General features: G+C 63.7%; 55 protein-coding genes, 1 tRNA gene and 1 other RNA gene (2 of these 57 cut by a window edge). 36 read left to right on the forward strand and 21 right to left on the reverse strand.

All coding sequences use genetic code 11. From position 1 onward, the window contains the following. The 10 genes from nikC to ffs form a co-directional block, all read right to left on the reverse strand. On the reverse strand, positions 1–798 hold the 5' portion of the coding sequence (gene nikC, locus NP503_RS26020) for a nickel transporter permease (protein ID WP_127267904.1). Its footprint begins 123 nt before the window's first position; only the first 798 of its 921 coding nucleotides appear in the window; it begins with the start codon at positions 796–798; its stop codon lies off the left edge, out of view. After that, positions 795–1,862, reverse strand: coding sequence for an ABC transporter permease (locus NP503_RS26025; RefSeq protein WP_127267905.1), 1,068 nt, complete (start codon positions 1,860–1,862; stop codon positions 795–797). Before NP503_RS26025 ends, nikC begins: the two co-directional genes overlap by 4 nt. A gap of 18 nt (positions 1,863–1,880) precedes the next feature. Further along, entirely contained in the window at positions 1,881–3,524 is a 1,644-nt protein-coding gene (locus NP503_RS26030) for an ABC transporter substrate-binding protein (RefSeq protein WP_127267906.1), read from the reverse strand. A gap of 262 nt (positions 3,525–3,786) precedes the next feature. Then, positions 3,787–5,064: a lytic murein transglycosylase gene (locus tag NP503_RS26035; RefSeq protein WP_127301543.1), complete on the reverse strand. Its 1,278-nt coding sequence runs from the start codon at positions 5,062–5,064 to the stop codon at positions 3,787–3,789. 194 nt (positions 5,065–5,258) lie between these two features. Further along, positions 5,259–5,864: a recombination mediator RecR gene (recR, locus tag NP503_RS26040; RefSeq protein ID WP_027039603.1), complete on the reverse strand. Its 606-nt coding sequence runs from the start codon at positions 5,862–5,864 to the stop codon at positions 5,259–5,261. A gap of 227 nt (positions 5,865–6,091) precedes the next feature. Beyond that, positions 6,092–7,024 (reverse strand): cell wall hydrolase, encoded by a 933-nt coding sequence (locus NP503_RS26045; RefSeq protein ID WP_127272515.1) that lies wholly within the window; start codon positions 7,022–7,024, stop codon positions 6,092–6,094. A gap of 135 nt (positions 7,025–7,159) precedes the next feature. Further along, positions 7,160–7,567 (reverse strand): hypothetical protein, encoded by a 408-nt coding sequence (locus NP503_RS26050; protein WP_127272517.1) that lies wholly within the window; start codon positions 7,565–7,567, stop codon positions 7,160–7,162. 27 nt (positions 7,568–7,594) lie between these two features. Further along, positions 7,595–7,918, reverse strand: coding sequence for a YbaB/EbfC family nucleoid-associated protein (locus NP503_RS26055; RefSeq protein ID WP_013527931.1), 324 nt, complete (start codon positions 7,916–7,918; stop codon positions 7,595–7,597). Positions 7,919–7,948: 30 nt separating this feature from the next. Beyond that, positions 7,949–9,760, reverse strand: a complete 1,812-nt coding sequence (locus NP503_RS26060; RefSeq protein ID WP_127272516.1) for a DNA polymerase III subunit gamma/tau — start codon at positions 9,758–9,760, stop codon at positions 7,949–7,951. A 105-nt stretch (positions 9,761–9,865) separates the two neighbouring features. Next, positions 9,866–9,962, reverse strand: an RNA gene (ffs, locus tag NP503_RS26065) — signal recognition particle sRNA small type. A gap of 169 nt (positions 9,963–10,131) precedes the next feature. Between ffs and NP503_RS26070 the strand changes: the two genes are divergently transcribed. From NP503_RS26070 to NP503_RS26080, 3 genes are read left to right on the forward strand one after another with little or no spacing between them, the layout of a single operon-like run. Next, positions 10,132–10,551, forward strand: coding sequence for an HIT domain-containing protein (locus NP503_RS26070; protein ID WP_127256953.1), 420 nt, complete (start codon positions 10,132–10,134; stop codon positions 10,549–10,551). A 41-nt stretch (positions 10,552–10,592) separates the two neighbouring features. Then, positions 10,593–11,537 carry an NAD(+) diphosphatase gene (gene nudC, locus NP503_RS26075; RefSeq protein WP_127268464.1) on the forward strand — a complete coding sequence of 315 codons (945 nt, stop codon included), beginning with the start codon at positions 10,593–10,595 and terminating at the stop codon, positions 11,535–11,537. A gap of 37 nt (positions 11,538–11,574) precedes the next feature. Then, on the forward strand, positions 11,575–11,880 hold the full coding sequence (locus tag NP503_RS26080; RefSeq protein WP_127268465.1) for a Dabb family protein: 306 nt from the start codon (positions 11,575–11,577) through the stop codon (positions 11,878–11,880). 56 nt (positions 11,881–11,936) lie between these two features. Here NP503_RS26080 and NP503_RS26085 read toward each other — a convergent pair whose 3' ends face one another. Further along, positions 11,937–12,800 carry a prephenate dehydratase gene (locus NP503_RS26085; protein ID WP_127268466.1) on the reverse strand — a complete coding sequence of 288 codons (864 nt, stop codon included), beginning with the start codon at positions 12,798–12,800 and terminating at the stop codon, positions 11,937–11,939. 9 nt (positions 12,801–12,809) lie between these two features. Further along, positions 12,810–13,538: a 3-deoxy-manno-octulosonate cytidylyltransferase gene (locus tag NP503_RS26090; RefSeq protein WP_127268467.1), complete on the reverse strand. Its 729-nt coding sequence runs from the start codon at positions 13,536–13,538 to the stop codon at positions 12,810–12,812. A 193-nt stretch (positions 13,539–13,731) separates the two neighbouring features. Here NP503_RS26090 and NP503_RS26095 point away from each other — a divergent pair, with 193 nt between their 5' ends. The 7 genes from NP503_RS26095 to NP503_RS26125 all read left to right on the forward strand — a co-directional run bounded on the left by NP503_RS26095 (position 13,732) and on the right by NP503_RS26125 (position 23,173). After that, positions 13,732–14,400, forward strand: coding sequence for a cytochrome c family protein (locus NP503_RS26095; protein WP_127268468.1), 669 nt, complete (start codon positions 13,732–13,734; stop codon positions 14,398–14,400). Positions 14,401–14,555: 155 nt separating this feature from the next. Then, positions 14,556–16,433 (forward strand): extracellular solute-binding protein, encoded by a 1,878-nt coding sequence (locus tag NP503_RS26100; RefSeq protein WP_127271570.1) that lies wholly within the window; start codon positions 14,556–14,558, stop codon positions 16,431–16,433. After that, positions 16,433–18,301, forward strand: coding sequence for an extracellular solute-binding protein (locus tag NP503_RS26105; protein WP_127269783.1), 1,869 nt, complete (start codon positions 16,433–16,435; stop codon positions 18,299–18,301). Before NP503_RS26100 ends, NP503_RS26105 begins: the two co-directional genes overlap by 1 nt. Positions 18,302–18,331: 30 nt before the next feature. After that, complete coding sequence (locus tag NP503_RS26110; protein ID WP_127269782.1) at positions 18,332–19,429, forward strand: microcin C ABC transporter permease YejB; 1,098 nt, start codon at positions 18,332–18,334, stop codon at positions 19,427–19,429. Further along, entirely contained in the window at positions 19,429–20,574 is a 1,146-nt protein-coding gene (locus NP503_RS26115) for an ABC transporter permease (protein ID WP_127271572.1), read from the forward strand. The genes NP503_RS26110 and NP503_RS26115 overlap by 1 nt, the downstream gene beginning before the upstream one ends. After that, on the forward strand, positions 20,571–22,202 hold the full coding sequence (locus NP503_RS26120) for an ABC transporter ATP-binding protein (RefSeq protein WP_127271574.1): 1,632 nt from the start codon (positions 20,571–20,573) through the stop codon (positions 22,200–22,202). Before NP503_RS26115 ends, NP503_RS26120 begins: the two co-directional genes overlap by 4 nt. A gap of 29 nt (positions 22,203–22,231) precedes the next feature. Beyond that, positions 22,232–23,173, forward strand: a complete 942-nt coding sequence (locus tag NP503_RS26125; RefSeq protein WP_127271229.1) for a glyoxylate/hydroxypyruvate reductase A — start codon at positions 22,232–22,234, stop codon at positions 23,171–23,173. On the opposite strand, the gene NP503_RS26130 is transcribed toward NP503_RS26125, so the two are convergent. Both NP503_RS26130 and NP503_RS26135 read right to left on the reverse strand, forming a co-directional pair. Further along, the gene (locus NP503_RS26130; RefSeq protein WP_127271228.1) at positions 23,170–23,532 is read right to left on the reverse strand and encodes a hypothetical protein; all 363 of its coding nucleotides are present in this window, start codon (positions 23,530–23,532) and stop codon (positions 23,170–23,172) included. The two genes, NP503_RS26125 and NP503_RS26130, sit on opposite strands and share 4 nt — an antisense overlap. Before the next feature lie 269 nt (positions 23,533–23,801). After that, positions 23,802–24,731: a class I SAM-dependent methyltransferase gene (locus NP503_RS26135; protein WP_127271576.1), complete on the reverse strand. Its 930-nt coding sequence runs from the start codon at positions 24,729–24,731 to the stop codon at positions 23,802–23,804. Between the two features lie 107 nt (positions 24,732–24,838). Here NP503_RS26135 and NP503_RS26140 point away from each other — a divergent pair, with 107 nt between their 5' ends. After that, a complete protein-coding gene (locus NP503_RS26140) occupies positions 24,839–25,849 on the forward strand; it encodes a ligase-associated DNA damage response exonuclease (protein ID WP_127270756.1) in 1,011 nt (336 codons plus the stop codon). A gap of 4 nt (positions 25,850–25,853) precedes the next feature. Continuing rightward, entirely contained in the window at positions 25,854–27,455 is a 1,602-nt protein-coding gene (locus NP503_RS26145) for a cisplatin damage response ATP-dependent DNA ligase (RefSeq protein ID WP_127271579.1), read from the forward strand. 14 nt (positions 27,456–27,469) lie between these two features. On the opposite strand, the gene NP503_RS26150 is transcribed toward NP503_RS26145, so the two are convergent. Then, complete coding sequence (locus NP503_RS26150; RefSeq protein ID WP_164748764.1) at positions 27,470–28,609, reverse strand: hypothetical protein; 1,140 nt, start codon at positions 28,607–28,609, stop codon at positions 27,470–27,472. Between the two features lie 331 nt (positions 28,610–28,940). Between NP503_RS26150 and NP503_RS26155 the strand changes: the two genes are divergently transcribed. From NP503_RS26155 to NP503_RS26185, 7 genes are all read left to right on the forward strand, one after another. Next, a tRNA-Thr gene (locus NP503_RS26155) sits at positions 28,941–29,016 on the forward strand. Positions 29,017–29,151: 135 nt separating this feature from the next. Continuing rightward, positions 29,152–29,340 (forward strand): YodC family protein, encoded by a 189-nt coding sequence (locus tag NP503_RS26160; RefSeq protein WP_023811455.1) that lies wholly within the window; start codon positions 29,152–29,154, stop codon positions 29,338–29,340. 163 nt (positions 29,341–29,503) lie between these two features. After that, on the forward strand, positions 29,504–29,935 hold the full coding sequence (locus tag NP503_RS26165; protein WP_127269066.1) for an EF-hand domain-containing protein: 432 nt from the start codon (positions 29,504–29,506) through the stop codon (positions 29,933–29,935). 71 nt (positions 29,936–30,006) lie between these two features. Further along, on the forward strand, positions 30,007–30,549 hold the full coding sequence (locus tag NP503_RS26170; RefSeq protein WP_127269065.1) for an RNA polymerase sigma factor: 543 nt from the start codon (positions 30,007–30,009) through the stop codon (positions 30,547–30,549). A gap of 86 nt (positions 30,550–30,635) precedes the next feature. Then, entirely contained in the window at positions 30,636–31,088 is a 453-nt protein-coding gene (locus NP503_RS26175; RefSeq protein WP_127269064.1) for a hypothetical protein, read from the forward strand. Beyond that, the gene (locus NP503_RS26180; protein ID WP_127269063.1) at positions 31,085–31,540 is read left to right on the forward strand and encodes a periplasmic heavy metal sensor; all 456 of its coding nucleotides are present in this window, start codon (positions 31,085–31,087) and stop codon (positions 31,538–31,540) included. Before NP503_RS26175 ends, NP503_RS26180 begins: the two co-directional genes overlap by 4 nt. 112 nt (positions 31,541–31,652) lie before the next feature. Further along, a complete protein-coding gene (locus NP503_RS26185; RefSeq protein WP_127269062.1) occupies positions 31,653–31,940 on the forward strand; it encodes a GCG_CRPN prefix-to-repeats domain-containing protein in 288 nt (95 codons plus the stop codon). Between the two features lie 120 nt (positions 31,941–32,060). On the opposite strand, the gene NP503_RS26190 is transcribed toward NP503_RS26185, so the two are convergent. The 5 genes from NP503_RS26190 to NP503_RS26210 form a co-directional block, all read right to left on the reverse strand. Beyond that, positions 32,061–33,641, reverse strand: a complete 1,581-nt coding sequence (locus tag NP503_RS26190) for an indolepyruvate oxidoreductase subunit beta family protein (protein WP_127269061.1) — start codon at positions 33,639–33,641, stop codon at positions 32,061–32,063. Then, on the reverse strand, positions 33,634–35,787 hold the full coding sequence (locus NP503_RS26195; protein WP_127271584.1) for an indolepyruvate ferredoxin oxidoreductase subunit alpha: 2,154 nt from the start codon (positions 35,785–35,787) through the stop codon (positions 33,634–33,636). The genes NP503_RS26190 and NP503_RS26195 overlap by 8 nt, the downstream gene beginning before the upstream one ends. A 101-nt stretch (positions 35,788–35,888) precedes the next feature. Beyond that, positions 35,889–36,371, reverse strand: coding sequence for a MarR family winged helix-turn-helix transcriptional regulator (locus NP503_RS26200; protein ID WP_127270494.1), 483 nt, complete (start codon positions 36,369–36,371; stop codon positions 35,889–35,891). Next, complete coding sequence (locus NP503_RS26205; protein ID WP_127271586.1) at positions 36,371–37,942, reverse strand: NAD(P)/FAD-dependent oxidoreductase; 1,572 nt, start codon at positions 37,940–37,942, stop codon at positions 36,371–36,373. The genes NP503_RS26200 and NP503_RS26205 overlap by 1 nt, the downstream gene beginning before the upstream one ends. Positions 37,943–37,957: 15 nt before the next feature. Next, positions 37,958–38,749 (reverse strand): cyclase family protein, encoded by a 792-nt coding sequence (locus tag NP503_RS26210; RefSeq protein ID WP_127271588.1) that lies wholly within the window; start codon positions 38,747–38,749, stop codon positions 37,958–37,960. 119 nt (positions 38,750–38,868) lie between these two features. On the opposite strand from NP503_RS26210, the gene NP503_RS26215 reads away from it, so the two are divergent. The 13 genes from NP503_RS26215 to NP503_RS26275 all read left to right on the forward strand — a co-directional run bounded on the left by NP503_RS26215 (position 38,869) and on the right by NP503_RS26275 (position 52,907). Continuing rightward, complete coding sequence (locus NP503_RS26215) at positions 38,869–40,443, forward strand: NAD(P)/FAD-dependent oxidoreductase (protein WP_127271274.1); 1,575 nt, start codon at positions 38,869–38,871, stop codon at positions 40,441–40,443. A 110-nt stretch (positions 40,444–40,553) separates the two neighbouring features. Next, a complete protein-coding gene (locus tag NP503_RS26220; RefSeq protein WP_127272536.1) occupies positions 40,554–42,083 on the forward strand; it encodes an ABC transporter substrate-binding protein in 1,530 nt (509 codons plus the stop codon). Positions 42,084–42,172: 89 nt separating this feature from the next. Next, positions 42,173–43,180: an ABC transporter permease gene (locus tag NP503_RS26225; protein ID WP_127269246.1), complete on the forward strand. Its 1,008-nt coding sequence runs from the start codon at positions 42,173–42,175 to the stop codon at positions 43,178–43,180. Next, complete coding sequence (locus NP503_RS26230; protein ID WP_127269247.1) at positions 43,173–44,021, forward strand: ABC transporter permease; 849 nt, start codon at positions 43,173–43,175, stop codon at positions 44,019–44,021. The genes NP503_RS26225 and NP503_RS26230 overlap by 8 nt, the downstream gene beginning before the upstream one ends. Next, positions 44,018–44,896: an ABC transporter ATP-binding protein gene (locus tag NP503_RS26235; RefSeq protein WP_127269248.1), complete on the forward strand. Its 879-nt coding sequence runs from the start codon at positions 44,018–44,020 to the stop codon at positions 44,894–44,896. The genes NP503_RS26230 and NP503_RS26235 overlap by 4 nt, the downstream gene beginning before the upstream one ends. Then, a complete protein-coding gene (locus NP503_RS26240; RefSeq protein ID WP_127272535.1) occupies positions 44,889–45,725 on the forward strand; it encodes an ATP-binding cassette domain-containing protein in 837 nt (278 codons plus the stop codon). Before NP503_RS26235 ends, NP503_RS26240 begins: the two co-directional genes overlap by 8 nt. 77 nt (positions 45,726–45,802) lie before the next feature. Beyond that, positions 45,803–46,402: a VOC family protein gene (locus NP503_RS26245; protein ID WP_127272534.1), complete on the forward strand. Its 600-nt coding sequence runs from the start codon at positions 45,803–45,805 to the stop codon at positions 46,400–46,402. Positions 46,403–46,543: 141 nt separating this feature from the next. After that, on the forward strand, positions 46,544–48,838 hold the full coding sequence (locus NP503_RS26250; RefSeq protein ID WP_127271042.1) for a bifunctional salicylyl-CoA 5-hydroxylase/oxidoreductase: 2,295 nt from the start codon (positions 46,544–46,546) through the stop codon (positions 48,836–48,838). A gap of 199 nt (positions 48,839–49,037) precedes the next feature. Continuing rightward, entirely contained in the window at positions 49,038–49,796 is a 759-nt protein-coding gene (locus tag NP503_RS26255) for an SDR family NAD(P)-dependent oxidoreductase (RefSeq protein WP_127271383.1), read from the forward strand. Beyond that, on the forward strand, positions 49,790–50,260 hold the full coding sequence (locus NP503_RS26260) for a MarR family winged helix-turn-helix transcriptional regulator (protein ID WP_127271381.1): 471 nt from the start codon (positions 49,790–49,792) through the stop codon (positions 50,258–50,260). Before NP503_RS26255 ends, NP503_RS26260 begins: the two co-directional genes overlap by 7 nt. After that, complete coding sequence (locus NP503_RS26265; protein ID WP_127268310.1) at positions 50,257–51,069, forward strand: enoyl-CoA hydratase family protein; 813 nt, start codon at positions 50,257–50,259, stop codon at positions 51,067–51,069. The genes NP503_RS26260 and NP503_RS26265 overlap by 4 nt, the downstream gene beginning before the upstream one ends. A gap of 229 nt (positions 51,070–51,298) precedes the next feature. Beyond that, positions 51,299–52,447, forward strand: a complete 1,149-nt coding sequence (locus tag NP503_RS26270) for an acyl-CoA dehydrogenase family protein (RefSeq protein ID WP_127268315.1) — start codon at positions 51,299–51,301, stop codon at positions 52,445–52,447. A 64-nt stretch (positions 52,448–52,511) separates the two neighbouring features. Next, entirely contained in the window at positions 52,512–52,907 is a 396-nt protein-coding gene (locus NP503_RS26275) for a RidA family protein (RefSeq protein ID WP_127268311.1), read from the forward strand. Positions 52,908–53,095: 188 nt separating this feature from the next. Here the strand turns inward: NP503_RS26275 and NP503_RS26280 are convergent, their stop codons facing one another. Then, complete coding sequence (locus NP503_RS26280; RefSeq protein WP_127268312.1) at positions 53,096–54,187, reverse strand: LLM class flavin-dependent oxidoreductase; 1,092 nt, start codon at positions 54,185–54,187, stop codon at positions 53,096–53,098. A gap of 308 nt (positions 54,188–54,495) precedes the next feature. On the opposite strand from NP503_RS26280, the gene NP503_RS26285 reads away from it, so the two are divergent. The 4 genes from NP503_RS26285 to NP503_RS26300 form a co-directional block, all read left to right on the forward strand. Beyond that, positions 54,496–54,624 (forward strand): hypothetical protein, encoded by a 129-nt coding sequence (locus tag NP503_RS26285; RefSeq protein WP_256755016.1) that lies wholly within the window; start codon positions 54,496–54,498, stop codon positions 54,622–54,624. Positions 54,625–54,695: 71 nt separating this feature from the next. Continuing rightward, positions 54,696–55,493, forward strand: a complete 798-nt coding sequence (locus NP503_RS26290) for an ABC transporter substrate-binding protein (RefSeq protein WP_127268313.1) — start codon at positions 54,696–54,698, stop codon at positions 55,491–55,493. A 154-nt stretch (positions 55,494–55,647) separates the two neighbouring features. Beyond that, complete coding sequence (locus tag NP503_RS26295; RefSeq protein WP_013527987.1) at positions 55,648–56,322, forward strand: amino acid ABC transporter permease; 675 nt, start codon at positions 55,648–55,650, stop codon at positions 56,320–56,322. 50 nt (positions 56,323–56,372) lie between these two features. Further along, a protein-coding gene (locus tag NP503_RS26300; RefSeq protein ID WP_127268314.1) for a cysteine desulfurase-like protein crosses the window boundary here: on the forward strand, positions 56,373–56,465 show its start. The gene runs 1,182 nt beyond the window's last position; only the first 93 of its 1,275 coding nucleotides appear in the window; the start codon lies at positions 56,373–56,375; its stop codon lies beyond the right edge, outside the window.

The raw sequence follows: 56,465 nt of genomic DNA on the forward strand, positions 1-56,465 counted from the left end.
GAAGCGGCGACCGGACGCGATCATCGTGCCCCATTCGGGCAGCGGCGGCTGCGCGCCGAGGCCGAGGAAACCGAGCCCGGCGGCGGTCAGGATGATGCCGGCCATGTCGAGCGTCACCCTGACGATCAGGGACGAAATGCAAAGCGGCATGATATGGCGCAGCACGATGCGGAAGGGCGAGGCGCCCATCAGCTGCACCGCCTTGATGTAATCGGAATTGCGCACCGTCAGCGTCTCGGCGCGCGCGATACGGGCGTAGGGCGGCCATGAGGTGATGGCGATGGCCAGCACCGCATTCTCAATGCCGGGGCCCAGTGCTGCGACAAAGGCCAGCGCCAGGATCAGCTTGGGAAAGGCGAGGAAGATGTCGGTGATGCGCATCAGGATGGCATCGGTCCAGCCGCCGGCATAGCCGGCCACCGTGCCGACCAAGAGGCCGATCGGTGCCGCGATGATGGCCACCAGGATGACCACATAGAGCGTCCAGCGCGAGCCGTAGAGGATGCGCGACAGGATATCGCGGCCGAGATCGTCGGTGCCGAACCAATGCTCGGCGCTCGGCGCCAGCAGGCGCGCGTTCTTCAGGTCGCCGAACGTCGGAGAATAGGGCGCCAGCACGCCGGCAAGGGCGGCGACGGCCAGCAAGGCAATGATGATGAGCAGGCCGAGAAAGGCCAGCCGGTTGGCGGAAAAGCGCCGCCACGCCACATAGGCGCGGCCGAGCCTTGCCTGCATGCGCGAGGCCGGCCGCTCGCTGAGCAGCCAGTCGCGACGACTCTGGATGGTGTCGGCGCTCATTGAACCTTCGTCCTCGGATCGAGCACCCGATACAGCAGGTCGGAGAGCAGATTGATGGCGATGAACACCGAGCCAATGACGATGGTGCCGCCGAGCACCGCATTCATGTCGGCGTTCTGCAGCGAATTGGTGATGTAAAGGCCGATGCCCGGCCACGAGAACACGGTTTCGGTGAGCACCGAGCCTTCGAGCAGCCCGGCATAGGAGAGCGCGATCACCGTCACCATCGGCACCGCCGCATTGCGCAGCGCGTGGCCCCAGATGATGCGGGTTTCCGACAGGCCCTTGGCGCGCGCCGCGACGATGTATTCCTGGGACAGTTCGTTGAGCATGAACGAGCGCGTCATGCGGCTGATATAGGCGAGCGAGAAGTAGCCGAGCAGCGATGCCGGCAGGATGATGTGGCGGAAGGCGTCGTAAAACACGTCCCACTGCCCCTGCATCGCGGAGTCGAGGAGATAGAAGCCGGTGATCGGCGTAAAAGTGTACTCGTAGACGACGTCGAGCCGCGCCGGGAAGGCAACCCATTGCAGCTTGGCATAGAACAGCACCAGCGCCAGCAGGCCGAGCCAGAAGATCGGCACGGAATAGCCGATCAGGCCGATGATGCGCACGATCTGGTCGATGAGACTGCCGCGCTTGACCGCCGCCAGCACGCCGAGCGGCACGCCGAACAGCGCCCCGATCAGCGTTCCCAGCGTCGCCAGTTCGGTGGTGGCCGGCAGCGCCCGGCGAATGTCGGTCATGACCGGATTGGTGGTCAGCACGGAGACGCCGAAATTACCGTTCAGGGCATTTTTCACATAGATGTAGAACTGCTCGATCAACGGCAGATCGAGGCCCATCTCGCGGCGCGTGCGCTCGACGACATTGGCCGGCGCCCGGTCGCCGAGCACCGCCAGCACCGGGTCGATCGGAATGACGCGGCCGATGAAGAAGGTGACCGCGAGCAGACCAAGATAGGTCGTGATCGCAATGACCAGGAAACGGCCAAAGGATGATGCAATAGCGACAGCGCGGGCGCTGCCGCGCCCCGCCGCCATTTCTTTTTCAACCGCGCTCATGCGGCGTGTCCGCGAGCATTATTCCTTGGACACCGGTCCGACGAAATTGCTGTCGAAGCTCGGGCCGAGCGCAAAGCCCTTGAGGTTCTTGCGCAGGCCGGCCACTTCCAGCTGCTGGTGGATGACGACGAAGGGGCTGGTGTCCAGGATCTTCTTCTGCAGATCCTTGTACATGTCAGCGCGTTTACCGGCGTCCTTCTCGAGCAGTGCTGCTTCCGTCTCCTTGGTCAGGTCCGGAATGTCCCAGGCGTTGCGCCAGGCCAGCGTCTTGGACTTGCCCGCATCCGAATTGTCCGGGTTCGAGGCAAAGGTCTGGGCGTTGGAATTCGGGTCGAAATAATCCTGGCCCCACTGGCCGATATAGATGTCGTGGTTGCGGGCGCGATATTTGGTCAGCGTCTGCTTGCCGTCGCCCGGGATGATCTCGAGCTTGATGCCGGCCTGGCCAAGCGTCTGCTGGATCGATTCCGCCATGCCGGTCGTCGGCTGGCCGGTGCGTACGTCCATGGTTACGCTGAAGCCGTCGGGCAGGCCGGCCTTGGCCAGCAATTCCTTGGCCTTGGCGACATCGAGCTTGAACGGATTCTCATCCAATTCGCCGAGCACACCCTTGGGCAGGAAGGTCTGGTGGATTTCGCCTATGCCCTTGAGGATGGTGGAACTCAAGGCATCATAGTCGACCAGATATTTGAAGGCCTGGCGGACCTCCGGCTTGGCAAGGTTCGGGTTCTTCTGGTTGAGGCTGATGTAGTAGACGGTGCCCTTCGGCGCGCTGGTGGTCGTGAGATCGGCGTTCTTGGCGATGGCGTCGAGATCGTTCGGCTCGAGATTGCGGGCAACGTCGATGTCGCCGGCTTCGAGCGCCAGGCGCTGGCCCGAGCTTTCCTTCATGTTGCGATAGATGACGCGGGCAAGCTTGGCCTTTTCGCCATGGTAATTGTCGTTGCGCTCGAGAACGACTGCCTCATTGGCGCGCCATTCGCGCAGCTTGAAGACGCCGGAGCCGGCATAGCCGGTCTTCAGCCAGGCATTGCCGAAATCATTGTCCCATTTGTAGTCGGCGCTCGGCGTGACCGCCGCGACATGTTCCTTGACCAGCTTGGCGTCGACCACCGAAGCGACCGTTGCCGACAGGCAGTTCAGGACGAAGCTCGGGGCATAAGCCTTGTCGACGGTGAACTGGAAAGTGGTCTCGTCGACCGCCTTGGCCTTCTCGGCGACGTTGTCGCCGCTGATGCCGAATTGGCCGATGATGAAGGCCGGGCTCTTGTCGAGCTTGACGGCGCGTTCGAACGACCAGGCGACGTCGGCCGCGGTGATCGGATTGCCGGAGGCGAATTTGAGGCCGGGCTTGAGCTTGAAGGTGTAGGTCAGCCCATCGTCGGAGACGGTCCAGCTTTCGGCGAGGTCGCCCTTGACCTTGGAGGTGTCGCTGAGGTCGAGACGGACCAGCAGATCATAGGTATTGCCGGTGACCTCGGCGGTCGACAACTCGAACGCCTCGCCCGGATCCATGGAGATGATGTCGTCGATCGCGAAACCTTCGACCAGCGTGTCGGCGGGCGTGACCGCACCGGCGGGCGCGCCGGCCAGAAGCAGTGCGGACATGGCTGCACCCGCAAGCAGGAAGCGAGAGCGTAGAGCAAACTTTTCCATCATCATCGTGATTGTTCCCTGTTTTGTTGTTTGTTGACCTGAGTTCCCGGCTCAGGGTTGTGGAATTTTTTTCGGGCCTGGAGAGGGGCCCACGGATCTCCTACCGTTGCGGTTTTTGTCCAGTTGGTCAACACCATATCCGGCAGCCTGGTGGCGGGCAACGAGCATTTGTGCGACGGCTCAATGGGCCAGAAAGGCCGGCGGGATGCCGACGCACAAGCCAGCCAATAGAGGCTGCCGATCGGGGAAAATCTGGCGAATGTCGCGGCTACTTCAGCGCCGCGACCAGGTCGGCGTCAGGGAAGCAGGTGGCGGCGCGGCCGTTCTTGGCTTGCCACGTGCCGATCGAACGGCGGGTCTTGAAGCCGGGCAGGCCATCGGCGCTGCCGACATCATAGCCCTTGGCTTCCAGCGACCGCTGCAGGGCCGCGATGTCCGAACGGTGGAGCCCGCCAACCGCGCCCCAGCTGCCGGCAAAATTCGCGTCGCCATGGGCGATGCGATCGGCGCCGTGGCCGATGAACAGCGCGTAGAGGTCGCTGGTGTTGTATTGCTTCAGCACGTAGAAATTGGGCGTGGCGACAAAGGCCGGGCCGCTGCGCCCTGCCGGCATCAACAGGAAGCCTTCGGCCTTCAGCTCACTTGCTGGAAACGGTTTGCCGCCGACGCGCTTGATGCCCATATCAGCCCATTGCGAGATTTTCTTGCCCTGGTCCGGGCCTTCCAGCGAACAGGAAACGCTTTCCGGCACCGTCACCTCGAAACCCCAGCCGCGGCCCTTTACCCAACCGTAATGGACGAGATAATTGGCGATCGAGGCCAGCACGTCCGGCGTCGAGTTCCAGATGTCGGCGCGGCCGTCGCCGTCGAAATCGACGGCATGTTTCAGGAACGAGGTCGGCATGAATTGCGGCTGGCCGAGCGCTCCGGCCCACGACGATTTCATCGCGCCGACCGGAGCAAGACCGCGCTCGACGATCTCGAGTGCAGCAAGCAACTCGGTGCGGAAGAAGTCCTTCCTGGTCGACATGAACGCTTTGGTGCCCAGCACTTCGAAGGCGTCGTAAGGCACCTTCGCCGCGCCGAATCCGGTCTCGCGGCCCCAGATCGCCAGCAGCACTTCGCCCGGCACACCATAGCGCTTTTCGATTGATGCAAGTGTCCTGGCATTGGTGGCTTCGCGCGCCCGCCCGCCCGCCGTCACCGCACGAACCGTTTTCTCGGCGAAATAGGCGCCGGGCGAACCGAATTCGGCCTGGTGCTGTTTCCGCGGCGTGGTCGCCTTCTCGCCCGGCTTGACCAGGTCGGGCAGTTTCAGATTGGGCTTGATGCCGTCGAAGGCGGCATCGAAGGTGGTTTTGGAAATGCCTTGTGACTTGGCCTGCGGCCAGAGGTCGTTCTGCAGCCAGGCGCGGAACTGGTCGTCGATCTTTGCGGCGGAGGCGGGGGTGGAAAGGAAGAGGAAGGCAAGGGCAGCCAGTAAGAATGCAAGACAAAACTGGCGAAGGCCGCGTTCTGGCGCGCCCCCCTCTGGCCTGCCGGCCATCTCCCCCTCAAGGGGGGAGATCGGCAGCTTCACGGGCGGCGCTCTGCCCGCAACGTGGGTGATTATCGAAAGCTGAGCCGCCAGCCAATCTCCCCCCTTGAGGGGGAGATGTCCGGCAGGACAGAGGGGGGTGTTTGGCACCAGCCTTGGTGGACGCGCAAAAATCATGACCCGCATCCTCTGCCGCAACTTTGTCAAAACGCCGTCCGCGAGCGCAGCGCCGCGGCCAGCGTGCCCTCGTCGAGATAGTCGAGTTCGCCGCCGACCGGCACGCCATGCGCGAGCCGTGTCACCTTGATGTCGAAGCCGGACAGCTGATCGGTGAGGTAATGCGCGGTCGTCTGGCCCTCCACCGTCGCATTGACGGCGAGGATGATCTCCTTGACCTCGCCACCGGCGACGCGGTCGACCAGCGACCGCATGTTGAGCTGGTCGGGGCCGATGCCGTCGAGCGGCGACAATGTGCCGCCGAGAACGTGGTAGCGCACATTCATCGCCGCCGCGCGCTCCAGCGCCCACAGGTCGGAGACGTCCTCGACGACGATGATGGTGCCGGCATCGCGGCGCGGGTCGGTGCAGATCATGCAAGGGTCCGATGTGTCGACATTGCCGCAGGTCGAGCAGATGCGCACCTTGTCGGCCGCTTCGGCCATGGCGGCGGCCAGCGGCGACAAAAGCTGCTCCTTCTTCTTGATCAGATGAAGGGCCGCACGCCTGGCCGACCGGGGACCCAGCCCCGGCACCTTGGCCAGGAGCTGGATCAGACGTTCGATCTCGGGACCGGCGATTCGCTTCGACATCGCTCTGATCTAGAGCAATTCCAGGAAAAGTGCGAAGCGGTTTTCCCGGGAAAAGCGCGAAGCGCTTTCCCTTGGGAATTGCGTCAAAACGAAAAGCTGGAGCGGTTCACCGTTTCCGCGAAACGGTGAACCGCTCCAGGATTTTTCAGAGCGCTTTGGAACATCCCGCATCCGCATGAACCACCATATTAGCCGGGCGGACCATTGGACAGACCATAGAGCGCAGATCAGTTGGCTTCGAGCGGCCGGCCCTGGCTGACGATCATCGCGCCGACAGCGTCGGTGTTCTCAGGCGTCGACTGGAATCCCATAGACGCCTCTTGCGGCGCGTCCTCGACCGAGGAGATGACCCTTGTCCTTGTGTTCAAGGTTCCGCCAAAACGGGCGGCATCCGGTTCCTCCATCGGCTCCTGCATCGCCACCACCGTCGGCTCCGCCGAGACACGCGCGGATTTCGCGGTCGGCGCGGCGGCCGCGGTCATATAGGTCTGCTGGGCAGGGACGGACCGGACGGTCGCCGGCTTGGCCGGACGCACCGGCTCGGCGGACGCGACCATCGTCACCGGCTCCGCTGGCTTCTGCGGCGCCGCCGAGGCAATGGCGACCTGCGGCTCGTCCGGCAGCGGCTGCCAGTTGCGGCCGCGCTTCTCATAGAAGGCATTGCCGCCGGCAACCATGGTGTAGTGCATGTTCTTGTAGGGGAAGCGTAAGCCGGCGGTGTGGAAGAACATGGTGTTCTTGAGCTTGGCCTTGCGCTCACCCTTGAGCACCGCCTCGGCAGCCTCTTCGACATCGGGCATTGCGCGTGAATTCATCGGCCTTGTCATGACGCCGGGGGCGAACTGCCCACGCTCGCCCACCACCTGGCAGATGGTGCTGCCGTGCTTGCCGGAGCGCAGCCGGTTCATCACCACCGTGCCGACCGCGATCATGCCGTCGCGGCTCGAGCGGTTGGACTCGAAGAACATCGCCCGTTCCAGGCATTCCTTGTCCTTCGGCGTATGGCTGTAGGCCCGTGAGCTCAGGAAACCCGGCGTGATGGCGTCGGTCAGGCTGGCGACGGACATGCCGTGTGACGTGGTCTGGCTGCAGGCAGCCAAAAACAGGGGTGAAATGACGGCGCCGAGCAACAGCGGCGTCTTCCATCGCGTGGCAATCAACAGGTAACCCTCTCACTTCCATGCCCGCCCCCAGGCTGCGGCAAGAATGAGACACTTTCGGGCAAAATGATGGCCAAAACGTTATTGATGAGGCTCTGTTGCCAAATTGGTACAGTTGCATGACCTAAAAGTGAATTAGTGCCCCACTGTAATGGCCGCCGGCTGGCCGGGCTCAAGCTCCTCGACCTTCTCCGAAAACAGGCCGCGCCGGAGGAACAGCGTCCGCGCCTCCCTGGCCGTCGGCGCGATCTTTCCCGGCCAGTCGCTGTCTATGAACTCAGCCTTGGTGAAGTCCGGATTTGTCTCGCTCGCTGCCTCCAGGAACTCGGCGATCTCCAGCACGATCGCGCGCTCGTCCTTTGAAAGCGCCGATGTGCCGGCTTCGATCGACGGGCGATGGACGAAATCCTCGAACAGGTAGAAATAACCCTTGATGCCGACGAGATCGACGCCGTCGTCACAATCGGCCAGGATTTCCAGGATCTCGTAGATCCTGTTGCGGATACGCTGCTCGATCAGTCTTTCGGAGGGCTCTTCGGTCATGGCGATCATGGGCGCGCGCGCCGAATGCTAGAAGGGCAGTTTCATTCCCGGCGGGATCGGCAGACCTGCGGTCAGCGCCTTGGTCTTTTCCTGCATGATCTGCTCGACCTTGGTCTTGGCGTCGTTGTGAGCGGCCAGCACCAGGTCTTCCAGGATCTCGACATCGTCTTCCTTGAACAGAGACGGATCGATCTTCAGCGACTTCATCTCGAATTTTCCGGTCAGCGTCACATTGACCAGGCCGCCGCCGGCCTGGCCGGACGCTTCCAGCGTGGCGATCTCGTCCTGCATGGCCTGGAACTTGGCCTGCATTTCCTTCGCCTTGCCCATCAGGCCGAGAAGATCTTTCATGGTCGGGTCCTTTGCGGATTCGTGGCTGGATCAGGTTTCATCGTCGTCAGCCGGCGGCTCTACCGGCACTTCAGCCTCTGTCGTTTCGGCTTCCGGCGCGTCTGGAATGCGCACGTCGATGATCTTGGCACCGGGAAAGCGCGCCAGGATGGCGGCCACGGTGGGATCGCTCTTGGCATCGAGAAATGCCGTCTCGCGTTTGGCCGATTCCATTTCGGCGAGCGTCTGGCCGCCCTCTTCCTTTGACAGCGAGACCAGCCAGCTGCGGCCGGTCCAGGCGCGAAGCTTCGTCGTCAGGTCGTTGAGCAGCATCTTGGGCGCATCGCTGGTCAGGCCGACGTCGATGCGGCCGGGCTCGATACGCACGAACCGGATGCAGCTCTTGACCAGCACCTTGAAGGCGATGTCGCGCTGCGCGTCGGCGAGCGCAATGATGTCGGCCAGCGACTTCAGCGGCGCCGATTCCATGGCCGGCTCCGGCGGAGCGACGTAGGCAACGGCAGCAGGCGAGGCTTCGACCAGCCGCATGCTCTGTGCCCCGCCCGATCCGGATGGCATGCGCGTCTGCGCCACCGCGCTGGCACCACCGCCATTGCCGGAACTTGCCGACGTCCCATTCGGGCGCGGCGCGCCATTCTGCATAGGCGCAGCGCTATCGAGCGATCTCAGCGCCTCGTCCAGCGTCGGCAGATCGGCGGCATGCGCCAGCCGGATCAGCACCATTTCGGCGGCACTCACCGGCCGGTTGGAAGACTGCACCTCGGGGATGCCCTTGAGCAGCATCTGCCATGTCCGTGACAGCACCCTGACCGACAGCGTTCTGGCGAAATCGGCGCCGCGCTGCCGCTCGTCCTCCGACAGCGAGGCATCCTCGATGGCCGTCGGCACGAAACGCAGCCGGGTGACGAGATGGTTGAATTCGGCAAGATCGGTCAGCACGGCGGCTGGATCGGCGCCGGTGTCATACTGCGCACGGAATTCGCCAAGGGCTGCCGCCACATCGCCCTTCATCACATGTTCGAACAGGTCGACGATGCGGGCGCGGTCGGCGAGCCCGAGCATCGCCCGAACCGCATCGGCGCCGACAGAGCCGGCGCCATGGGCAATCGCCTGGTCGAGGATGGAGAGCGAATCACGGGCCGAGCCCTCGGCGGCGCGCGCGATCATCGCCAGCGCGTCGTCGTCGACAGAAATGCCTTCCTGGGCCGAGATCGAGGACAGATGCGCGACCAGAGCGCCGGCGTCGATGCGCCTCAGGTCGAAGCGTTGGCAGCGCGACAGAACGGTGATCGGAACCTTGCGGATTTCGGTGGTGGCGAAGATGAATTTGACGTGCGGCGGCGGCTCTTCCAGCGTCTTCAGCAGGCCGTTGAAGGCTTGCGTCGACAGCATGTGCACTTCGTCGATGATGTAGACCTTGTAGCGGGCCGAGACCGGCGCATAGCGCACGCGCTCGATGATATCCCTGATGTCGTCGATGCCGGTATGCGAGGCGGCGTCCATCTCGATGACGTCGACATGGCGGCCTTCCATGATCGCCTGGCAATGTTCGCCGAGGACGGCGAGGTCGACCGAAGGCTGGTCGATGTCAGCGGTTTTATAATTCAGGGCCCGCGCGAGGATGCGCGCCGTCGTGGTCTTGCCGACGCCGCGCACGCCGGTCAGCATCCAGGCCTGGGCGATGCGGCCGGTGGCAAAGGCATTGGTGAGGGTGCGCACCATCGGCTCCTGGCCGACCAGCTCGGAAAAATTCGAAGGACGGTACTTGCGCGCCAGCACGCGATAGGCGGCGGCCTTGCCTATCTCCAGGCTTTTTGGTCCCGAATTTCCGGCTTCGCTCATACGCCCGTAAAGCTCCAAATGGCCGCGCCCGAAGGCGGCCGATTCCTGCGCATAGTCTCGCCCGCGCTGCAATGCGTCGTCAATGTCGCGAGAGGGGCCGATGAGGTGGGAGGCTGGAACAATGACCCGTTCCGGGCTCGTTAGGGCTGCTTCCTTCCGGACCTGACCCGGTTGGCGAGTGGATCGTCCACCACCAACCTCCCGCTTTCCATATCGGCAATTGCGCGACGAAATGCAAGTCCGCCGAAGAAATCGTTAAATGTCGAATCGGCGCACCAAACCGTGAGGGCGCAATGATTCACTTGCAGCCCCCTTGCCGCCGCTCTAGCCTTCATGTGTTGAGCAAACCAAGAAAAGCAAGGGAAACGCCGATGCTGCCGGGCCTGGAGGCCGGATTCACGCTGGACGCACGGCTGGAGGCGGACAGCGAGCAGTTGATGTGGCTTGGGCTGTGCGAACTGCGGGTGATGAACGACCGCCGCTGGCCGTGGCTGCTGCTGGTGCCGCAGCGGCCCGGCGCGGAGGAAATCCATGATATGACGCCGCTCGACCAGGCGATGCTGACCTTCGAGACCAACATGGTGGCGCAGGCGCTGAAGAAGGCGACCGGCTGCACCAAGATCAACACCGGCGCGCTCGGCAACATCGTGCGCCAGCTGCACATCCATGTCATCGCGCGCTCGGAAGGTGATCCCGGCTGGCCAGGCCCTGTGTGGGGACACGGCCTGCGAGAGCCCTATCAACGTTCCGACTTGCGACGGTTTGCCGAAACGATCAAGGCGGCGCTATAAGCGTTCCCAGTGTCCATCCCTCAACATATTCCAGAGTCCCCATGAGCTTCCGCCTGTTTGACGCGCCTTTGCGCGAGCCGAGCCAGTTCGTCGGCTTCGCCGGCAACACGATCGATCGGCAGTCCGAGAACCGCGCCGACGATTCGGTCGACAAGGCGCTGGCCGATCCGGCGACGCGGCTGCTTCTGATGCATGGCGGCCGGCTCTATTTGAAGCTCGGCGATAGCGGCGCTCTCGATCCCTGGTTCGGCGCCACCGAGAGCGAGCCCTTCAAGGTTTCCCTGGCGCAAGGCATCCTGCTCGGCTTTTCCGAACGAGGACCGGTGCTGGCCGTGCCCGCCGGCGTCGAACCCGAACAGCTTCCGGAAACAGTCAAGGCCATCGACTACCGCTCGGTCTACATGCAAGGGCTGATCGACGAGGCGGCGGCTGGCGCGATGGCGCAAGGGGCGGCCCTGCTCGCCTGGCATGCCAGCCATCGTTTCTGCAGCAAATGCGGTACAGAATCGCAGATGCGGGCCGGCGGCTACAAGCGGCATTGCCCGAATTGCGGCACAGAGCATTTTCCGCGCACCGACCCGGTGGCGATCATGCTGACGGCGACGCGGGAGAAGTGCCTGCTCGGGCGCGGCCGGCATTTCGCGCCGGGCATGTACTCGGCCCTTGCCGGCTTCATCGAGCCGGGCGAGACGATCGAGGCGGCGGTGCGCCGCGAGACGCTGGAAGAGGCCGGCATCCGGCTTGGCCGCGTCGTCTACCACGCCAGCCAGCCCTGGCCGTTTCCCTATTCGCTGATGATCGGCTGCTTCGGCGAGCCGCTCAACGACGACATCCAGGCCGACCTCAACGAGCTTGAGGACTGCCGCTGGTTTTTTCGCGACGAGGTGCGCCTGATGCTGGAAAGGACGCACAAGGACAATCTGGTCACGCCGCCGAAAGGCGCCATCGCGCATCACCTGATCCGCGCCTGGGTCGACTCGGAATGATGGCCGCGATTATTCAAAGACATTGCAGGAGCAGGGCATGATCCGTCACACCGTCGTTTTCACGCTGAAGCATCCGCCGCATTCGCTGGAGGAAAAGCGGTTCCTGGTCGACGCCAAGAAAATCCTCACCGCGATCAGGGGCGTCACGCATTTCGAGCAATTGCGGCAGATCAGCCCCAAGAACGACTATCGTTTCGGCTTCTCGATGGAGTTCGCCGACCAGGCTGCCTACAACAGGTACAACGACCATCCAGACCATGTCGCCTTCGTGCGCGACCGCTGGGTGCCCGAGGTCGAGACCTTCATGGAGATCGACTATGTGCCGCTGGGCGCGGTGATTTAGGGCATGGTCCCGAAAAGTGGAAACCGGTTTTTGGAAAAGACCATGCCTAGTAGCGATCAGTCCGCCACCTTCCACTGCTCACGCGACTCACTGGCCGGATAGACGCCCAGAATCCGCACTTCGCGCGAGAAGAAACGAAGCTCGTCCAGCGCCAGCTTGACCAGCGGGTCGTCGGGATGGCCCTCGATGTCGGCGTAGAACAGCGTCGCCGTGAAAGCGCCCAGCTGGTAGCTCTCCAGCTTGGTCATGTTGATGCCGTTGGTGGCGAAGCCGCCCATCGCCTTGTAGAGTGCGGCCGGCACGTTGCGGACGCGGAAGATGAAGGTCGTCATCATCTTGACGTCAGGCGACGGGCGCTCGGCCCATTGCTTGTTCTTGGTCAGGACGACAAAGCGGGTGACGTTTGAGTCGGTGTCCTCGACGTTTTGCTCGATGATATCGAGCCCGTAGAGGGTCGCTGCCAGCGCGGGCGACAGCGCCGCCATGGTGCGGTCCTTGACCTCGGAGACCATCTTGGCGGCGCCGGCCGTGTCGCCGGCGACGATCGCCTTCCAGCCGTTCTTGCGGATGTATTTGCGGCACTGGCCAAGCGCGTGGATATGGCTGTGCACCGTCTTGATCTCGTCGCGCCTGACGCCCGGCAGCACCATCAGCTGGAAATGGATGGGCAGGAAATATTCGCCGATGATGTGCAGCTTCGATTCCGGCAAGAGATGATGGATATCGGCGACGCGCCCGGCAATGGTGTTCTCGATCGGGATCATGGCGAGGTCGGCCTTGTTGGTCTCGACCGCGTTGAAGGCATCCTCGAAAGTCGGGCATGGCAACGGCTCCATCGAAGGGAACATGTTGCGGCTGGCGGTGTCGGAATTGGCGCCCGGCTCGCCCTGGAAGGATATTCTGTTGGTCTTTTCAGGCATGCCGATATCTCAGGTTGAAAGGATCTGTCTGGCGCGTTCGAGGTCTTCCGGCGTGTCGACGCCGAGCGGCAGCGACTGGACGATCTCGGCGTCGATGCGCATGCCGGCTTCCAGCGCCCGCAACTGCTCCAGCCGCTCGCGCCGTTCGAGCGGCGACGGCTTCAGCGCGACGAAACGCTCGAGTGCGTCGCGGCGATAGGCGTAGAGGCCGACATGATGGTAGAGCGGCCCCTCGCCCCAAGGCGCCGTGGCACGGGTGAAATAGAGCGCCCTCAGCCTGCTGCCCGAGAGCGGCGAGCCGACGATCTTGACGACATTGGGGTTGGTCTTTTCCTCGTCGCGGACGATCTCGACGCCGAGCGTGGCGATGTCCACCGCACTGTCCTCGAAAGGCCTGAGCGACGCGGCGATGATCTGGGGATCGATCGTCGGCAGGTCGCCTTGTACATTGACGACGGTTTCGACCTTGCGCCCGGGGTCGAGCGCGATCAGCGCCTCGTGGATGCGGTCGGAGCCGGATTCGTGATCCATGCGCGTCATCACGGCCTCGAAACCGTGCGCGCGCACCGCTTGCGCCACGCTTTGCGTATCGGTCGCCACCACCACTCGGCCAAGGCCGGCTTCGGCGGCACGGCGCGCGACATGGACGATCATCGGGGCGCCTGCGATGTCGGCCAGCGGCTTGCCCGGCAGGCGGGTCGAAGCCATGCGGGCCGGGATCAGGATCAGCGTGGACATTTCGGGTGCAAGGCGTCTCGAAAGAGGACAGGGAAAGTGGCAAAAGGTCTCACTGGAAGCGCCCTTATAGGTGTTGCAACGCCGCAGCAAAAGACCTAGTTTCCGCCCGATTTGACCGCCCTCGCAGGACGGGTCACGATACCGACGGACGGAGTGGACGGTTCTGTCCGCCGGAAAAGGGAGCAAGGGGCGTATGGATTCCAACGAAGTCAACAAACTGCTCGCCGGATTGCTCGGAACCGTTTTCGTCGTCTTCTCGGTCGGCATTGTGTCCGATGCGCTGTTTGCCTCGCCGGCGCCGGAAAAGCCCGGTTTCGCCATCGAGGCCGCCGAGCCCGCCGAAGGCGGTCCGGCCGCGCCTGCCGCCGCAGCCAAGCCGATCGCCGAACTGTTGGCGACCGCCAATGTCGAGCAAGGTGCTGCCGTCTTCAAGAAGTGCCAAGCCTGCCATTCCGGCGAAAAGGGCGGCCCCAACAAGGTCGGCCCGGACCTGTGGGACCTCATCGACCGCCCTGTCGCCGAGCATGAAGGTTTTGCCTATTCGGCCGGCATGAAGGAATTCTCCAAGGGCGGCGCCGAGAAGTGGACGTACGACAACCTCAACCACTTCATCACCTCGCCGAAGAAACTTGTGAAGGGCACCGCGATGGGCTTCGCCGGCCTGCCCAAGGACGAGGATCGCGCCAACGTCATCGCCTATCTGCGCACGCTGTCCGATAATCCCAAGCCGCTGCCGGCGCCGGGGGCTGCCGCAGATGCAGGCGCGCCCGCCGATGCAGCCGCTCCGGCAAAGCCGGCTGAGGGTGCCGCGCCGGCCGCTCCCGCCGCCCCGGCTCCGGCCGCACCGGCGCCTGCCCAATAGCCAGATATCATCTCGACGACCTTGAAAAAGCCGGGTTCAGCCCGGCTTTTTTGTTGGGAAAACCGCATAGGCGGCGACAAAGCCGCGCATGGCGGTTTTCACGAGCGCCAAATCATCTAGATTGCCATGAACGGGCATTGCGAAGAGGATAGTGCATGACGGTTGGCCGAACGCTTCTCAAGTCGTTGCTGGCGGCAGCCCTTCTGGCGGCGGGCTTGCAGGCTGCCCGCGCCGACGAATGGCGCACCACCTCATCGCTGATCGGCGAGTCCAAATACGGCGCCAATTTCCAGCACTACGACTACGTCAACCCGAACGCGCTCAAGGGCGGCACGCTGAATTCGGTGGTGCCAGGTACATTCGACAGCTTCAATCCCTACGTGGTCCAGGGATCACCGGCCGCCGGCCTCGTCGGGTTTGGCGGCGGCCTGCTCTACGACACGCTGATGGAGCAGGCGACCGATGAAGGCAGCACCAGCCATCCACTGATCGCCGATGCCTACAAATATCCTGATGATTATTCCTCCGCGACCTACCGGCTCGATCCGCGCGCCAAATGGCATGACGGCCAGCCGATCACCGTCGATGACGTGATCTGGTCGTTTCATGTGCTGAAGGCCAACAGCCCGCAATACAGCCGCTATTTTGAGAATGTCACCGATGCGGTGGCGATTTCGGATCGCGAGGTGGAGTTCCATTTCAACCAGAAGGGCAATCGCGAACTGCCCAAGATCATCGGCGACCTTGCCGTGCTGCCGAAACATTGGTGGGAAGGCACCGATGCCAACGGCAAGAAGCGGGACGTAACCAAGCCGACGCTGGAAATTCCGCTCGGTTCGGCCGCCTACAAGATCACCAGCTTCAAGCCGGGTTCGGAAATCATCTGGCAGCGTGTGCCGGACTATTGGGCGGCCAAGCTGCCGGTGAAGATCGGCCGTGAGAATTTCGACACCCGACGCTACACCTATATTCTGGACGACAACGCTGCCTGGCTCGCCTTCACCAAGGGTGGGCTGGAAGACATCAACCGCGAATACAGTTCGCGCAAATGGGCGACGGCTTACAATTTCCCGGCATTCCAAGCCGGCGATGTCATCAAGAAGGATTTCCAGACCCAGGCGCCGGAACCGATGCAGGGCTTCGTCCTCAACCAGCGGCGGCCGCTGTTCCAGGACCGGCTGGTGCGTGAAGCGCTGACCATTCCGTTCGATTTCGAGAGCATGAACCGCACACTGTTCTTCGGCTTCAACACCCGCACGTCGAGCTATTTCCAAGGCACCGAACTGGCCTCGAACGGGTTGCCGCAGGGCAAGGAACTGGAAATCCTGGAAAAATACCGAGACAAGCTGCCGCCCGAACTTTTCACCCAGGAATTCAAGCTGCCGGTTTATGATTCACCGCAGGCGGAACGGAAGTACCTGAAACAGGCGGTCGATCTCTTCGCCAAGGCGGGCTGGGTGATCAAGGGCGGCAAGATGGTCAATGCCAAGACCGGCGCGCCGTTCAAGTTTGAAATCCTCGGTTGGAACGACACCGACCAGGTCATCGCCAGCCCCTACATCGCCAATCTGCGCAAGATCGGCGTCGACGCCACTTTGCGCATCATCGACCAGACGCAGTACATCAACCGCGTCAACAATTTCGATTTCGATGTCGTTACCGGGATGCTGCAGCAGTCGGAATCGCCGGGCAACGAGCAGCGCGACTTCTGGAGCTCGAAAGCTGCCGACTCGCCCGGTTCGCGCAATCTGATGGGCATCAAGGACCCGACCGTCGACGCGCTGGTCGATCGCATTATCTTCGCGACCGATCGCGACGATCTCGTCGCCGCCACCCATGCGCTCGACCGCATCCTGCTGTGGAACTTCTACGTGGTTCCCCAATATTACCGGTCGGCGGTGTGGCTGGCCTATTGGGACAAGTTCAAATTCCCCGACAAGCAGCCTGCCTATGCCGGAGCCGACATCGATTCCTGGTGGATCGACCCGGACAAGGAGAAGGCGCTGGCGGCCAAATACAAGGGTGGCAATTGATGGCGGCCCTTGCCCGCCGCGACTTCCTGGCCCTGGGCAGTGCCGCGGCAGCCGCCGCCTTGTTGCCCGGCCGGGCCTTCGCCGAAATTGCGACCGGCACCAAGCTGCATGGCCTGTCGGCCTTCGGCGACCTCAAATACAACCCCGATTTCGCGCATTTCGACTACGTCAATCCGGACGCCCCAAAAGGCGGCCAGATGAATTTCGCGCCGCCGAACTCGACCCTCAATCAGAGCTTCCTGACCTTCAACACCCTGAATTTCCTGGTGTTGAAGGGAGAGGCTCCGCCGCGCGCCGAACTCTGTTTCGATTCCCTGATGACAAGCGCGCTCGATGAGCCGGATGCGGCCTACGGCCTGCTCGCCGAAACCGTTACCCTGTCGCCAGACCGCAACGGTTTCCGCTTCGCCCTGCGACCGCAAGCGCGTTTCCATGACGGCTCGCCGCTGACCGCGGACGACGTTGTCTTCGCGCTGAAGCTTTATAAGGACAAGGGCCATCCGAACCTTTCCCAGGCGTTGCGGTACATGACCGACGCGGTTGCGGTCGATCCCGCCACCGTCAACCTCACTTTCAACGGCGAACAGTCAGCGCAAAACATCCTGGCGATCGTGGGGATGCCGATCGTCTCCAAGGCCTTTTATACGGCCAATGATTTCGATGCCTCGACCATGACACCGCCGCTTGGCTCGGGTCCCTACAAGATTGGACGCGTGGCGGCCGGACAGACTGTCGAATATGACCGCGTGGCCGACTATTGGGGCCGCGATCTCCCAGTGAACCGCGGCCTCTACAATTTCGACCGCATCCGCATCGACTTCTATCTTGACCGGCAGGCGGCGTTCGAAGCCTTCAAGAAAGGCGACACGCATTTTCGCGAGGAATTCACCTCACGGGTATGGGCGACCGGATATGACTTTCCGGCGCTGAAGGACGGCAAGGTCGTCAAACGGGAATTTCCCGGCGAGAAGACGCCGGACATGCAGAGCGTCGCACTGAACCAGCGTCGTCCGCAATTCCGCGATGAGCGGGTGCGGCGGGCGATCGCCAGGTGCTTCGATTTCGAATGGATGAAGCGGGCCTTGTTTTACGGCTCCTACGAGCGTTCTCAATCGAACTTCGAACGGTCGGATTACAAGGCCGAAGGCCTGCCCTCGCCTGAGGAATTGGCCCTGCTGGAGCCGTTCCGGGCCGAATTGCCGCCAGAGGTTTTTGGTGAAGCGGTGACGCAGCCCCTTTCCGACGGTTCGGGCCATGACCGCAAGCTGCTGGGCGAGGCTTCGAGATTGCTTGCGCAGGCCGGCTGGAAGCGCGATGGCAGTTTCGTCGTCAACGACAAGGGTGAGCGGCTGCGGGTCGAAATGCTGGCGGAGGACGACGGCATCGTTCGCATCTACACCCCTTGGTCCGAGAATATGAAGGCGATCGGGATCGACGCATCGATCCGGCAAATCGATTCGGCGCAGTATGAGCAGCGGCACAGCAATTACGACTTCGATCTTGCCTTGCTGCATTGGTCGATCGGGGCGACGCCGACCGACGACAGCCTGCAGATGCTCTATGATTCCCGGATGGCGAAAATCCCGGGGCAGCGCAACTATCCGGGCACGGAAAGCAAGGCCATCGACGCCCTGATCGCGGCAGCCGGCAAGGCGAAAGACCGTATAGAACTCGTCACGGCGCTCAGAGCGCTCGACCGGGTCTTGCGCGCGCGGCTGGACTGGATTCCAACATACTATCTGGCGAATCACCGCGTCGCCTATTGGGACATGTTCGGCTTTGTCGAACAGAAGCCCGATTTCGGCTTTCCGGTCGAGACGCTGTGGTGGTTCGATAAGGGCAAGGCGGCAAAAATTGGCAAAGGCTGAGATGTTCGCTCAAGCGGGGCAAAAGGCCTGATGGGCGCCTATATCCTGCGCCGCATCCTGTTGATGATCCCGACCCTGTTCGGCATCATGGCGATATCCTTCGCCGTCATCCAGTTCGCCCCCGGCGGTCCGGTCGAACAGGTCATCGCCCGGCTGACCAATCAGGGCGGCAGCGACCGCCTCGGCGGCGGTGGCGGCGACGCGGGCGCTGGCAGCAATTTCGATGCAGCCGGTGACGTCAGTTCGAAATATCGCGGGGCGCAGGGGCTCGATCCGGAATTCATCAAGAAGCTGGAAAAGCAGTTCGGCTTCGACAAGCCGCCGCTCGAGCGCTTCGGCATGATGCTGTGGAACTATGCCCGCTTCGATTTCGGCGACAGCTATTTCCGCGACATTTCGGTGCTCGACCTGATCCTGGAGAAGATGCCGGTGTCGATCTCGATCGGGCTGTGGATCACGCTTTTGTCCTACCTGATCTCGATCCCGCTCGGCATCCGCAAGGCGGTCAAGGACGGCACTCCCTTCGACGTCTGGACCAGCGGCGTCGTCATTGTCGGCTATGCCATTCCGGGCTTCCTGTTCGGCATCATGCTGATGGTGCTGTTTGCCGGCGGGTCGTTCTGGGACTGGTTTCCGTTGCGCGGCCTCACCTCGGACAATTGGGATCAATTGTCCTGGTGGGGAAAGATCGTCGACTATTTCTGGCACATGACCTTGCCGCTGACCGCGCTGGTGCTGTCGGCCTTCGCCACCACGACGCTATTGACCAAGAACTCGTTCCTCGAAGAAATCCGCAAGCAGTATGTGGTGACGGCGCGGGCCAAGGGCCTGTCGGAACGGCAGGTGCTCTACGGCCACGTCTTCCGCAACGCCATGCTGATCGTCATCGCCGGCTTTCCCGGCGCCTTCATCTCGGCCTTCTTCACCGGCTCGCTGCTGATCGAGAACATCTTTTCCCTCGACGGCCTCGGCCTGCTCGGCTTCCGGTCGGTGGTCGAGCGCGACTATCCCGTGGTGTTCGCCAATCTTTACATCTTCTCGCTGCTCGGGCTGTTCGTCGGTCTCTTGTCCGACCTGCTCTACACCTGGGTCGATCCGCGCATCGATTTCGAGCGGAGAGACATCTGATGTCGGAGGCTACAGTCCCCGTGGACGCGGCACCCGCGCGGATCAAGCGGCCGTTTCTGTCGCCGCTCAACAAGCGGCGCCTGCAGAACTTCAGAGCCAACCGGCGCGGCTACTGGTCGCTGTGGATCTTCCTCGTCCTGTTCGTGCTGTCGCTGTTTTCCGAGTTCATCGCCAACGACAAGCCGATCATCGCCTCCTACAAGGGCGAGATCCTGTTTCCGGTGCTGGTCGCCTACCCCGAGGAAAAATTCGGCGGTTTCTATGCCGTCACCGATTATCGCGACCCGGTCATCCAGGACGAGATCAACGCCAATGGCTGGATGATCTGGCCACCGGTGCGCTACTCCTATCAGACCGTCAACAACGCCATTCCGGAAGCAGCGCCGGCCAGGCCGTCTTGGCAGTATGACGCCACGAAGCGCTGCAACCAGTATCCGAAGGGTGCCGCCGACCCCGCCTGCATCGTCGGCAACTGGAATTGGCTCGGTACCGACGACCAGGCGCGCGACGTGCTGGCGCGCGTCATCTACGGCTTCCGCATTTCGGTGCTGTTCGGCCTGATCCTGACCGCCGGCTCGGCCTTGATCGGCGTCGCGGCCGGCGCCGTGCAAGGCTATTTCGGCGGCTGGACGGATCTCTTGTTCCAGCGTTTCATCGAAATCTGGTCGGCGATCCCGGTGCTCTATCTCCTGCTCATCGTCGCCGCCATCCTGCCGCCGGGCTTCTTCATCCTGCTCGGCCTGATGCTGCTGTTCTCCTGGGTGGCGCTGGTCGGCGTGGTGCGGGCCGAGTTCCTGCGCGCCCGCAATTTCGAATATGTCAACGCGGCCCGGGCGCTCGGCGTGCCCAACCGCACCATCATGTTCCGGCACCTGCTGCCCAACGCCATGGTGGCGACATTGACCTTCATGCCCTTCCTGCTCTCAGGCTCGATCTCGACGCTGACCTCGCTCGACTACCTCGGCTTTGGCCTGCCGCCCGGCTCCGCCTCGCTCGGCGAACTGCTCAAGCAGGCGCAGCGGAACCTCAATGCGCCGTGGCTCGGCATCTCCGGCTTCGTCGTCATCTCGCTGATGCTGTCGCTGCTGGTCTTCGTCGGCGAGGCGACGCGCGACGCCTTCGATCCGCGCAAGACGTTCAGATGAGCGAAGCCCCCTTGCTCAGCGTACAGGACCTCAGCGTCGCCTTCAGCCAGGGCGGCGGCCAGTCGACGGCGGTCGACCACATCTCGTTCGACATCGCCAAGGGCGAGACGGTGGCGCTGGTCGGCGAATCCGGTTCCGGCAAATCGGTCTCGGCGCTTTCGGTGCTGAAGCTGTTGCCTTATCCAAGCGCCAGCCATCCCTCGGGAAAGATCCTGTTCCAGGGCGCCGACCTGCTGGCGATGAACGAGAAGCAGTTGCGGCAGGTGCGCGGCAACAAGATCACCATGATCTTCCAGGAGCCGATGACTTCGCTCAATCCGCTGCACACGATCGAGCAGCAGATCGTCGAGATCCTGAAGCTGCACCAGGGCACGGCCGACCGCCCGGCCAAGGAGCGCACGCTGGCCTTGCTCAACGAGGTCGGCATCCGCGATCCGCACAAGCGCCTCGATGCCTATCCGCACCAGTTGTCCGGCGGCCAGCGCCAGCGCGTGATGATCGCCATGGCGCTGGCCAACGAGCCCGAACTTCTGATCGCCGACGAGCCGACGACGGCGCTCGACGTCACCGTGCAGGCGCAGATCCTCGAGCTGCTGGCCGGGCTGAAGAGCCGCAAGGGCATGTCGATGCTGTTCATCACCCATGATCTCGGCATCGTGCGCAAGATCGCCGACCGTGTCTGCGTGATGACCAAGGGCAAGATAGTCGAGACCGGGCCGACCAAAGAGATCTTCGCCAATCCGCAGCATGCCTATACAAGGCATCTGCTGGCGGCCGAGCCGAAGGGCAAGCCGCCGGCCGCCAATGCCGATGCCAAGCCTGTCATGACCGGCAAGGACGTAAAGGTCTGGTTCCCGATCAAGCAGGGCTTCTTCCGCCGCACCGTCGACAATGTGAAGGCCGTCGACGGCATCGATGTCACCGTGCGCGCCGGCCAGACGCTGGGCGTGGTCGGCGAATCCGGCTCCGGCAAGACGACGCTCGGCCTGGCGCTGGCAAGAATGATCTCGTCGACCGGCACGATCCAGTTCAACGGCCGCGACATCAACCAGCTGACTTTCAACGCCATGCGGCCGCTCAGGCGCGAATTGCAGATCGTCTTCCAGGATCCGTTCGGCTCGCTCAGCCCGCGCATGTCGATCGCAGAGATCATCGAAGAAGGCCTCAAGATCCACGAGCCGAAGCTGTCGCCCGACGAGCGCGACGACAAGGTGGCCGCCGTGCTGAAGGAGGTCGGGCTCGATCCGGCGACACGCAACCGCTATCCGCACGAGTTTTCCGGCGGCCAGCGCCAGCGCGTTGCCATCGCACGCGCCATGGTGCTCAACCCGCGCTTCGTCATGCTGGACGAGCCGACATCGGCACTCGACATGAGCGTGCAGGCGCAGGTCGTCGATCTGCTGCGCAGCCTGCAGGCCAAGCACGATCTCGCCTATCTCTTCATCAGCCATGATTTGAAAGTCATCCGCGCGCTCGCCAACGACGTCATCGTCATGCGCAATGGCCGGATCGTCGAAGCTGGTCCTTCCCAGCAGATTTTTGAAAATCCGCAAACCGACTATACTCGGGCGCTGATCTCGGCCGCCTTCAAGATCGAGACGGCACCGGTCGGCATCGTCAGCGAGTGATTTGCGTAGAGAGGGACTAAAAGACCGCAATGGAAAAAGGCCGTATCCTGCTTGCCGTCACCGGCTTTCATCCGCAGCGCTGGCGCGAGCTCCTGTCGGCCGAGCGCGAGGTGGTGCTGGAGCCTGACGGCGCCAGCGACCCGTCGATCACCTATGCCGTGGTGTGGAAGCAGAAGCCGAACCTGTTGTCGTCGCTGCCCAATCTGCGCGCCATCTTTTCGATCGGCGCCGGCGTCGATCATATCTTCGCCGATCCCGGCCTGCCCGATGTGCCTGTTGTCAAGGTCGTCGCCGACAATCTCACCCAGTACATGACCGAATATGTCGTCTGGCGGGTTCTCGACCATCACCGCCAGGGCCTGCTCTACCGGTCGCAGCAGCCGAAGAAGATCTGGCACGAGCCGCAGCAGAGGCCTGCCGGTGACATTTCGGTCGGCATCATGGGCCTCGGCAGTCTCGGCCGCGCCGCGGCCTCGGTGCTTTTGTCGCTCGGCTTTGCCGTCAATGGCTGGTCGCGCACCGACAAGGCCATGGAAGGCGTCGCGACCTATTCCGGCGAAGCTGGACTGATCCCCTTCCTCAAGGCCACCGACATCCTGGTGGTGCTTTTGCCGCTGACGCCTGAGACCAAGGGCATTATCAACTACGGCGTGCTGAAGGAATTGCGGAAGCGCAACGGCCTCGGCGGTTCGGTGCTGATCAATGCCGGGCGCGGCCGTCTGCAGAAGGATGCCGACATTTTGCGGGCGCTGGATGACGGCACATTGAAGGAGGCGAGCCTCGACGTGTTCGAGGTCGAACCGCTGCCGAAGACCAGTCCGCTGTGGGGGCATCCAAAAGTGTTTGTGACGCCGCACGCGGCAGCGACCTCCGATCCGGTGCATCTGGCGCCGATCATGCTGCGCCAGATGGACGCCTTCGAACGCGGTGAAAAGCTGGACAATCTGGTGGACCGCAAGGCGGGGTACTAGCCAGGCAGAGCGATCTTCTTCTGCTTGTCCGGCTGGCCGCAGTCGCGTCGATCGATCGACCGGTTCATGGCATCGATCTCACCGCTTGCCTTGTCGGTATCGCGTTTGGCCTTGGAGCGCATGTCAGGCGTGAACGGGCCGAAGCCCATCGCCGGGTTGGAGAATGTCGGCTTGGCCTTCGCCGGAAGGTTGTATTGCTGCGCCAAGCCATTGCGCTGCGCCAGCAACTGATCGCACGGCACGGTGTCGTATTGCAGGGAGGACTGGACGTTCGCATCCTGCTGTTCCGACATCGAGGTGCCGCCGACACAGCCGGCGGTCAGCAGGCAAGAGGCCAAGATCATCATGTTCCAGCGCATCGGCTATGCTCCTCCTGATATCCCGCCCTGATGCGAGCAGATCGCAAATATCAGTCGCGCATGCAAATCGGACTTTTTCACAGCAAGAAGCGGCGAGGCTGCCCCTCCGCTGGCGCGTGGCTGACGGAGCATCAAACGAAAACCCGCCTGCGCGGCGGGTCACTGGCGCAAATCAGCACCATGGGCGAAAATGTGCTGAGGGCAGGGTGTCAAGAAAAAATTCCTATCGCTGCCGGTAAAAGCTGCCGACACCGCCGAACTGGCTGTCGTCAGGTCCTTTGTCGGGCTGAGTTCGGAGCCCCGGCCACAACGACCAACCCGTTGACGTGTTCCCCACGATCCTGCCGGATGACGGTTGGCTCCAGTGAGAGGACCGAAAGCCCGTTGGCGGCCAGGACGTCGCGCACATAGTGTTGCGCATGCGCGTAGCGGCGCGACGGCAGCAGCACGAAATCGCCATCGCCAGCCAGCGTTTCGACGGAAAACGCGAACAGGCCGTCCGTCGCCAGCAAGCGGGCAATCGTCTTCACCACGCCGTCCAGCGCGCCGACATAGATGAAAACATCGGCCACCGTCACCAGATCGGCTTTCGGACCGGCATAGGGAAAATCCCGCAGATCGGCCTTGTCGAGGAAATCGTAGACGCCCTTGGCCCGCGCCTTTCTTAGCATTTTGGCCGAAATGTCATAACCCTCCAGCCGGTCGGCGATCGGCCGCAGCCTCTGCCCCATCAGGCCGGTGCCGCAGCCGAGATCCAGAGCGAGCGGGAAGCGTCCCGGCCTTGCCGCTCGAATGGCCTGGTCGAGCATCCCAGGCAGGCGGTAACCCAGCCTGCCGACCAGGGACTCATCGAAGCTCTCGGCATAGTGGTCGAACAAGGTCTCGACGAAGGCGCTGGGGAGCGCGTCGGGCGCCGGCGCCTTGCCGATCAATTGCAGGTTCAGTGCAGCGCCTTGACGATCCGATGGATCGAGTTGCAGCGACATCGTCCAGGCCTGCGCGGCCAGCTCCGCCGCGCCCGCCGCCTGCTGCATCTCGCCGAGGCGAAACCAGCCCATCGCCCATTGCGGTGTCATTTCCAGGGCGCCGAGCAGCAACTCCGCCGCCGCCGCATGGTCCCCGTCCGCGTGCAGCATCTCGGCATAATCGGCACGGCGATCGGCGTTCAAGTCGCCGGACGAGGCCTGAAGCGGTTTCATGGCGATGGGTCCTGCCGGCGGATCGAGCCGGCGGTGCTCTATGCGGGAGTCAGCAGTGACTTACAACAGGCTTCCCGCCGCGGAATTATATCCTATCTTGGGGGATCATGCGCGCCAGCGACCTGCTTCATCCCCGGCCCGAGGGCCTCTATTGCCCGCCGGGCGATTTCTTCATCGACCCGGTCCGGCCGGTCGACCGGGCATTGATCACGCATGGCCATTCCGACCATGCGCGTTCCGGCCACCGCTCGGTGCTGGCGACGCGGCAAACGCTCGACATTATGGGCCTGCGCTACGGTGAGAATTTCGCTGGCACGACGCAAGCGGCACAACTCGGCGAGACGATTGCACTCAATGGCATCAGCGTCAGCTTCCATCCAGCCGGCCATGTGCTGGGCTCGGCGCAGATATCCGTCGAGCATCAGGGCACGCGCATCGTCGCTTCCGGCGACTATAAGCGGCAGAGGGACGCAACCTGCGCGCCATTCGAGCCGATCCCGTGCGATGTGTTCATCACCGAAGCGACCTTCGGCCTGCCGGTGTTTCGCCATCCGCCCGACACAGAAGAAATCGCCCGCCTGCTGAAATCGGCAGCGCAGTTCCCTGAGCGCTCGCATCTGGTCGGCGCCTATGCGCTGGGCAAGGCGCAAAGGGTGATGCGGCTGTTGCGCGACGCCGGCTACGACAGGCCGCTCTACATCCATGGCGCGCTGGCCAAACTCAGTGAATATTACCAGAGCCAAGGCATCGATCTCGGCACCCTCGAACCGGCGACCGTCGAAAGCGGCGGCAAGGATGATTTTACCGGCGCCATCGTCGTCGGCCCGCCATCGGCCTTCGCCGACCGCTGGGCGCGGCGTTTTCCCGATCCGATCTCGTGCTTCGCGTCGGGCTGGATGCGCATTCGCCAGCGCGCCAAGCAAGGCGGCGTCGAGCTGCCGCTGATCATCTCCGATCATGCCGACTGGGATGAGTTGACCGCCACGATCAAGGAGACCGGAGCCGAGGAGATCTGGGTGACGCATGGCCGCGAGGAAGCGCTGGTGCGCTGGTGCGAGCTCGAAGGCATCGCCGCCCGGCCGCTGCATCTGGTCGGCTACGAGGACGAGGGCGATTGAAGCCATGAACCGCTTCGCCGAGCTTCTCGACCGCCTGGTGCTGACGCCGTCGCGCAACGGCAAGCTGACCTTGCTGACCGACTATTTCCGCAGCGTCGAGGATCCCGATCGCGGGCTGGCGCTGGCTGCCATCACCGGCGATCTCCACATCGCCGCGGTCAAGCCGGCGATGCTGCGCATGCTGGTCACCGAACGCATGGATCCGGTGCTGTTCGGCTATTCCTACGACTATGTCGGCGATCTCGCCGAAACGGTGTCGCTGGTCTGGCCGCAAACGCCCGGAAACATCGCGAACCGCGAGCCGACGCTGGGCGAAGTCGTGGCCAAACTGCAGGCGGCAAGCCGCTCCGACGGGCCCAAGGTGCTGGCCGGGCTGCTCGACAGCGCGGGCATCTCGGCGCGCTTTGCCATCATCAAGCTGGTCACCGGCGGCTTGCGCATCGGCATGTCGGCGCGGCTGGCCAAACAGGCGCTGGCCGATTTCGGCAAGGTCGACGTGGCCGAGATCGAGGAGCTCTGGCACGGGCTGTCACCGCCTTACACAGCGCTGTTCGCGTGGCTGGAAGGCAAGGCCGAAAGACCACGAAGCACGGCGTTGGCATTGTTTCGCCCGGTGATGCTGTCGAACCCGGTCGGTGACGGCGATCTCGAAAAGCTCGATCCCGCGGATTATGCCGCCGAATGGAAATGGGACGGCATCCGTGTCCAGGCGACGGCCGAGGGCGGTATCCGCCGGCTCTATTCGCGCACCGGCGACGATGTCTCCGGTGCCTTTCCGGACCTCGCCGAGGCCATGCATTTTTCCGCAACGCTGGACGGCGAATTGCTGGTCGGCGATCCCCGGGAGGCGACGGGAACCTTCTCGGATCTGCAGCAACGGCTGAATCGCAAGACGGTGACACCGAAGATGCAGCAGCAATACCCGGCCTTCATGCGCTGCTACGATCTGCTCCAGCTCGGCGACGAGGATTTGCGCGCGCTGTCGTTTCGCGAGCGGCGCGGTCGGCTGGAAGCGTTTGTCGGAACGCTCGACCCGAGCCGTTTCGATCTTTCGCCATTCGTCGACTTCACGGATTGGCAAACGCTTGAGGAACTACGCCGGGTGCCGCCGCATCCGATCATCGAAGGCGTCATGCTGAAGCGCTGGGACTCAGCCTATGTCGCCGGCCGGCCGAAAGGTCCATGGTTCAAATGGAAACGCGATCCGCACACGGTGGACGCGGTGCTGATGTATGCCCAGCGCGGCCACGGCAAACGCTCGAGCTTCTATTCCGACTATACGTTCGGCGTCTGGACAGGTGCCGAAGGGGAAGAGGAACTGGTGCCGGTCGGCAAGGCCTATTTCGGCTTCACCGACGAGGAGTTGAAGCAGATCGACAAATATGTCCGCGACAACACGATCGAGCGTTTCGGGCCGGTGCGCTCGGTGCGGGCTGACCGCGACAACGGCCTTGTGCTGGAAGTCGCCTTCGAAGGGCTGAACCGCTCGACCCGGCACAAATCCGGCGTCGCCATGCGCTTTCCCCGCATTTCGCGGCTGCGCTGGGACAAGCCGGCCAACGAGGCCGACCGCATCGAGACGCTACAGGCGCTGCTCGACCGCTAGACCGTTCAGCGCTCTTACGGCTCGATCGAAACGCGGATTTCGTAGATGTCCGCGGCCTTACCCTGCTTGTCGAAGTCTGAATTGATGGCAATGGTGCCGGCCGAGCCCGGACGCTTGTCGGGAAACTGCACATCGAACAGATATTCGTTCTGCTGCTGGCCGACCGCATAGCGCTTGCGGCCGCAGTCGCCGAGTTCGCCGAAATTGCAGTCGACCGAAATCTGCGTCTCCTTGCCTTCTTCGGAGCGGGCAATGATGTCGAACACGGCATGTTTGCCGGCCAGCTTCTCCAGCACGCCTTGTCCGACGTCGAAACTGATCGCCGAACCGGACGCGCCGGAACGGATGCGCAGGAACGAACCGGTATCGTCCTTCATCACCTCGGCCCTGGCGTCAGACGGCGCGCTGACATGGGATGCATCGGCCGGCGAAAACACATTGATCCAGTCGCGCGCCTGGTCCGCGGCGCCGGGTTTTGCCGGACCGCCGTCGGCCGGTGTGAAATCGTCGTCCTCGACGGTCGGCGGCGCCTGCGGCGGGGCGGTGTCGAGTTGCGCGGATGTCTTGAACACGCCGGTCTGCACGGCGAAGAACAGGCCGATGCCAACCGCGGCGAGCAGTGTCACGGTCAGGAAGATGGCGGTCAGCGGCAGGCGACGTCCCCTTATGCGCCGTTCATCGCGGTCGGGCGCCACTTCCGTCGTCGCGCCGGCCGAGGCCGGAACCGACATGTCGATGGCCGGAGCATCGGGAAGCGTGGCCTCCGGCATGATGTCGGGAACGACGGGCAGAACGCGGGAGCGCGGCGCATCGGCAGCGGATTGCACGGGTCCGTCGACGACGACATCGGGGGACGATGCCTGTCGGCCGGTTTCGACCGCGGGCGCCGGGTCCGCTCCGAGTTCGACCGCCGGTGCATCGCCCTGCGGACCGACATCCGGCACCGCCGGCAGGAACTCGGATTCGATTTCGGTGATTTTCGCCTGAATTGCCTTGCGGCGCTTGATGGCGACCTCAACGGTCACACCCGGATTGGCCTGGAGCGCGCGATCGAGCGCGGCAAAAGCCGAGCGATAGACCCTCTCGCGGAACGCGCGGTCCTCGGCATTGCCTTTCTCCAAGGCGTTCCGGATCGCTTTTTCGATCGCGTCCAAGCGGGTCCCTCTGTCTTTGCCAACCTTGCCGTGATCGTTAGCCGCAGGCGACCAATCAATCAACGGGCGAGCGGCGTATTCTGCCTCGCAGAGGTGTGCAAAGTCCATTCCGGCGCTGTTCCGGCAACAAAATCAGCATGTTTCGCCGATTTTCGCGCACAGGGAGCACACGCACCGTGCGCCGCATTCCCTTGGCGATTGATTGGCGGACAAGGCGGCGGCCGGCTTTCGAGGGTGCCACGACGCCGACGCAGGAATTGCCAAGTCGCATCTTGAATTCGCGCCCGGTTGCGTCTATCACCGCCGCATCCTGGAGGCCTTGGCTTCCTGGGCCGCTTTAGCTCAGTTGGTAGAGCACCGCATTCGTAATGCGGGGGTCGCGTGTTCGAGTCACGCAAGCGGCACCATTCCTCCTCCATTTTTGTCGTCTGTCTGCCCCTTCGCAGCTGGTGCAAAGGATTGCGGCGCCGGCCTGGCAGATCTGCCATTGTCGAGACACCGGTTTGGTGTGAAAATCATGGCCTCAGCATGGGAGGTCAAAAATGCCCAACAATTTCAAGACCGGAGACGTCGTCAGGCTGAAATCCGGAGGTCCCAGGATGACGATCAGCGATGGGGCAGCCTCGGGCATGTATCTGTGCCACTGGTTCAATCGCGAGGGCGAGGTGTGGACCCCGCAACATGCCGGGTTCAAGCCCGAACAACTGATTGCGGCCGACCAGTCGGACTAGAGTTCCTTCCATCCCGATCGAGCCGGGATGGGCACCCTCTTTTGTCCGGGCGTGAACGGATCAGCAGGCGCGACCGACGGATTTTCCGGGTCGCGGCGTTTAACGGTTGAAGCGCGATGGCGGCACAAGCCGTCTGCGTCGCGCCAACCTGGAGACGCACAGCATGATCCGCCGTTCGATATCAGTCGTTGCCTTGAGTTTGCAGACCGTTGCGGCTTTCGCCCAGGCAACGACGCCGCCTGCACCGCCGACCGCCGCGCCACTTGCCGCGCCAGGCGCTTCGGGGACCAGGTCCGACATCACGCTGGCCAAATTCCAGAAGCGGCGCGAAAAGGCGATCATGGCGGCCGACACGGATGGCGACGGCAAGATCAGCCTGCTGGAATGGGAGGCCTTTCAGACGAAGCGCAACGTCAAGGGCGACGCCGCCAAATCCTTCGCGCGGATCGATTCCAACCATGACGGCTTCATCGATCGCGCCGAACTCGATGCATTCTTCGCCAGGCGCTTCGCCCGGCTGGACAAGAATGCCGACGGCATTTTGACGGCCGACGAACTGCCGGGCCACAAAACCGCTCCCAAGCCGAAGCAATGACCAAGAGGTCAAGCAGGGAGCAATGACCAAGAGGCAATGACGCGCGATGAATATCGGGAGTTCGCCGACTGATGGCTGCGGATCCGGACGAGGAGCTGGTTCGCCGTGTTGGCGCCGGCGAGCCGGCAGCGGTGCAAACCCTCGTCGCGCGCAAGCTGCCGCGTATCCTGGCGCTTGCCGTGCGCATGCTCGGCGATGCGGCGGAGGCCGAGGATGTCGCCCAGGAAACCTTCGTGCGGATCTGGCGCCATGCCGCGAGCTGGCGGCGCGGCAATGCGCGCTTCGACAGCTGGATCCACCGGGTGACGCTCAACCTTTGCTACGACCGGCTGCGTCGCAGGCGCGAGTGGGTGACCGGCGACCTGCCGGAGATGGTCGACCCCGCGGCACTTCCCGATGCCCCTCGCCAGGAGGAAGCGCTTCGGGTCGAACGGGCGCTGCAAGCCATAGCGCCGCGCCAGCGCGAAGCCATCGTTCTGGTCTACTATCAGGAGATGTCCAATATCGAGGCGGCAGCGACCTTGCAGATCAGCGTCGATGCCCTGGAGAGCCTGCTTGCGCGCGGCCGGCGGTCGCTGCAGGCGATCCTGGCGGGGGATGGCGCCGATGAGTAAGCACCGGGCAAGCACCAACGCACCACGGCCATTGCGCCTTGCTGGTGCCGCTTGGCGCCCGGCGCCGACGGGCAAGGGGGCGACACATGGCTGAAGGATCCAGGAACGAACCCGCAATGGATGCCAGGCGCTTTGCCGTCTTGGCCCAGGCCTATGGCGGCGACTTGCGGCGATGGCCCGAGGCTGAGCGAATGGCCGGCACGGTCTTTGCCGCGAGCGGCGCGGGCAAGGCCATCTTGAGGCAGGCCGGGACACTTGACGCGCTGCTCGACAGCTACCGCGTCGACGCCCCGGACAAGGCACTGCACGGCAGCATTCTGCAGGCTGCCGGCCGGCACCTCGTCCAGCGCCGGCGTAAGCGGTTCTGGTGGCTGGGGCTGGGACTTGCCGGCATTGGTCTGGCCGGTGCCGTGGCAGGGCTGGCCCTGGTGACCATCGTCACGCCGGAGGTCCAGCCGGACCATTATGTGCTGGATGCCAATGCGACGGCGTTTGGCGATGCCGGCCCCGCTGCCGAGAACGGTGAGGAAAGCCTATGAGCACGCGCTGGGTCCGTGGTCTGGTTATTGCTTCCGTGGTGCTGAACGTCTTTCTTGCCGGCGCATTCGTCGGCGGTGCGGTCTGGCTGAGAAATGCCAAAACAGGTGTCTCGCTGGAATCGGCCGGCCGACAACTTCCCGACCAGGATCGCAAGGCGTTCCGCGAGGCGCTGCGCCAGGTTCGCGTGCAGTCCCGTCAGATCATTCTCGATGGCCAGCAGGCCAGGCAGCAGGCAGCGGACCTGCTGCAACAGCCTGTCATGGACAAGGCCGCCGTGTCGGCGGCCCTGGAGCGGGCACGCAACGCCGACGCGACGGTTCGCACCCGGCTCGAGCAGGCCATTGTCGACTTCGCGGCGAACACATCACCCGAAAACCGGAGCGTGCTGGCACAGGCATTGCTGCGCCACATGGAACGCCGCGCTGCCGTGGCGCCGAAAAAATCGCCATGACGACCGACGGAAAATGCTCGAGACGCCGTTTAATGAAGAGAAGGGACAAGCCTGCCCGATCGCACCGTGCCGGGCGGCCATCTTCAAACTCGAATGCACTCGGAGCCCAATTATGAGTCGCCTGAAAAACTATGCAGCAGCCGCTATCCTGGCGGTCAGTGGAACTGTCGTGACCGCCACCGCGTCCAGCGCGATGCCCGTCATGTCTGTAACCCATCCGGCCGCCCCGGCATTGGTCGAGCATGTCCGCTGGGGGTGCGGCATCGGCTGGCACCCGAACCGATGGGGCCGTTGCGTGCCGAACGGCGTCGTCGTCGTGCGCCCGCACTACCATTACTGGCACGCTCCGGTCTATGGCTGGCACCCGCACCATCACTGGCGCCGCTGGCACCATAACTGATCGAAGCACGGCGGGGCCAGGCACCTGGCCCCGCGTCAGCGCCGGCGCACGGGCAATCCTGTCAGCCAGCCCGGAGTTAAGGTTAGCGCCGCTCCAATCCGTGGACGCCCGCTAGATATCTCAGCCGATTGGGTCCGGCCCCAGCGTCGCCACCGTCTTCAGCGCGCCGTCGAGCATGTCGCCCTTCTCGTCCTTCAGCGCCATCTCGCGCAGGCGGCGGATCCAGTCGGCGGCGTCGGCTCGGCCCTTGACCAGGTCGAGCGCCGACAGCACGCGGTCGAATTTCGACTGTGCCCGGACATGGGTGTCGCTGTAGCCCTTGATCAGCCGGCGGCAATTGAGGATCTCGACGGCCAGTGCGTAGTCCTGGGGCACATGGTCGAGAGCCAGCGCGTACCAGCGATCGAGATGCGCGACCTCGACCTTGTGGCGCAGCAGACTACGGCGCCAGCGGCGCAGGCCGCCGATGAACCACAAAGCGGCAAAGCCGGCAAAACTGTCGGTGCGGATGCGGCGGCCATGATTGATGCGGCGATCGAGAAGGGCGGCGAGCTTCGGGCGGTCCTCGATGTAGCTGCCCAGACCCGCCGGCAGCGTGCCGCAGAACTCCTCGATGCGCGGGTGGAAATATTCGGTCACCTGCAGGATCGAGCCGTCCTTGACGCCGACCTCGCGGCGCACACGTTTGCCGCGCGTCGAGCGCGTCTTGAGATCGGCGACGCGGATCATGTCGTCGTAGCATAGCGCGTTGGCCAGATGCTTGGCAGCAGCGATCGACAGGCCATAGCCCTGAAGCGGCCCGTCTAGCGCGACGGCCTTGTCCAACCGGTCGAGATACTCGCGCCCATAGGCGATGTCCTGATAGTCGACGACCTTTCTCAAGCCCCGAAGTGCCATGTCGCGTACGGCTACCGGCAACAGGTCGATGCGGTCAGCCAAGGCCTGCCAGCCCTGCAGCAGGTTTTGCGGGCCACTCACCTGTCCTGTGCCCAGGGCAGATTCGACAATCGCGGGCTCAGCCGGCTTCTGCGCCGGTGCTGCCGTGCCGCGCGCGCGGTCAAACGCAGCGCCGAAGGCAGCAAGGCTGGCCTTGACGCCCCGGCCGCCGGCACCGATCGCCTGTTCGTAGCTCTCGCGGGTGAAGGGCAGCGCATCGGACCCCGCTAGCGCGCCAAGCAGGCTGGCCGAGATCATCGAGCCATTGTCGGCTGCGATCTTTTCCATGTCGAAAGCGATGAAGCGCTTCGATGCGGCTTCCGCCGTCGCATGCACCTTGGAGGACGAAGCCCGGCCATCGCCCGGTTCGATCTTTTCCGACACGGCGGCGATGCGGTGCGACGAGGCAATCAGCGTGGTGCGGTCGGGCGTGACGAAGCCGCGAATGATGGCACGGCCGGCTTCCATCAATTCGGCGGCGATCAGGATGTCGACATCGCCCTGCGACGGCGACAGGGCAAAGACCGGCAGCCGGCCGGTGTCGCGGGCCATCTCGACATAATAGATGGTGGCGCCGGTACGCTGGGCGACACCGGCGACCGAGGTCGATTGCGCAACATAGCCGTTGCGCTCGGCGACATCGGTGATCCAGTCGGCGAGCACGCCACCGCCCTGGCCGCCGACCGCCAGCACGGCGAGCTTGATGACACGCTCGCTATCCTGAGCGCCGGCGCGGGCGCGAAGTGGGGGGACAGCGTCAAGCATCGGCGAAGGTCAGCCGCCGGCTTTCGCGGCGTCGCTGCAACAGGCTGATGGTGGCGCGGCGCGCGGCTTCCAGGAAACGGTCCCAGCGGCTCGGATTGTGGACGACGTCGGCGCGGTAGAAGGATGGGCAGAGCACTGCCGCATCGGCGACCTCGCCGCAATTGCCGCAGCCGACGCAGCTCTGGTCGATATGAGCGACCGGATCGTCGCGCAGCGGATCGTCTGTTGACTTGACCGACAGCGAGGGACAGCCGGACAGCCGCATGCAGGCATGGTCGCCCGTGCAGATATCCTCATCGACACCGAATTTCGGTTTCACGACACGGGTCCCGCCCTTGATCGCCTTGTCGACCAGCGGCTTTTCGCGGCGCTGCCGGTTGAGCATGCATTCGGACGAGGCGACGATGACCTTCGGCCCTTTCTCGTCCGTCGTCAGCGCCTCGCGCAGCGTGTCCTGCATCTTGGTCACGTCATAGGTGCGGTCGACATGGCGCAGCCATTTGACACCCATGCCTTTGACCGCCTCGGTGATCGGATGTTTCGTCGACTTGGTCTTGTTGCCGGCGCGGGACGAGAGGATGTCCTGCCCACCCGTGGCCGCCGAGTAAAAATTGTCGACGATGACGATGACGCCGTCGTTCTTGTTGAAAACCGCATTGCCGATCGAAGAGGTCAGGCCGTTGTGCCAGAAGCCGCCATCGCCGACGAAGGAGATCGAGCGGCGCTTGGCATCGGGCGAATTGAAGGCTGAGGCGGAGGCCGGGCCCAGGCCATAGCCCATGGTGGTGGCGCCGAGTTCGAAAGGCGGCATGATCGAGAACAAATGGCAGCCGATGTCGGATGCGATATGGTGCTTGCCGAGTTCCTGCTCGACCAGCTTGGTCGCGGCAAAGATCGGCCGTTCCGGGCAGCCTATGCAGAAGCCCGGCGGACGGCCCGGCACGACATTGATCAGGTCGGCTGCGTCGACGCCGTCACCGACCTTGTTGGGCGCGCGCACTTCGCCGGGCAGAAGATGCGGCGCATCGGCGCGCAGGAAGGCGCCGATGCCGTCAAGCATGACCTGGCCGGTGTATTCGCCGGCCATCGGCAGGTACTCCTTGCCGACCAGCCTGGTGCCGCGACCGGCCTTGTGCAGCATCGAAGCAAAGGCCTGTTCGATGTAGTTGGGCTGGCCTTCCTCGACGACCAGCACCGCCTGCTTGCCCTCGCAGAATGACAGGAACTCGTCATCGATCAGCGGATAGACGGCGTTGAGCACATAGAGCGGCACGTCGGTGTCGCCATAAATGTCGGCAAGGCCGAGCCGCTGCAGCGCGCGGATGACCGAATTGTACATGCCGCCCTGCAGGACGATGCCGACCGAACCATGATCCGAGCCGAAGAACTCGTTGATCTTGTTCTTGGCGATGAAGTCCACCGCCGCCGGCCAGCGCTTCTGCACCTTCTCCTTCTCATGCAGGAAGGACGCTGGCGGCAGCACGATGCGGCCGGTGTCGCGGCGCGGTGCGTCAAGCGCATCGGCGACAGTCATCGGCGGCCGTTTGTTGTCCTTGGCGATGAAATGGCCGTGGACGTGGCAGCAGCGGATGCGCACCTGCAGCATGACCGGCGTGTTGGAAATCTCCGACAGTTCGAAACCGTCCTCCACCGCCTTGACGATCGATGGCAGATTGGGGCGCGGGTCGAGCAGCCAGACCTGGCTTTTCATGGCGAAGGCGTGGCTGCGCTCCTGCATGATCGAGGAGCCCTCGCCGTAGTCCTCGCCGACGATGATCAGCGCGCCGCCGGTGACCCCGCCGGAGGCGAGATTGGCGAGCGCATCGGAGGCGACATTGGTGCCGACCGTCGACTTGAAGGTCGCGGCGCCACGGATCGGGTAGTGCACCGAGGCGGCCAGCATGGCGGTGGCGGTGGCTTCCGAGGCGCTGGCCTCGAAATGCACGCCGAGCTCGCCCAGGATATCCTGCGCGTCGGCCAGCACGTCCATCAGATGGCTGATCGGCGCGCCCTGATAGCCGCCGACATAGCCGACGCCGCATTGCAGCAGCGCCTTGGTGATAGCGAGGATGCCTTCGCCGGCAAACTCCTCGCCGGCGCCGAGCCGGAGTTTCTCGACTTCCTTGGCAAAAGACCGTTCGGCCATTTTTTCAATCCTTCCGTTACCGCCTGAGGCTGGCGGCGCGTAGGTCTATCTGCTTGAGCATGACCTCTTCCGAAAACCGGGATCCACTTTTCGGGGTCATGCTAGATGTCGTGCTTGCGAATGTTCTTCAGCATCTTCAAAAGCGTGGCGATGAGTGCGGAATATTCGGCGTCGTCGATGTCGTCGAACATCGCCTCGAAGGCATCGTGCATGGCCGGCCAGGCGCGGGTGAACTCGGCGCGGCCCTCATCGGTCAGGAACACATGGCGGATGCGGCTGTCGGTGACGCCCTGCTCGCGCCGTACCAGACCCTGGCCCTCCAGTGAGTCGAGCGTCCGGCTCAAGGTCGACTGCTCGATCACCGTATAGACCGAGAGGTCGTTGACGGTGATGCCGTCGGTGACCGACAGCACGGCCAGCGTGCGCACCTGCGGAATGGTCAGGCCCTGCTTGCGGAAATCGTCGCGCAAGGTGGCGTTGTAGCGGCCCATGATGCGGTTCATCAGATAGGGCGCGAATTGCTGCAGGCCGATCTGCCCCAGGGTCGAAATGCGCTGGCGCTTCTCAGTGACCTTCTCTTCCATCACAGCCTCCCCGCCAGGAGAAAGCCGGAACCGCCGCCAAGGCCGGCCCCCGGGTGGGTCGAGGCGCCGATATGGTAGAGGCCCTTGATGCCGGTCTGATGGTTGCGGCTGGTCTTGAACGGCCGCCAAAGGAAGGACTGGTCGATGGTCGAGGAACCGCCATAGGGATCGCCGCCGACCAGATTGATGTTCATCGCCTCGAGATCGGCCGGCGAATAGGCGCGCCGCGCAATGACGCTGTCCTTGAAGCCCTCGATATGGCTGGCGAGGATCGCTTCAGCGCGATCGGCATAGGCTTCGCGCAGCACATCGGTCCATTGCCCGTCCGCTGGTGCCTGCAGCTTGCCGGCGGCGTCGCCCTTGATGTGGCGAGGCGCCTCGGGTAGTTGCAGCCAGAGGACCGCCTTGCCTTCCGGGCAGCGCGACGGGTCGAGCGCATGCGGCTGGCCAACACAGATGGTCGGCACCTCCGGCAGCATACCGCGCGCCGCCTCGTTGCAGGCTTTCGAGACGTCATCCAGCCCAGGCGTCAGATGCAGCAGTGCCACCTTGTCCAGGCCTTCGCCCCGCCATGCTGGCGATTTGTCCAGGGCGTAGTGGATCTGGAAATTGCCTTTGCCATAGCGGTATTTCCGCGTCGCCTCGACATCGGCTTTGGGAGCATCCGCGCCAAGCAGCCTGCCATAGAGCTGCGTCGGGGTGACCGAGCAGATGACGCTCTTGTTGGCCGTGATTGTCTCACCCGAGGCCAGCAGCACGCCGGTTGCCCGGCCATTGCTTTGAACGATCGAAGCGACGTCGGCGCCGGTGCGGATGTCGCCGCCGCGTTCCCGGATCAAAGCCTCGAAGGCCGCCAGCAGGTTCTGCGCGCCACCCTTGACGATCGGCGCGCCCGCCGCCTCAAGCGCGAAAGCGATAACCCTGGCGATCTGGCCGGAGAACGCATCTTCAGGGCCTAATCCAGCATGCAGTACCCAGGGTGCCCACAACGCACGGATGGTTTCGGACTGGTAGGTGCTTTCGAGCCAGCCGCGCGCCGGCACGAGTGCCTCGCCGAGAAAGGCGGCAAGGCCACGCGGGCCACGGCGCCAGCCATCACCGGCCAGCAGCTTCGCTGTCGGATAGGACCACAGGCTGCCGCCGAGCAGGCCGAACAGCAGGCCGGCATTGCGCTCGATGCCGCCGACATCATCCGCGTGGCGGTCGCCCTCGCCTGCCGCGATCGCATTAAGGGCGACGACGTTGGCGGCACGGTCGGTGCTGAGCACGGCATGGCTGCCGTCCGGCCGCAGCACGCCGGTCGGCGTTCCCGTGTGGCAGAACTCCAGCCCGTGGCGCGCGAGGTCGGCGCCCAGTGCCGCAAAGGCCGGCGAGGTGATGAACAGCACGAAGGTCGTCGCCATCACGTCATGGATGAAGCCGGGCGCGGTGATCTCCTCGGTGCGCAGGCAGCCGCCGATGCGGTCGTTGCGCTCCAGGACGAGCACACGCGCCCCTTTGCCCCCGAGCATCGCCGCGCAGACCAGTGCGTTGATGCCGCTGCCGACGATGATGTGATCCGGCTGGGTCACGGCAAACGCTTTCGCTTAGCCCTTCGAAACCAGCGCCAGCGCGCGGATCGGGCTGCCGGTGCCATGTTCGATCTTGAGCGGCGCCGCGATCAGGATGGCGCCCTTCGGCGGCAGCTGGTCGAGGTTGCAGAGGCTGGCAAGACCGTAGCGGTTGGCCTTGTGCATCAGCGTGTGCGCCGGGAATGGCGGCTCCATGCCGCCGGCCTTGCCGGCATCCGTGCCGATCGTCTCCGAGCCCCAGCCCTTGATGTCCTTGCTGATCAGGAACTGGATGGCTTCGGCCGTCGGCCCCGGCGTGTGCGGCCCGGTCTCGTTGGCGTTGAGGAACTCGGCTTCCGAACCGTTGCGCTTGTACCAGTCGGTGCGCATCACCACCCATTCGCCAGCATTGATCGCGCCATGCTCGGCTTCCCAGGCCTTGATGTGGTCGACGGTGAGCAGGAAATCGGGGTCGGCGGCGGCTTCCTTCGAACAGTCGATGACATTGACCGGGCCGACGAAATTCTGCGCCGGAATGGTGTCGGTGGCGCCGTCCGGATAATCCTTGCCGCTGATCCAATGCTGCGGCGCATCGAAATGCGTGCCCGAATGCTCGCCGAGCTTCAGCCAGTTCCAGGCCCACCACGGACCGTTCTTGTCGTAACGGGAGATGTTGTGGATCTCGACCTTCGGCGTGTCGACGGCGAGTTCTGGCGGCAGCTTGATCAACGGCGTGTCCGGCCCGAGTGGCGCCGACAGGTCGACCACCTTGATGGCGCCTGAAAGAAGCTGGCCGGCGACTTCGCCGAGGAGTTTTTGGGTGTCCATGGTTTGAAGTTCCCTCTTTCGTGTGATGATCAAGGCTCGTCTCGGCCCTTAATATCCTACTAGACGAAAACATATGCATCTGCAATTATCTTTAAGCATAAAGGAAATGGGGACGAGGCGTGAGCGAGTTCGACGCCATCTTTGTCGGGGCGGGCCACAACAGTCTGGCATGCGCCGCGCATTTGGCGCTCAAAGGCTGGAAAACCGGGATTTTCGAGGGCAGTGCAACAATCGGCGGCGCCGTCCAGACACGCGAATTCACCCTTCCCGGCTTCCGCCACGATTTCGGCGCGATGAATCTGAGCCTCTTCGCCGGCTCGGCCTTCCACCGGAAATATGCAAATGAATTGAAAGCGCAGGGGCTGGAGTTCGCCCCGGTCGTCGACTGTTTCGCCAGCGCCTTCCCCGACGGACGCTGGTTCGGCGTCAGCAACGATCTGGAAAAGACCGCCGCGCGCATCGCCGCCTTCTCCGCCGCCGACGCCCAGACATGGCGCAGGCTGGTTGCCGCCTTCCCGGCTGAGGCCGAACACCTGTTCCGGCTGCTGGGATCGCCGATGCGCGCCAGCGCGCTTGCCGGCACGGCGTGGAACCTGTGGCGCAAGAAGGGCATGTCCGGGGCGCTCGATACGGGCCGGCTGCTGTTGTCCTCGCCCCGCGCCTGGCTGGAGGAGAATTTCGAGTCGCCGCATATCAGGGCAACGCTCGCCACCTGGGGCATGCATCTCGACTTCGCGCCCGACATCGCCGGCGGTGCCGTCTTCCCCTATCTGGAATCGATGGCCAACCAGAGTTTCGGCATGGTGCTGGGCAAAGGCGGCGCCGACACCATCATTAAGGCGCTGTCGGGCATGGTCACATCTGCTGGAGGCAAGATCGTCACCGGCGCCGGAGTGGCCGAGATCACGGTTTCCGCCGGCAGGGCGACCGGCGTGCGGCTTGCTTCCGGTGAGACCCATACCGCCACAAGGGCAGTCATTGCCGGCGTTGCGCCCAAGGCGCTGACTGGCAAGCTGCTGCCCAATGGTTCCGGCGACGCCGGCTTCGACTCGGCGATGCAAAAGTTCCGCCACGCACCGGGCACGATGATGATCCATCTGGCGCTGGACGATCTGCCCGACTGGCGTGCCGGAGCGGAGCTTCGGCAGTTCGCCTATGTGCATCTGTCGCCCTCGCTCGACGCCATGTCGCGCACCTATCAGCATGCGATGGCGGGCATGCTGCCGGACGAACCGGTGCTGGTCGTCGGCCAGCCGACGGCGATCGACCCATCGCGGGCGCCTCAGGGAAAGCATGTGCTGTGGGTGCAGGTGCGCATGCTGCCCGCCGAAATCCTGGGCGATGCCGCCGGCAAGATCGCACCGGACCATTGGGACAAGGTGAAGGAAGCCTACGCCGAGCGTGTCCTCGACATCATCGAGACCTATGCGCCCGGCCTGCGAAACCAGATCCTCGGCCGGGCCGTGTTTTCGCCCATCGATCTCGAGCGCGAGAACCCGAATCTCGTCGGTGGCGACCAGGTCTGCGGCAGCCATCATCTGGCGCAGAATTTCCTGTTCCGCCCGGCGCGCGGCTATGCCGGATGGAACACGCCGGTGGCCAATCTGCACCTCACCGGGGCCGCGACATGGCCGGGCGCCGGCACCGGTGCGGCGTCGGGCTTCATGCTCGCGCAACAGCTTGGCGGGAGGTAGGAGCCGAGGATTTCCTTGAGGCTACGAGGGGCAAGGCGCTGCTGCCCGAGAAGCCTGAACCAATGACCTGAAGACGCCGCGCAGAAACAAAACCAACAAGGGGAACGACCATGACAATCAACAGACGTGAATTGCTGGGATACAGCGCCGCGGCACTCGGGGCGGCCGCCGTCGGCCTGCCGCAGATCGCCAAGGCAGCGGCCGGCGAACTGACCATCGCCTACAACGTCAACTTGCCATCCTGGGATCCGACCACCGGCCCGTCGGCCGTCAACCCGACCATCCAGGGGCTTTACCAGTCGGTGTTCGACCAATTCATCCCGCAGAAGCCCGATTTGTCCTTCGCGCCTGGCCTGCTCACCGAATGGGGCTGGAACGACGACCGCACCAAGATCATGATGACGGTGCGCGAAGGCGTGACCTGGCATGACGGCTCGCCGTTCACGGCCGAGGACGTCGTCTGGTCGCTGCAGCGGGCAGGCGACGAGAAGACGGGCAACCCGATCCAGTTCGTCTGGAAGAACGTCAACAACTTCAAGATCGACGGCAACAAAATCACGGGCGACGTCGTGCAGTTCGACCCGGTCTATTTCAAATGGATGTCGTTCCTGACCGGCTACATCATGCCGAAGGCCTACTACGAGAAGGTCGGCGCCGAAGGTTTCGAGAAGGCGCCGATCGGCACCGGCCCCTACATGGTGGAAAAGTTCGAGCGCAACGCCTTCCTGCGGCTCAAGGCCAATCCGAACTATTGGGGCGGCAAGCCGGCCTTCGAGAATGTGACGATCAAGTTCGTCGCCGACGCGGCAAGCCGCGTCGCCGAGATCGAATCCGGCTCCTCGCAAGTGACGCTCGAAATTCCCTATGAGGAGTATGACCGGCTGATCGCCAAGGACGGGCTGGCCGGCTCGTGCAAGAACGTTTCCGACATCGGCATGATCTTCTTCAACGACATCGAGGCGATGCTGGACAAGAACGTCCGCCAGGCCGCCGTGATGGCCGTCGACAAGAAACTTCTGGTCGATCGCCTGCTGCGCGGCTACGGCCAGCCGATCGATACGCTGGAAACGCCGGAATACGCATCCTACGACGCGTCGATCAAGGTCGAGCACAATCCGGAAAAGGCCAAGGAATTGCTCGCCGCTTCCGGCTATTCGCCGGAAAAGCCGGTCAAGTTCACCATCCAGACGACCAAGGGCTTCAAGCCCAAGGACTATGAGATGATCCAGGCGATCGTCGGCATGTGGCGCAAGGTCGGCATCGAGGCGACGATCGAAGTCTACGAGATCGCCAAGCACTACGAACTGCGCGCCGCCGACAAGCTGGCGCCGTCCGCCTTCTACAATTGGGGCAATGCCATCGGCGATCCGACCACCTCGACCGGCTTTGCCATGTACGGCCCGAGCCCGCATTCGGTGTGGGACAGCCAGGATTTGATCGACATGATCAACCCGCTGTGGGGCGAAAAGGACGAGGCCAAGCGCATCGCCGGCTGGAAGGCTGTCGACAAATACATCGCCGAGCAGGCCTATGTGCTGCCGCTGATCCAGTATGCGCAGCCGATCGTGCATGCCAAGGGCGTCAATGTGGTGCAGCATGTGTCCGGCGCGCTGCTGCCGGCCCTGATGACCCCGGCCTGACATCGGCCTGGAATTGCCGCGCGCCGTCCATAGCGACGGCGCGCATTTCTATCCGGCATACGAGCCAACGAGCTCCTGCAAAGATTTACATGCTCCTGCAACGATTCCTGATCCGCCTTCTGACGATGCTGATCACGCTGTTCGGCGTGGCCGTCGTCGTCTTTGTCGTGATCCGCGTCGCACCCGGCGATCCGATCGCCATGATGCTGCCGCCCGGCGCGACGGATGCCGACATTGCCCGGCTGCGCGCGCTCTACGGCCTCGACAAGACCATCGTCCAGCAATTCTTCATCTGGCTGTCGGGCGTGGCCCGGGGCGATTTCGGCACTTCGATTTCGCTGCGGCAGGATGTGCTGGGTCTCGTCTTCAACCGGCTGCCGGCGACGCTGGAACTCGCCATCGTCGCGCTTGTGATGGCGGTGGCGATCGGCGGCACGACGGCGATCATCGGCGCGCGCGAACGCGGCACGGCGGTCGAGGTCGGCATCGACATCGCCAGCGGCGCGGCGCTTTCGATTCCCGATTTCCTGTGGGGCCTGGTGCTGATCCTGTTGTTCGGCGTGCTGGTGCCGATCTTCGACATTTCCGGGCGGGTGTCGCCGCAACTGGACCTGCCCTTCGTCACCCAGTTCTATCTGTTCGAGAGCCTGTTGCGCCTGCGCCTCGACCTCACCTGGGATCTGCTGAAGCACATGCTGATGCCGGCCGTGGCGCTGGCGCTGCCGCTGGCAGCAATCATCTCGCAGCTGCTGAAACAGTCGCTGAAGGAAGTGCTCGACCTCGACTACGTCGTGCTGGCACGGGTGAAGGGTTTTTCGGAAACGCAGGTCATCCTGCGCGAGGCCTTGAAGAATGCCGCTTTGCCGACGCTGACACTGGTCGGCGTGCAGTTCACCTTCCTGATCGGCGGCACCGTCATCGTCGAACGGCTGTTCTCCTATGAGGGCCTCGGCAATATGGCGATCGACGCCGTCATCAACCGCGACCTGCCGCTGATCCAGGGCATCGTGCTGGTCTTCGCGCTGCTGTTCGTGCTGATCAATCTCAGCGTCGACATGATGTATGCGCTGCTCAATCCGAGGCTGCGCCATGGATGAGGGCCGTGCTCGAAGGCGAGGTGTGTCGCCACGCCTGTGGCTGGCCGGCGGCTGGCTGCTGCTGGCGCTTCTGGCGGCAATCTTCGCGCCGCTGGTCGCGCCGCAGGATCCGCTGGCGCAGGATCTGATGCTGGAGCGGTTGCCGCCATTCTGGATGAATGGAGCCGAACCCGGCTATTGGCTCGGCACCGACAGCCTCGGCCGCGATCTGTTGTCGAGGCTGATCTTTGGCGGCCGCATCGCCTTCATCGTCGCCTTTTCCGCAGCCGTCGCTGCGTGCCTGGTCGGCTCGACGCTAGGCCTGATCGCAGGCTATTTCGGCGGTTGGGCCGACCGCATCATCTCGCGCGTCGTCGATGTCTGGATGGCCTTTCCGCCGGTGCTGTTCGCCATATTGCTGGTGGCGGTGCTCGGCACGGGCTTGAGTTCCGTCATCCTGGCCATCGCCATCATCGACTGGACGCGTTTCTGCCGGGTGATCCGTGCCGAGACAATGGGTCAGTCGCGCATGGACTATGTCGAGAATGCCCGCATTGCCGGCTACGGCCGCATCGGCATCATGCTGCGCGAAGTGCTGCCCAATGTGGTGCCGTCGATCGTCGCATTGCTGTCGCTGGAAATGGGCATCGCCGTTATCGTCGAGGCGATCCTGTCCTTCGTCAATCTGTCGATCTCGACCGACGATCCGACCTGGGGAGGCATCATCGCCGAGGGCCGGCTGTCGATCCATCAGGCCTGGTGGGTGCTGGTGTTCCCGCTGATCACGCTGATCCTGACCGTGCTGTCGTTCAGCCAGTTCGGCGAGGCGCTGAAGACGCGTTTCGATCCGGTGCTGCGATGAGCGCCTGCCTCGACATCAGGGATTTGAGCGCGGTGCTGCCCAACGGCCAGCGCGTATTGCGCTCGGTGTCGCTCTCCGTCCAGCCCGGCGAGGTCCGCGCGCTGGTCGGCGAAAGCGGCGCCGGCAAGACGATGATCGGCAAGGCGGTGCTCGGTGTGCTGCCGTCGAGCGTGCGCATTGTCGAAGGCGACATGCTGCTCGAGGGTGAAGACCTCGGCAAATTGCAGCCCAAGGCACGACGCACGCTGATTGGGGCGCGCACGGCGCTGATCCCGCAGGACCCGCTGACCGCGCTCAACCCGTCGCGGCGCATCGGCTCGCAGATGACCGACCGGCTGGTGCGCATCCTCGGCTGGAGTGGCGAGAAGGCCGATACCCGCATCCGGCAATTGCTGGACGAGGTGCAAATCCGCGATCCCGACCGCGTGCTGAAAAGCTATCCGCACGAACTGTCCGGCGGCATGCGCCAGCGCGTGCTGATCGCTGCGGCCTTCGCCGCGGAGCCAAGGCTGATCGTCGCCGACGAGCCGACCACGGCGCTTGATGTGACCGTGCAAAAACAGATCCTGCGGCTGATCGTGCAGTTGCAGCGCGAGCATGGCACGGCGATCCTGTTCGTCACCCATGATCTCGGCGTCGTCGCCAAGATCAGCCAGAGAGTCTCGGTGCTTTATGCCGGCAAGGTGGTGGAGGAGGCCGACACGGCTGCCCTCTTCGCAGCACCGCAGCATCCCTACACGCGAGCGCTGATGGCGGCGACGCCACGCTACACCGATCCTTTCGCCTCGCTGAAGCCGGTGGACGACGAAGTCCTCGCAGGGCTTGCTTCAGAGATCGCTGCCGCAGACCAGGCCTGGAGGCGGTCGCATGGTTGAACCGTTGTTCTCCGTGCGCGGGCTGAAGGTCGCGCTGCCCGACATGACGCGCAAGCCGCTGATCGGCCGCGCGCCCTTGGTCGAAATCCTGAAGGGCCTGGATTTCGACCTGCCCAGGGGCTCGGTGACCGGCATCGTCGGCGAATCCGGATCCGGCAAATCGACGCTCGGCCGTGCTCTGGTGCGGTTGCTGGAACCGAGCGCCGGCAGCATAACTTACGACGGCCGCGACATCACGCATCTGCCGGAAGCGGAACTGCGGCCACTGCGGCGCAATCTGCAGATGATTTTCCAAGATCCGATGTCGTCGCTCAACCCGCGCCGCACCATTGCAAGCATTATCGCCGCGCCACTCAAGCAAAATGGCCTCGGCGACAATCTCAAGGCGCGCGTTGCCGAGGCGCTGCAGCGCGTCGGCCTGCCGCAAAGCTTCGCCAACCGCTATCGCCACGAATTATCGGGCGGCCAGCGCCAGCGCGTCGGCATTGCGCGGGCGCTGGCGCTGTCGCCGAAATTCGTGCTGGCCGACGAGATCGTCTCAGGGCTCGACGTGTCGACGCAAGCGCAGATCCTGACGCTGCTGGAAAAGCTGGCGGCGGAAATGGGGCTGACCGTCGCTTTCATCAGCCACGATCTGTCGGTCATCCGGCGGCTGTGCCGGCAAGTGATCGTCATGCGCGAAGGCGTGATCGTCGAAGCGAGCGCCACCGACGCCTTGTTCGACAAGCCGCAGCAGGCCTACACGCGCGATCTCATCGCGGCCATTCCGCTGCCCGAGATCGATGCGAACTGGCTGGACATTCCTTCCGCCGCCAAGGCGCCGACATGAATGCATACGCACGCCGAAGAGCGGGCCTCGGGCGTGCGACCAAAAGACCCAAGTCCCGCCAAATGGAGAGGACTGACATGAAGACCACTATCGCAATTGCAACGCTGGCCGCCACGATGCTCGGCAGCGCCGGCATGGCCTCGGCGGATTCGATCCCGGGCATGCGCGGCCACGACCACACCGGCATCACCGTTCCCGATATGAAGCAAGCGGTCGACTTCTTCACCGAAGTGGTCGGCTGCAAGAAGGCGATGTCGTTCGGTCCGTTCGCCGACGACAAGGGCACCTTCATGCAGGATCTCCTGGGCGTCGACCCGAAGGCGGTGATCGAAGAGGTCACCATGGTGCGCTGCGGCTATGGTTCGAACATCGAGCTGTTCAAATACACAGCACCGGACCAGAAGAACCTGACGCCGAAGAACAGCGACATTGGCGGCTTCCACATCGCCTTCTATGTCGACGACGTCGCTGCCGCCAAAGCCTATCTCGAAGGCAAGGGCGTCAAGACGCGGATGGGGCCGCTGCCGGTCAAGGAAGGGCCGGCGGCCGGCCAGACCATCCTCTATTTCCAGGCGCCGTGGGGGCTGCAGCTGGAAGCGATCAGCTATCCCGACGGAATGGCCTATGAGAAGGACGCCGAGACGGTGCTGTGGAGCCCGAAGAACCCGGAAAAGTGATCCGGCAGCGCGCTTGCGCGATGACACGCAGGCGCGCTTTCGCCATGTCAGGACAATCGTTTTGATATAAAACTTTAAGCTTGAAATATCTTGTCGCCGGCGCGATACTGAACTCCAGCAAGCGAAGAGGAGATCGCAGACATGAAGGTTGCGGTTCTCGGCGGCGGACCAGCTGGCCTCTACTTTGCCATTTCGATGAAGCTGAGGGACGCCGCGCACGATGTGACGGTGTTCGAGCGCAACCGCGCCGACGACACGTTCGGCTGGGGCGTCGTGCTGTCGGCCGAGACGCTCGACAATCTGTCGAAAAACGACCCGGTCAGCGCTGTCTGGATCAAGAAGCACTTTGCCTACTGGGACGACATCGCCGTCATCCATGACGGCGTGCGCACGGTCTCGTCAGGTCACGGTTTCTGCGGCATCGGCCGCAAGCGGCTGCTGGTCCTGCTGCAGCGCCGGGCGCGCGAACTCGGCGTCAAGCTGATGTTCGAGACCGACATCGCCGATCCCAAACCTTACATGGAGACGCATGATCTGGTCGTCGCGGCCGACGGCCTCAACTCCAGGGCGCGCAACGCTTTCGTCGACATCTTCAAACCCGACATCGACACCCGCAAATGCAAGTTCGTCTGGCTCGGCACCAACCAGAAATTCGACGACGCCTTCACCTTCATCTTCGAGAAGACCGAGCATGGCTGGGTTTGGGCGCACGCCTACCAGTTCGACAGCGACACCGCGACGTTCATCGTCGAGTGCAGCGAACAGACCTGGACTGCTTTCGGCTTCAGCGCGATGTCGCAGCAGGAATCGATCGCTGTCTGTGAGCGGATCTTCGAAAAACATCTCGGCGGCCACGCGCTGATGACCAATGCCAACCATATCCGTGGTTCCGCCTGGATCAATTTCCCGCGCGTGCTGTGCGAGCGCTGGTCCTACAAGAATCTGGCGCTGATGGGCGATGCGGCGGCCTCAGCCCATTTCTCGATCGGCTCCGGCACCAAGCTGGCACTGGAAAGTGCCGTGGCGCTGGCCGAATATGTCGAAACCGAGCCGGACCTGGATGCCGCCTTCCGTAAATATGAGGATGCCCGCCGCACCGAGGTGCTGAAGCTGCAATCGGCGGCGCGCAATTCGCTGGAATGGTTCGAGGAGGTCGAGCGCTATCTCGGCCTCGATCCGGTGCAGTTCAACTATTCGCTTTTGACCCGCTCGCAGCGCATCAGCCATGAGAATTTGCGGCTGCGCGATGCCGAATGGCTGGGCGGTGCGGAGGAATGGTTCCAGCGCCAGGCGGGCGCCGGCGGCAACAGCCTGCGCCGCGCGCCGATGTTCGCGCCGTTCAAGCTGCGCGACATGAGGCTGCAGAACCGCGTCGTCGTTTCGCCGATGGCGCAGTACAAGGCCGTCGACGGCTGCCCGACCGACTGGCATTTCACCCACTACGCCGAGCGGGCCAAAGGGGGCGCCGGGCTCCTCTATATCGAGATGACCTGCGTCAGCCCGGAAGGTCGCATCACGCCCGGTTGTCCGGGATTCTATGCGCCCGAACATGAGGTGGCGTGGAAGCGGCTGGTCGATTTCGTCCACACCGAAACCGAAGCCAAGATCTGCGCCCAGATCGGCCATTCCGGCGCCAAAGGTTCGACCCGGCTTGGCTGGGAAGGCACCGACGTGCCGCTGGTCTCCGGCAACTGGCCGGTGATCGCCGCCTCGGCCGTGGCGTGGTCGCCGCAGAATCAGGTGCCGAAGGCGATGGATCGCGCCGACATGGACCGCGTGCGCGACGAATTCGTGGCTTCGGCCGAGATGGCCGATCGTTGCGGCTTCGACATGCTCGAGATCCACGCTGCGCATGGCTATCTCTTGTCGTCCTTCATCACGCCGGTCACCAACCGGCGCACGGATGAATATGGCGGTTCGCTTGACAATCGGATGCGCTATCCCCTCGAAATCTTCCGCGCGGTGCGCGCTGCCTGGCGGGCGGAGAAGCCGATCTCGATGCGCATTTCGGCCAATGACTGGGTGGGCATCGAGGGCGTCACACCGGCCGACGCGGTCGAGATCGCACGGCTGCTGCACGAGGCCGGCGTCGACATCTGCGACGTCTCGGCAGGCCAGACCTCGGCACTGGCCAAGCCTGTCTATGGCCGCATGTTCCAGACGCCGTTTTCCGACCGCATCCGCAACGAAGTCGGCATGGCGACGATGGCGGTCGGCAACATCTACGAGCCGGACCATGTCAATTCGATCCTGATGGCCGGCCGCGCCGATCTGGTGGCGCTGGCACGGCCGCATCTCGCCGATCCCTACTGGACACTGCACGCCGCCGTCACGCTCGGCGACCGTGGTGTCAAATGGCCGGATCCCTATCTGCCCGGGCGCGACCAGCTCTACCGTCTGGCCGAGCGCGACGCCGCAGCGGGGCTGAAAGTATGAACGCTTTTCGTCTGCCACGTCAGCGCTGTACCCCCGCCCCTCGCCCCTCCCCACAAGGGGGAGGGGGACCGCGTCGCATTCGACTCAGCCGGCACCGCATAAGTTTGCAATGGACAGGTGCTGTCGTAGCCTTCTCCCTCCCCCTTGTGGGGAGGGTTAGGGGTGGGGGTACTTGGCGCCATGTTTTGAGGATTGAAGCATGATCCCCGGCAAGCATGCGCTGGTCACAGGCGGCGGCTCCGGCGTCGGCCGGGCCATCGCGCTGGCGCTGGCGGGTGCGGGCATCGATGTCACCATCTGCGGCCGCCGGGAAGCAGAGCTCACTGAGGTGGCCGGCGAGAACGACCGCATCTTCGGCATCGCCGCCGATGTCACCGACGAGGCGGCAATGGCAGCGCTCTACCAGAGGGCGCAAGCCGCGCGCGGACCCTTCGACATCGTTGTCGCCAATGCCGGCATGGCCGGCAGCGCCCCGGCGCACAAAACCGCGCTCAGCGACTGGCAGCGAACGCTCGACGTCAATCTGACCGGCGCCTTCCTGACGGTGAAGCCGGCGCTGGCCGGCATGGCCGTGCGGAAAACAGGACGAATTGTTTTCATCGCCTCGACCGCCGGCCTGAAAGGCTACGCCTACGTCGCGTCTTACGTCGCCGCCAAGCATGGCGTCGTTGGCCTGATGCGGGCGCTTGCCGCCGAAACGGCGAAATCGGGCGTCACCGTCAACGCGGTGTGCCCAGGCTTTGTGGAAACCGAAATGCTGGAAGAGTCCATCCAGCGCATCATCGAGAAGACCGGCCGCTCGGTCGAGCAAGCGCGGTCAAGCCTCGCCTCGAACAACCCGCAAGGCCGCTTCATCCAGCCGGATGAGGTCGCCGCCGCCGTGCTGTGGCTGTGCGGCGACGCCGCCCAATCGATAACCGGACAGGCGATTTCCATCTCAGGAGGCGAAACATGGTAGCCGGCCCCCTGCCCGCGCCGTCGGGACCCGGCAAGGACCGCTTGCGGCTGTGGATCAGGCTGCTGCGAGCCTCGCGCACGATCGAGGCCGAGCTGCGCGAGCGGCTGAAGAAGGAGTTCAACACGACGCTGCCGCGCTTCGACGTGATGGCAGCACTCTATAGGATGCCGGAAGGCATGCTGATGAGCGACCTGTCGCGCTTCCTGCTGGTCTCCAACGGCAATGTCACGGGCATCGTCGACCGGCTGGTTTCGGAAGGACTTGTCGCCCGCGCGAGGCGCAATGGCGACCGCCGCACGTCGATGGTGCGGCTGACCGAGGAAGGCACGCAAGCCTTCGCCACAATCGCCGCGGCGCATGAAGGCTGGATCGGTGAATTGCTGGGCAAGGTCAGCGAGGACGACGCGCGCCGGCTGACCGGCATGCTGACCTCGTTTCGCAGCAACTGGGAGGGACGCGAATGACCGCAATGGCCGGGCGCAAGCCGAAGCATTTCCTGTGGGAGGTCGAGGGCAGGATCGCCAAGGTCCGGCTCGACCGGCCGGAGCGCAAGAACCCGCTGACCTTCGACAGCTATGCCGAGCTGCGCGACACGTTCCGCGACCTCGTCTATGCCGACGATGTCGACGCCGTGGTGTTCCTCTCCAATGGCGGCAATTTCTGCTCCGGCGGCGATGTCCACGACATTATCGGCCCGCTGGTCAAGATGGACATGAAGGAGCTCTTGGCCTTCACCCGCATGACCGGCGATTTCGTCAAGGCGATGCTGAATTGCGGCAAGCCGATCATTGCTGCGGTCGACGGTGTCGCGGTCGGCGCCGGCGCCATCATTGCGATGAGCTCCGATATCCGCATCGCCACGCCGGAAGCCAAGACCGCATTCCTGTTCACCCGCGTCGGCCTCGCCGGCTGCGACATGGGCGCCTGCGCGATCCTGCCGCGCATCGTCGGCCAGGGCCGCGCCGCAGAACTGCTCTACACAGGCCGCACCATGACGGCGGCGGAAGGCGAACGCTGGGGTTTCTACAACCGGCTGGTCGATGCCGCCTCGCTGGAGGCCGACGCGCTCGATATGGCGGCGCGCATCGTTTCCGGCCCGACCTTTGCGCACGGCATCACCAAGACGCAGCTCAATCAGGAATGGTCGATGGGTCTCGACCAGGCGATCGAGGCGGAAGCGCAGGCGCAAGCGATCTGCATGCAGACCCGCGACTTCGAGCGCGCCTACAAGGCGTTCGTGGCCAAGGAAAAGCCGGTGTTCGAGGGGGATTGAGGGATGATGCATTCCGTGGAGACGTCGGCGGGACAGCGCCCCCCTCTGTCCTGCCGGACATCTCCCCCTCTAGGGGGGAGATTGGATGTTGCGTCGGTTTTCGCCAACCACCAGCGTGGCAGGATGAGCCGTGGCGGCGAAGCTGCCAATCTCCCCCCTAGAGGGGGAGATGTCCGGCAGGACAGAGGGGGGCACCGTAGAGCGCAACGCCTCAATTGCGGAGGCACCCATGCCTGACCGCTCCTTCCTCAACTGGCCCTTCTTCGAAGACAGCCATCGCGAGTGGGCCGAGCGCCTCGACGCATGGTGCTCAAAAAACCTGCCGGTCGATCACCATGATGTCGATGCCGCTTGCCGCGAACTGGTGGCGCAGTTGGGCCGGGACGGCTGGCTGAAACCGACGGCTCTCGACACCGACAATCCGGGGCCCCTCGACGTGCGCACTTTGTGTATCACGCGCGAGACGCTTGCCCGCCATGACGGGTTGGCCGATTTCGCCTTCGCCATGCAAGGGCTGGGTACCGGCGCGCTCAGCCTGTTCGGCACGCCGGAGCAACAGGAATGGCTTGCGAAGACACGTGCCGGCAAGGCGATATCAGCCTTCGCCCTGTCGGAACCGCGCTCCGGGTCGGATGTCGCCAACACGGAAATGACGGCGACCCGCGACGGCGACAGTTACGTTCTGTCGGGTGAAAAGACCTGGATCTCCAATGGCGGCATCGCCGACCTCTATGTCGTCTTTGCCCGCACCGGCGAGGCGCCGGGCGCCAAGGGGCTTTCCGCCTTCCTCGTGCCTGGCGACGCCAGGGGCCTTGGCATCGCGGAACGGCTGGAAGTGATCGCGCCGCATCCGCTGGCACGGCTGTCTTTCGATCAGGTCCGCCTGCCGGCCGCTGCGCTGATCGGCAGACCCGGCGACGGCTTCCGCATCGCCATGTCGGTGCTCGACGTGTTCCGCTCGACCGTTGGTGCGGCGGCACTCGGCTTTGCCCGGCGCGCGCTGGATGAAAGCATCAAACGCGTGGCCGAGCGCAAACTGTTCGGCGCGCCGATGGCCGAACTTCAGATGGTGCAGGGCCACATCGCCGATATGGCGCTGGACGTCGATGCGGCGGCGCTTCTGGTCTACCGCGCCGCCTGGACCAAGGACATGGGCGCCGCGCGGGTCACACGCGAGGCGGCGATGGCCAAGCTGTTTGCCACCGACAAGGCGCAAGAGGTGATCGACAAGGCTGTGCAGCTGCATGGCGGCGACGGTGTCCGCAGGGGCCACATCATTGAAAGCCTGTATCGCGAGATCCGCGCTCTGCGCATCTATGAGGGTGCCTCCGACGTTCAGAAAGTGGTGATTGCGCGGCAAGTGATGGGCGCTGCCTGACGGCAGAGATTTTGACGAGCTTTCGATTTTGAAAATTGGGTTTTGGAATACCGGGAGGTTTTGAATGCACAGGATTCTGCAGCCCGAAGGCTGGGCAAAACCTGTCGGCTACGCCAATGGCGTCGCGGCACGCGGACAGTTCGTCTTCGTCGGCGGACAGGTCGGCTGGAACGGGCAATGCCAGTTCGAGACCGACGATTTTGTCGGCCAGGTGCGGCAAACGCTTCAGAACATCGTCGCGGTGCTGGCGGAAGCCGGTGCCGGGCCGCAGCACATCACCTCGATGACCTGGTATTTCACCGACAAGGCCGAATACCTCGCCAACCTCAGGGGCATCGGCGAGGCCTATCGCGAGGTGATCGGCCGGCATTTTCCGGCGATGGCCGCCATGCAGGTGATGGCGCTGGTCGAGGATCGCGCCAAGGTGGAGATCCAGGCGATCGCCGTCATCCCGGAATAGGGAGTTCGTTCGTCCGGAGTAAACGCCCCTCGCTTCGTCATCCACGGGCGGAGCAAGGAGCGAAGCGACGCGGCGCAGACCCGAGGATGACGAAGTTGGGGAGGCTTCGGCAAATTCCGAATGCTCTACCTAAACTGATGATGAAATCCCTGACCGCCAACAGGCAGCCGCTTCCCGGAGCAAAGCTACTATTCGCGCAGTCCCGCCTTCCGCAAAATCGGCAGCACGTGATCGCAGAAATAGGGCAACTCCCTGGTGTAGTTGACGAAGGACAGCGCGATGCCCTGATAGCCATGCCCGGCAATGGCGGCCATGTCGGCAGCGATCGTTTCCGGCGTTCCGATCAGCGGGTAGGTGCCGGCGCCGCCGGCGAAGCGTTGCCGGTAGCGGTCATAGGCGTGCGGGTCGTGCGACTGCGAGAATTCCTTCTTGCCGGCCATGTGAGCATCGACCGCATCGTGGTCGGCCATATCGACCGCATAGCTGTTATAATAGGCCTGCGCCTCTTCCATCGTCGGGCGGCAGACGACATGCGCAACCGTGTAGACGCCTACGTCGCGGCCTGCCTTGTCGGCCCGTTCGCGGATATCGGCGACATGCTTGCCGGCATCGCCCATTTCGGAAAAGGTCGTGAACAGATAGTCGCACCGGGCAGCGGCGAAATCGCGGCCCGGCCCACCGAAGGCGGCGTTCATGGTCACCGGGCGCGGAACCTGCAGACTGGCCGGCCGGCTGACGGCTTCCTTGAGGCGGTAATAGGTGCCCTCATAGTCGAGCGGCTCGGCCGAGGCATAAAGCTTTTCCAGGATTTCGATCCATTCGGCCGCCTGATCGTAGCCCTTCTCGACCAAAGGCGTGCCAAACATGCCGAATTCCTTCGGGTTCCAGCCGCAGACGATGTTCAAGCCCGCGCGGCCCTGGCTGATATGGTCGACCGTCGCCAGCGCCTTGGCGGCATAGAGCGGATGCACCAGCGGCACATGCACGGTCATGAACAGCCCGATCTGTTCGGTGGCCATGGCAAGAGCCGCCGCCCAGGTGAAGGTCTCGAACGACCATTCCCGCACCTTGTTGCGGCCGCCAAAACCGCGCCAGCGCGCGATCGGCAGCATGAACTCCAGCCCGGCGCGGTCGGCGATCTGAGCCGCCGTCACATTATCCTGCCAGCTCGCCGTCCAGCGTTCCGGAACGTCTGTGATAGCAAGGCCGCCATCGGCATTGGTCGAAAAGACGCCAAGCTTCAGTCTGTTCGGGCCGTGCAAAGGGTGTGGTTTGTTCATGTCGCGACCTCCCGGCGAGAGAGCACACGCTAGGCCCGCGCGGAGATATTTCAAGCCTGAAATAGCTTCGGGTCGCCATCGCTCGCGGGTATCGGTTCCAGCGGGCCGCATGGTGTCCGCCACGCAACCGACACCGCAGCTTTTTAAGCTTAAAACTTTCGCCTTGAAAAGCGCCGCACTTTGGATAAGCATTCCACAGTCGATGGCGATTGCCTTTGCCGGACGGGCTTGCCGGCCAGTCCATCGTGCAGACCAGTCCATCGTGCCGGCCAGTCCATCGTGGGTGCTCCGGGTGGGAGTCTCAGTTCTTGTCGTTCATACTGTCCCAGTCATCATCCAATGCGCGCCATGCCTTCGATGAAGTGCGCGCGCAGATCCGCGATCTGCAACAAAAAATGTCGCCAACCATGACCGCATTGGTCGCTGCCATGAATTGACGCCCTGCGGTGCGGGGCGGCAAAAAACCGTGCGGGAGCAACCCGCCCGATCAACAACAGAGGGAACACAAATGAGCTTCACACGTCGCAAATTGCTTCTTCTCGCCGCCGCCATCGGCATCGCCGCCGGCCCCGCCACCGCTTATGCCGCCGATGTGCTCAATGTCGGCGCCTACCCGACCAATCCACCCTTCGAGTACAAGAACGAGAGCGGCACTTTCGAAGGCTTTGAAGTCGACATCGTCAACGAAGCCGCCAAGCGCATCGGCATGACCACCGACATCGCCGACCTCGGCTTCCAGGCGCTGTTTGCCGCCACCACCTCGAAGCGCATCGATGTCGCCATCTCGTCGATCACCATCACGGCGGAGCGGCTGAAGTCACAGTCGTTCACCCAGCCCTATTACGATTCCGACATGGGCATCGCCACCAAGACCGACAGCGCGATCAAGGCCGAGGCCGACCTCAAGGGCAAGATCATCGGCGTGCTGTCCGGCTCGACCGGCGAAACCTGGGTCAAGGCGCATCAGGAAGCCGATGGCTTCAGCGACGTGAAGGGCTACGACACGCAGCAGAATCTGCTGCTCGACCTCAGCGCCGGCCGCGTCGATGCGGCCGTCAGCGACATTCCGGGCATGGAGTATTCCTTCACCAAGATGAAGGACCTGGTCGTCAAGGAGCGCATCAAGACCGGTGAGCAATACGGCCTGATGATGACCAAGGACCACCCGCTGCTGGGCAAGCTGAACGATGCGCTGAGCGCGATGAAGAAGGACGGCACCCTGGCCGCGATCCACAAGAAGTGGTTCGGCAGCGACGCGCCGGCCGACTCTTCGACCATGAAGGAAATGCCGCTGCCGAAGGCCTGAGCTGAAAGCTGCGCTGACATCGTGCCGGCTTTCCAGGCCGGCACGATTCATTTCACGTTTTGGCGCCGGCTTCTGCCGCAGATCACCTCGCCGTCGACGAGGCCAATTGATTTTAACGTGAGCACTCTTCGCTCTGGGGTTCGGGAACGCTCCGATGTCGCTGATCGACACCTTCTTCAACCCCGATGTCATCATGTCCAGCCTGCCGGCGCTGCTGCGCGGCTTCCTGAACACGCTGCTGCTCGGCATTTTGAGCATCGGCATCGGGATCCCCATCGGCCTGGGGATCAGCCTGGTGCGGCTCTATGCGCCGAAGCCGCTGCGCTGGCTCGCGGTCGGCTACACCGACATCTTCCGCGCCCTGCCGGTGCTGGTCGTGCTGATCCTGATCTACTACGCGCTGCCCTTCCTCGGCATACGCCTGTCGTCCTGGGCCTCGGCGGTGACGGCCTTCGCCTTCATCATGTCGGCTTACTCGGCAGAAGTGTTCCGCTCCGGCATCGAAAGCATTCCGCGTGGCCAATTCGAGGCGTCGCAGGCGCTTGGCCTGCCGTTCCTCCTGACTTTGCGCAAAGTGGTGCTGCCCCAAGCGATCCGCGTCGTCATCCCGCCGATGACCAGCAACTGCGTTTCGATGTTCAAGGACACCTCGCTCGCCTCGACCGTGGCGCTGCCGGAACTCTTGAAGGAAGCGACCAACGCGCAGTCGCTTTACGCCAACCCCTCGCCGCTGATCGGCGCAGCCCTTGTCTATCTCATCTTTCTCTGGCCGATGGTCCGCCTCGTCAGCCTGCTTGAAGAGCGCTTCAAGACCGAAAAGAAGCGCTGACCTCGTCAACCGATCCCACCCCGCCCAAGTCCTCCGCAGGAGCCTACCCCGTGAACAAGCATCAAACCGACAATGCGAATGCCACCGCGTTCCCCGTCGACGCCATCCGCGCCATGTTTCCAGCCCTGCAACGGGCCGGCGAC

It is taken from the genome of Mesorhizobium sp. SEMIA396, from assembly GCF_024518615.1.
In the GTDB taxonomy this organism is placed as follows: Bacteria; Pseudomonadota; Alphaproteobacteria; order Rhizobiales; family Rhizobiaceae; genus Mesorhizobium.

Excerpts from the sequence above, each read along its gene's own strand:
- NP503_RS26025 (WP_127267905.1), bottom strand. The coding sequence starts at position 1,862 with ATGAGCGCGGTTGAAAAAGAAATGGCGGCGGGGCGCGGCAGCGCCCGC.
- NP503_RS26030 (WP_127267906.1), bottom strand. The coding sequence starts at position 3,524 with ATGATGATGGAAAAGTTTGCTCTACGCTCTCGCTTCCTGCTTGCGGGT.
- NP503_RS26035 (WP_127301543.1), bottom strand. The coding sequence starts at position 5,064 with ATGGCCGGCAGGCCAGAGGGGGGCGCGCCAGAACGCGGCCTTCGCCAG.
- recR (WP_027039603.1), bottom strand. The coding sequence starts at position 5,864 with ATGTCGAAGCGAATCGCCGGTCCCGAGATCGAACGTCTGATCCAGCTC.
- NP503_RS26050 (WP_127272517.1), bottom strand. The coding sequence starts at position 7,567 with ATGACCGAAGAGCCCTCCGAAAGACTGATCGAGCAGCGTATCCGCAAC.
- NP503_RS26055 (WP_013527931.1), bottom strand. The coding sequence starts at position 7,918 with ATGAAAGATCTTCTCGGCCTGATGGGCAAGGCGAAGGAAATGCAGGCC.
- NP503_RS26060 (WP_127272516.1), bottom strand. The coding sequence starts at position 9,760 with ATGAGCGAAGCCGGAAATTCGGGACCAAAAAGCCTGGAGATAGGCAAG.
- NP503_RS26070 (WP_127256953.1), top strand. The coding sequence starts at position 10,132 with ATGCTGCCGGGCCTGGAGGCCGGATTCACGCTGGACGCACGGCTGGAG.
- nudC (WP_127268464.1), top strand. The coding sequence starts at position 10,593 with ATGAGCTTCCGCCTGTTTGACGCGCCTTTGCGCGAGCCGAGCCAGTTC.
- NP503_RS26080 (WP_127268465.1), top strand. The coding sequence starts at position 11,575 with ATGATCCGTCACACCGTCGTTTTCACGCTGAAGCATCCGCCGCATTCG.
- NP503_RS26085 (WP_127268466.1), bottom strand. The coding sequence starts at position 12,800 with ATGCCTGAAAAGACCAACAGAATATCCTTCCAGGGCGAGCCGGGCGCC.
- NP503_RS26090 (WP_127268467.1), bottom strand. The coding sequence starts at position 13,538 with ATGTCCACGCTGATCCTGATCCCGGCCCGCATGGCTTCGACCCGCCTG.
- NP503_RS26095 (WP_127268468.1), top strand. The coding sequence starts at position 13,732 with ATGGATTCCAACGAAGTCAACAAACTGCTCGCCGGATTGCTCGGAACC.
- NP503_RS26100 (WP_127271570.1), top strand. The coding sequence starts at position 14,556 with ATGACGGTTGGCCGAACGCTTCTCAAGTCGTTGCTGGCGGCAGCCCTT.
- NP503_RS26105 (WP_127269783.1), top strand. The coding sequence starts at position 16,433 with ATGGCGGCCCTTGCCCGCCGCGACTTCCTGGCCCTGGGCAGTGCCGCG.
- NP503_RS26110 (WP_127269782.1), top strand. The coding sequence starts at position 18,332 with ATGGGCGCCTATATCCTGCGCCGCATCCTGTTGATGATCCCGACCCTG.
- NP503_RS26115 (WP_127271572.1), top strand. The coding sequence starts at position 19,429 with ATGTCGGAGGCTACAGTCCCCGTGGACGCGGCACCCGCGCGGATCAAG.
- NP503_RS26120 (WP_127271574.1), top strand. The coding sequence starts at position 20,571 with ATGAGCGAAGCCCCCTTGCTCAGCGTACAGGACCTCAGCGTCGCCTTC.
- NP503_RS26125 (WP_127271229.1), top strand. The coding sequence starts at position 22,232 with ATGGAAAAAGGCCGTATCCTGCTTGCCGTCACCGGCTTTCATCCGCAG.
- NP503_RS26130 (WP_127271228.1), bottom strand. The coding sequence starts at position 23,532 with ATGCGCTGGAACATGATGATCTTGGCCTCTTGCCTGCTGACCGCCGGC.
- NP503_RS26135 (WP_127271576.1), bottom strand. The coding sequence starts at position 24,731 with ATGAAACCGCTTCAGGCCTCGTCCGGCGACTTGAACGCCGATCGCCGT.
- NP503_RS26140 (WP_127270756.1), top strand. The coding sequence starts at position 24,839 with ATGCGCGCCAGCGACCTGCTTCATCCCCGGCCCGAGGGCCTCTATTGC.
- NP503_RS26145 (WP_127271579.1), top strand. The coding sequence starts at position 25,854 with ATGAACCGCTTCGCCGAGCTTCTCGACCGCCTGGTGCTGACGCCGTCG.
- NP503_RS26160 (WP_023811455.1), top strand. The coding sequence starts at position 29,152 with ATGCCCAACAATTTCAAGACCGGAGACGTCGTCAGGCTGAAATCCGGA.
- NP503_RS26165 (WP_127269066.1), top strand. The coding sequence starts at position 29,504 with ATGATCCGCCGTTCGATATCAGTCGTTGCCTTGAGTTTGCAGACCGTT.
- NP503_RS26170 (WP_127269065.1), top strand. The coding sequence starts at position 30,007 with ATGGCTGCGGATCCGGACGAGGAGCTGGTTCGCCGTGTTGGCGCCGGC.
- NP503_RS26175 (WP_127269064.1), top strand. The coding sequence starts at position 30,636 with ATGGCTGAAGGATCCAGGAACGAACCCGCAATGGATGCCAGGCGCTTT.
- NP503_RS26180 (WP_127269063.1), top strand. The coding sequence starts at position 31,085 with ATGAGCACGCGCTGGGTCCGTGGTCTGGTTATTGCTTCCGTGGTGCTG.
- NP503_RS26185 (WP_127269062.1), top strand. The coding sequence starts at position 31,653 with ATGAGTCGCCTGAAAAACTATGCAGCAGCCGCTATCCTGGCGGTCAGT.
- NP503_RS26190 (WP_127269061.1), bottom strand. The coding sequence starts at position 33,641 with ATGCTTGACGCTGTCCCCCCACTTCGCGCCCGCGCCGGCGCTCAGGAT.
- NP503_RS26195 (WP_127271584.1), bottom strand. The coding sequence starts at position 35,787 with ATGGCCGAACGGTCTTTTGCCAAGGAAGTCGAGAAACTCCGGCTCGGC.
- NP503_RS26200 (WP_127270494.1), bottom strand. The coding sequence starts at position 36,371 with ATGGAAGAGAAGGTCACTGAGAAGCGCCAGCGCATTTCGACCCTGGGG.
- NP503_RS26210 (WP_127271588.1), bottom strand. The coding sequence starts at position 38,749 with ATGGACACCCAAAAACTCCTCGGCGAAGTCGCCGGCCAGCTTCTTTCA.
- NP503_RS26220 (WP_127272536.1), top strand. The coding sequence starts at position 40,554 with ATGACAATCAACAGACGTGAATTGCTGGGATACAGCGCCGCGGCACTC.
- NP503_RS26225 (WP_127269246.1), top strand. The coding sequence starts at position 42,173 with ATGCTCCTGCAACGATTCCTGATCCGCCTTCTGACGATGCTGATCACG.
- NP503_RS26230 (WP_127269247.1), top strand. The coding sequence starts at position 43,173 with ATGGATGAGGGCCGTGCTCGAAGGCGAGGTGTGTCGCCACGCCTGTGG.
- NP503_RS26235 (WP_127269248.1), top strand. The coding sequence starts at position 44,018 with ATGAGCGCCTGCCTCGACATCAGGGATTTGAGCGCGGTGCTGCCCAAC.
- NP503_RS26240 (WP_127272535.1), top strand. The coding sequence starts at position 44,889 with ATGGTTGAACCGTTGTTCTCCGTGCGCGGGCTGAAGGTCGCGCTGCCC.
- NP503_RS26245 (WP_127272534.1), top strand. The coding sequence starts at position 45,803 with ATGAAGACCACTATCGCAATTGCAACGCTGGCCGCCACGATGCTCGGC.
- NP503_RS26250 (WP_127271042.1), top strand. The coding sequence starts at position 46,544 with ATGAAGGTTGCGGTTCTCGGCGGCGGACCAGCTGGCCTCTACTTTGCC.
- NP503_RS26255 (WP_127271383.1), top strand. The coding sequence starts at position 49,038 with ATGATCCCCGGCAAGCATGCGCTGGTCACAGGCGGCGGCTCCGGCGTC.
- NP503_RS26260 (WP_127271381.1), top strand. The coding sequence starts at position 49,790 with ATGGTAGCCGGCCCCCTGCCCGCGCCGTCGGGACCCGGCAAGGACCGC.
- NP503_RS26265 (WP_127268310.1), top strand. The coding sequence starts at position 50,257 with ATGACCGCAATGGCCGGGCGCAAGCCGAAGCATTTCCTGTGGGAGGTC.
- NP503_RS26270 (WP_127268315.1), top strand. The coding sequence starts at position 51,299 with ATGCCTGACCGCTCCTTCCTCAACTGGCCCTTCTTCGAAGACAGCCAT.
- NP503_RS26275 (WP_127268311.1), top strand. The coding sequence starts at position 52,512 with ATGCACAGGATTCTGCAGCCCGAAGGCTGGGCAAAACCTGTCGGCTAC.
- NP503_RS26280 (WP_127268312.1), bottom strand. The coding sequence starts at position 54,187 with ATGAACAAACCACACCCTTTGCACGGCCCGAACAGACTGAAGCTTGGC.
- NP503_RS26290 (WP_127268313.1), top strand. The coding sequence starts at position 54,696 with ATGAGCTTCACACGTCGCAAATTGCTTCTTCTCGCCGCCGCCATCGGC.
- NP503_RS26295 (WP_013527987.1), top strand. The coding sequence starts at position 55,648 with ATGTCGCTGATCGACACCTTCTTCAACCCCGATGTCATCATGTCCAGC.